Here is a 56,407-nt window from a genome sequence, read left to right as displayed (position 1 = left end):
GAGGTACTCGCCGATCTGGTCCATGCGCGCCGTCTCCTCTCCCTGGCCGGAGCGTCTCTTCTACGTGCGAGCGGTACCAAGGGCTTACACTCGATTTCGCGTCCGGTGGTAGAACTGGCCTCCATGCACCCACGTCGGGCCTCGCTCGCCCGAGCCGCGATCCTTTCGCTCGCGGTCTCGGCCTGCTCGCGGACCGTGGCGGAGCCGGAGCCGCCGCCGGCCGCCTCCGGCGCGCCGGTCGCCGCGCCCCTCGCGTGGGACGCCCCGGGGAGCTGGGCCGCGCTCGAGGCGCCGCGCGCCGGCCCGCGCAAGGCGCTTTACAAGGTGCCGAGGGCGGCGGACGACAAGGACGACGTCGAGGTGCAGGTCCTGTCGTTCGGCCTGGGCAGCAAGGGGGACGTCGAGGCGAACTTCAGGGAGTGGTTCGCGCAGTTCGACGGGGACGTCGGGGCGAAGGCCCGGCGGGAGTCGTTCGAGGTCCGCGGCATGCGGGTCGAGCTGGTCGAGGTGGCCGGCACCTACAAGATCCCGCTCGGGCCCCAGGGGGGCGCCCGCAGGCGCGCGCCCGTGGAGATGGTGAAGGACGGCTACCGGCTCGTCGGCGCGGCGGTGAGGACGCCCGATCGCGGCAACTGGTTCTTCAGGATGGTCGGCCCGGACGAGACGGTGCAGTCGGCGCGCTCGGGCTTCCGGAGCTTGCTCGAGTCGGTGCGTTAGCCGTCCCGCCGGCGCCCTGCGTGCGCCGCGCCTCCCGCTCGCCGCGTCGGCGGCGCGCCGGGCCGCGTGGCGCTTGCGGCGCTTGCGGCGCTCGCGGGGCGCTCGGCGCGCGTGATACGTTGCGCCCCATGGATGCTGACCGAAAGCGCGACGCTCGCACGCCGGCCGAGATCTTCCGCGCCGAGGCGGAGGCCGAGGCGGAGCAGAACCGGCTCTGCGAGGAGAGCAAGCACCAGCTCGCGAACCGCTGTCCGGAGTGCGGTAGCCTCGGCAGCATGGAGCTGGTCGACGGCCTCATGCGCTGCATCGACTGCGACGAGGTGGTGGCCAGAGCCCGCCAGCTACCCGGCTTCGGCCGCCGCTGAAGCGCTCGTGCGCTTGCGCGCGCTGCCAGAAGCGCGCAAGGTGAACGCGAGCGCGCAGGCTGTACCGGACAGAAAACATCGGGCGAGCTCTTTCCTGATGATTTTCCCTCGAAGCCGTGACTATTCTGCGAACATTGGCGCATTCGCGCCCAGGTCCGTTTTTCGCCCCAGACGCGGTGCACGGAAGTACAGCTGGCCAGCCAGCCAGGGCGATAACAGCCGGACTGAAGTGTTGAAGGAGTTGGAGATGAAGCAGATCGCAGCGGAAGGCTCGGACCACTCGTCACGGGAGACAAGCCAGGGATCCCGGGCGACGACGGCACGAGGCGCGAGCGGAGGCCTGCTCATCCTGATGATCGAAGACAGCGCGATCACGAGCTTCGGGCCCACCCAGGAGGGTGAATTGGCCAACAGCCCGCGCTGGTCCCGTCCGAAGCGCTGACACCGGGCGCCTCGACGTACGCACCCTCGTGGTCGTGCTCCCGTGGAGCGCGGGCACACCACGTCGTCGTGACGCGGTGCGTTGTCATCCTTGAGAGGGCTTCGGCCCCCGCCGCGCTGGCGGCGTTTCGCCCGAGCTCCGCGTCCGCTCCGCGCCGGCGGCTCTTCGTGAGCCCAGCGCGGTGAGCCCGGCGTAGGCGACGGGGCCCCTGGCCGCTGCGTCGCCGTTTTTTCGCCCGCTCCGCTGAATCGTGGCACCTCGTCGGTGTGCATACCCGGGGAACGACGCGGAAAACCATGGTCTTGGCGCTCGCCGTCGCCGCTTTCGGCGGGGGGGCGCTCGGTTGCAGCGACGCGAGCGAGGCGATCGCTCGGATCGCCCGGGAAGAGCCTCCGGCGCTGAGCCGCGCCGCCCACGGGCGGCCGGGCGACGGGCAGGCGAGCGGGGCCGCGGAGGACGCCGAGGCGCGGTCGGCGGCGGACGGCGCTGCCGTGGAGGGCCGGAGCGACGCGGCGATCGCGGCCCGCGGCCCGGCGCGGGAGCGGCGCCGCAGGTCGGGGTCGGCCCTCGAGGCGCGCGCCGCGGGGCGCGGACCGCAGGACAGCGGCGCTGGCGAGGGGGCCGCCGCGGCGCCCGAGCTCCAGGTGATGCGGCTCGTCGTCGCGAAGGGCATCGCCGGACGCGAGCCGCTCGAGCCGGCGACGTCGTTCGCGAGCGCGGAGATCGAGCGCCTCTACGCGTTCGTCGAGCTCTCGAACAAGGACCGGGCTGCCTCGGAGATCACCGTCGTCTTCACGCCGCCCGACGGGGGCGCGCCGCTGCGCATCCCGCTGGCGGTCGGCGCGGAGCGGCGCTTTCGCACCTGGGCGGCCACGCGGAAGGCGCGCGCGGCGGGGCTCTGGTCGGTGGCGGTCAACGACGCGGCGGGCAAGGAGCTCGCGCGCGCCTCGTTCACGATCACGACGTAGGAGGCGCCCGTGGCTCGCATGTCGCGCTCGCACCTCGCCTTGCTCTGGCGCGCCCGCCGCGCCGCCGTCCTCGCCCTCGCGCTCGCCGCGGGAGGCTGCGTCTCCCGCGTCGCCAGGGAGCCCGACGCCGCCGGGCCGCGGCGCTCGCCCGCGGCCGCCCGCGCTCCCGGCGACCAGGGGGACCTCGACTTCTGGGTGCCCGACGGCCCCGCGGCCCGGGTGCTGTCGCTGCAGGTCCCGGAGAGCACGGAGGACGACCCGTCCGACGTCGACCGCTCCGACGACGAGCCGCCCGCGCTCGCCCGGCCCCGGCGGGGCGTGACGTCGGGCGCGGCCGACGAGGAGCGCCGCTACGTGCTCCTGCCGGGCGTCGAGCTGGCGCCCGACGTGGAGCAGAAGGTCGCGGAGATCGCCTCCGCTTACCACCGGCGGACCGGAAAGGAGCTCGTGGTCACGAGCGGCACGCGCGACCCCGCGCGGCAGGCCGAGGCGATGCACGACCTCTTCCGGCACGGCGCCGACGTCCTCGGCCTCTACAAGGACAAGGCGGCGGCGCGCGAGATCAAGAGCGCGTACGAGGAGGGGCTCTCGGACGACGAGCCCACCGAGGCCGTGATCGCGGCCCTCGAGCGGGTGATCCGCGCCCAGATCGACCGCGGCGTGTTCATCTCGGCGCACCTCCGGGAGGGCGCGGTCGACATCCGGAACCGGGACATGACGCCGGCCGAGAAGCGCGCCTTCATCGAGGGGATCGACGAGGTCGGGGGCGTGTTCGCGCTCGAAGAGTCGCGGCCGCCCCACTACCATTTGCAGATCGATTGATCCCGGGACGCCGGGCGGTCCGCGCGGCGCGGCAGCCGGCGCCGGGGCTCACTCGTCGGTGAACCTGACGATCTGCCCGGCGTCGGTGTTCGTCCAGTAGACGCCTGACCCGTCCGCGGCGATGCCCGTCGGGCCGCCCTGATTCTCCGCGAGGATCTCCCGATCGGCGGTCCCGTCCTTGCGAATCCGGTACACGGTCCCCGCCGCCCTGACGGTCACGTAGAGGTAGTCCCCGTGCGCGGCGATCCCGGTGGGGGGGCCGGACAGGTCGGCGAGGAGGGGCGACGGGGTTTCCCCCTCCGACGGGCTCCGCGGATACCGCATCACGCTGTCCGGGGTGAGCCAGTAGAGATTGGCCTCGTCCAGCACGAGCAGGCCCGGCTCCACGAGGTCTGCGCGGAGCTGCGCCGCCTCGTCGGCGTCGCTCGTGTTGTCGACGGAGAGCGTGTTGTCGGCGCGATCGGTCCAGTAGACGAGGGCGCCGTCGGTCGCGACCCCGGCGGGCTCGTCGCCCACGAACAGATCCTTGCGCGTGCCGCCGGCCTTGGGGACCCAGGTGATGCGGCTGCCGTTCGGGCGAGCGCTGTAGACGTTGTCGGCGCTCAGCGCGATCGCCTCCGCGGCGCCGCAGCTGCCCCACAGCGGCTCCTCGACGAAAGCAGCCGGAAACCTCGCGGCTTTCGGCAGCTTCCGTAGCTTGTCGCGCTGATGCTTGGCGCTGTCGCAGTCCCCGGTGAACGCCGCGTCGGTGCTCGACCAGTAGATGTGCGTCGCGTCCAGCACGATGACGTCGGGCACCTCGCTGGACGGCGCGAGCAGGTCGATGACCTCCCGCTCGTCCTTGATCTGCCGCCGGAGCGCGCCGCCCTGGCTCCCGTCGGCGCTCGCGCTGGTCCAGTAGATCGCCTCCTCGTCGAGCGCGATGCCCCGAGGCGCCCCCTGGTCCTCGGCGATCACGATCAGCGGGATCACCTGGCGATCCTCGATCCCCGCGATCTCCGCGCAGCCGTGGAGGCCCGGCGCGAGCGCGGCGAGAGCGAGCGTCGCGGCAGAGCGCTTCGACCCCCGCATCACCACCGCCCTCCGAGCGTCATGCGCCCCCCGTCCGAGGCGACGGTCGGCGAGAGCCAGACGCGCTCGCCCGCGACGGGCGCCTCCGGCGACCGCGACAGCAGCACCATCGCCACGCCGGCCCCGAGGCACAGGAGCCCCGCGCCGGCGGCGATGTTCGAGACCATCGCGGTCGTCCGGGCGCTCTCGTTCGCCTCGACGTCCGCGCGGCTGCAGCCGAAATTGCCGCTGCAGCCCTCCTCGACGTCCCCGGCCTTCTGGATCGCCATGATCCCGAACACCGCGCCCACGCCGAGCCCGGCGAGCCCGACCCCGCCGGCGACGAAGCCGAGCGCGCGCACCGGGCTGCCGGTCGCCTCGGGCTGGGCGGGCGCCGGCCGGACGGACGGCGCCGGGGCAGGGGGAGCGGCCTGCGCCGGCCGCTGAACGGCGGCGTCCGCGAGCGGCGGGATGACCACCCGCGGCGCGCTGAGGCCTGGATCGAGCGTCACCTGCTGCGACCACGGCTGCTTGCCCGGCGCCTTGGCCTCGATCGTCGCCGTGCCCGGATCCACGGGGATGCCCGAGCCCGTGGCCGCAGCGGCGCTCAGCTGCTGGCCGTTCAGCGTGATCGACATCCCCGGCGCCGCCTCCGCGACCTCCAGGACGAGGCGCGTCAGCCGAGCTTCGAGCTCGGCCGCGCGCTTGGCCGCGAACTGGGAGCGATCCTGCTGCCCGGCGGTCGCCGCGAGCGCGGACGCCTCCTTGAACTCGGCCCACGCGCTGGCCGTCTTGCCCTCTTTCTCGTGGCACACCGCCAGGTTCAGCAGCGTCCCGACCGTGGGATCCACCCGTTGGCTCTCGGCGAGCTTGGGGCACGCCTCCGCCAGCTTGCCTTCGTCCATGAGCTTCTTGCCGTCCTGGAACAGCCCCTCGGCGAGCGCCTTGTCCGCCGCCGTCGGCTGCGCCCGGAGCGGCGAGGTCAGGCTCATCCCGGAGAGCAGCGCGAGCCATGCGCCCGCGTGTCGCGCTCGAAACGATCTCAATGGCGGCTCCTCAGCATTTCGTCCTCGCTTGTCGGCCCCTGCGGCCGGGGCACGGGGCCCGGCCTGTGCGGCGCGCCCGACGCGGTCGCCTTCGGTCGCGCGCCGGTGGCAGCGCTGCCCGCGGGGGCCGCGCTCGGCGCAGGGCTCGGGGGCGCGGCGCTCGCCGCGGCCGGCGCGCTCGCGGGCGCAGCGCTCGCCGCGGCCGGCGCGCTCGCGGGCGCAGCGCTCGCCGCGGCCGGCGCGCTCGCGGGCGCAGCGCTCGCCGCGGCCGGCGCGCTCGCGGGCGCAGCGCTCGCCGCGGCCGGCGCGCTCGGCGCCGCGGCCGCGGCGCCGGGGACGAGGGCGCCGCCGGCGGGCCGATCGGGCTCCCCCGCTGCGGCCGAGCTCGGCGCCTCGGGGGCCACGCGCACGCCCCCGACGAGCCACACGCCCGCGCCGGCCACGCTCGCGAGCAGCGCGGCCACGCCGGCGGCCACGAGCAGCCTGCGCCGCGACCGGCGGCGGAAGCCCGTGTGCGTCCACGAGGCGCCGGACAGGCGATCGCTGTCCTCGGCCGCCCTCGAGTTGAGCAGCGTCTGTCCGGCCGGCGACGCCGCGCCGATCGCGCTCTGGATGCGCGAGGTCGAGAGCTTCGCGAAGCTCGACCCGAGCGGCTCGAGCGCCTGCGCGAGCTTGCCGACGTTGGCGTAGCGGGCGCTCACGTCGCGCTCCAGGCAGCGCGCGACGATCCGCTCCAGCATGGCGGGCGCGTCGCTGCGCTTGTCGCGCAGCCGCGGCACCGGCTGGTGGAGGATGTTCGCCATCACCGCGGCCACGGTCTCGCCCTGGAACGGCGGCTCGCCCGTCACGAGCGTGTACAGCAGCACGCCGAACGACCACACGTCGGCGCGCCCGTCGACCGTCCTCGGGGCCATCATCTGCTCGGGCGACATGTACCCGGGCGAGCCCATCACCTGCTTCGTCGACGTGAGCCCCGGCTCCGCCGGCGAGTCGAGCCCTTGCCCCTTCGAGATGCCGAAATCGAGGACCTTGATGTGCCGTGTCCCGTCCGGGTGCTCGGCGAGGAACAGATTCGAAGGCTTGATGTCCCGGTGCACGACGCCGGCCGCGTGCGCCTCGGCCACCGCCTCCAGCGCCTGCAATACGTAGTCGACGGCGTCCTGGATGGACAGCGGGCCGTGGGTCTCGATGACCTGCTGGAGATCGAGCCCGCTCAGGAACTCCATCACCATGAAGGGCACGCCGCTCTCCGTGGTGCCGACGTCGAACACGCGCGCGACGTGCTCGCCTTGCAGGCGGGCCGCCGTGCGCGCCTCGCGCAGGAAGCGCGCGACCGCCTCCTGGTTGCTGAGGGCGTCCTGGCGCAGGATCTTGATGGCGACCTGCTGATCGAGATCCTCGTTGCGCGCCGCGAGGACGACGCCCATTCCGCCGATGGCCACGACCCGCTCGACGCGGTACTTGGCCGCGATGAGCTCTCCGGGCTGGGCCACCGGTGCGAGGAGCTGCGCGGTGCGGTCGGGGGTCACGGCTGGCGCTCAAGCCTACATGAACGGATTCGGTTTTCCGAGAGCCGCGCGCGCCCCAGCGCCCTTTGTCATTCGCCGGCAGGTTTCGCCGCGGCAGGGCGCTGCCCGCTGGCGTCATGGGCGCTCTCGGGCGCCACCGCGCCGCCATGCTGCTGCGGTGGCCTCGTCAACCGCGCGGGAAGAGGCCGTGCCTGCCGGCCGTCCGGAGCTCGTCCAGCCCCGCCTGCATCCGCGCGACGATCCGCGCGAACGCGCGCTCGACCTCGTCCGGGTCGTCCGCGGCCTCGCGCGGGAGGCCGAGGTGCAGCGGGCGGAGCACGCGGGTGTGGATCTTCACCGGGAGGGGCACATGGGGGATCGGGACGCCGACGATGAGCCCCCACGGCAGCGCGAGGCCGAGCGGCGCGACGTTCGAGCGCGCGAGCCGGGGGAGGCGGAGCCACTCGGCCACCCTGCGCCCGTCCGTGGCGATGTAGAGCGACTGGTGCGCGCCCGCGCTCACGATCGGCACGACGGGCACGCCCTCGCGGATGGCGAGCCGGACGAAGCCGCGGCGCCGGCCGAAGCGGATCGTGTACTGCGCCGACGTGGGCTTGCAGGCGTCGAGATCGCCGCCGGGGAAGACCAGGACCGCCGCGCCCCGGGCGAGCGCCCGCCGCGCGTTCTCCGGGCTCGCGGCGATGGCCCCGCAGGCGTTGAGCCAGGGGCCGGCCTTCGGGACGTTGAACGGGAGATCGTGCATCAGCCCGTAGGACAGGCGCGAGGGCCCATAAAGGCGCCAGAACGCCGTCATGTGGCAGTACATATCGGGCATTCCCGTCATCGCGTTGTGGTTGCTGACCGCGAGGAAGGGGCCGTCGGGCAGCGCCGCTTCGAGCTCGGTCTCGCAGCGGAAATAGTCGTCGTAGAGCAAGCCGAGCAGCGGGAGCACGCGGGCGATGAACGCCGGGTCGCGCGCGTCGAGATCGTCCGGTCGTGCGCGCTCGCGGCCCTTGGCCGAGAACGCGGCGATGGCGTCCCGCACGAGGTCGAGGCTGGGGCGGGGCTCTCTTGACAGGGTCAGCACCGTGTCCCGGTGCCCTAGCCTGCGGCGCGACCGAGGGGAAGCGGTTCGTCCGGGGCGCGTGCCGCCGGGCTCGGGCACGCGGCCTCGCTCGCGGCGCAGGGGACCTCCGCGAGCGAGGCCGCCGCGGCGCGGGCCGGGGCGGCGACGATGGGGGCGTCACCCCGTCACTGCGCGTCGCGGCAGCACCGGAAGCTGGTCTCGTAGAAGCGGAACCCGTCCGCGTGCGCCGGGTTCGTGGAGCCGCACCGCGGCTTCGCGCCGCCGAAGCAGCCGGACCAGTAACAGCCCTTGAGGACATGGGGATACTCGTTGACGTGGTACTTGGTGCGCACCACCCACTCCTCGACGTTTCCTGTCATGTCGTAGACGCCGAACGCGCTCACGCACCCCGGCCGCGAGCCGCTCGGCTCGGCCTGGTACAGCGCCTGGACCTCGGCGAGCGCCTCGTCGGAAGGCCAGGTGTTGAGCGCCCCCTCGTCGGGCGCAATCCACGTCTTGTTGTCGTTGCAGCGCTCGGCTTCGTGGGTGTTCCCGTAGGGATAGACGAGCGCCTCCGGGCCCTGGCACGCCGTGTCCCACTCGTCCTCGGTGCAGAGGCGTTTGCCGCGCGCCTGGCACCAGGCGTTCGCCGAGACGGCGCTCTCCATCACGAGCGGCAGGGCGCCCTCGATGTTCGGCGCCTCGAAGCGATCGATGCAGTATCCCTCGATCTCCACCATGTCGGGCGGGCACGGCCCTGCGGGCGGCGTGTCGAGCGGGAAGTCCTGTTCGTCGACTCCGCCGCTGCCTCCCCCGGCGCCGCCCTCTCCGGCGCCGCCTTCTCCCGCGCCGGCCGCGCCGGCGCCGCCGCCTCCTCCAGCGCCGCCGCTGCCGGCGAGCTCCATGGAGGTCGACGAGGACGAGGACGTCGCTGTCGCCCCACCGCCGCCCGAGGCGTCGTCGTTGCCGGCGCCGAGGCCGCCGGTGCAGGAAGCGCTGACGAGGGAGACGAGCCCGAGGCGCGAGGCGATCCGAACGGCGAGAGATCGAGCGCGCATGGCGGGCTCCTCGCCGATCAGGGTGCCAGAGCCGCGCTGTCCCGTCGAGCGCGGGCGCCGCCCTCCGCGCGCTCTCCGCCGTGGCTCGTCGCGCCAGATCGTCCTCGACACGGACCTTCGTCCTCCTCCTTCCTCCTTCATCGACCCTCGCTGTGCCCGGACGGAGCCACCCGCCGGGGGCGGCGACGCCCGCGCGCGGCGCTCATGCGCGCATCAAGAGAACCGCCCTGGCGCCGAGGACGCCGGGAGACTCCGAATTGAAAAATTCTCCTCTTGGCGTACTTGGCGGCTCTCTTCCCCGGTTTCCGGCCGCCGTACGCCTTGATCTCCCCGCTACAGGCGGAGCTTGCAGCGGAGGATCGCGCTCGGGTTGACCCGCGCGGCGGTCAGCCGGCTCGCGCGGGCGTCGACGCGGACCTGGACCGCCACCGAGCCCGCGAGCGTGCGGCTCACCAGATCGCGCGCGAGCAGGCCCACGGCGCCGGTCAGGTGCGCCATCGCCGCGGAGCCGGCCAGCAGCGAGCAGGGGATGGATCCGGATAGATCCATCCCGATCGAGGCGTCCGCGCCGTCGCGCTGGATCGCCCCCGTGCCCTTGAGCTTCAGCGCGCCGGCGGCGACCTCCACCCCGCTCAGCGCGATGCGCCGGCGGTCGCCCGAGAGCTGCGCGTCCGCCTTGACGGTGGTGGTGTCGCCGAAGAGGAGCCCGTCGAGCTCCCTGGGGTGGGGCAGGGTGAAGCCCTTCACCGTGAGCGCGATCGGGCCCTCGAGCGGCGCCTCGGACAGGGCCGTCCGGTCCGCCCCGGCCGCGAGCCGCAGCTCGAACGTGCCGGAGACCACCATCGTCGAGGCGCCGACGTCCACGCCGAGGAGCGCGCCCACCGCGGCGAGCTGCGTCGGCGCGAGCTCGATCGAGGCGCTCGGCGACGGCCGCGGCCGGAGCTCGGCCCGGAGCGGCGCCGAGGCGGCGTCCTCGCCGCCGAAGCCGAGGGAGATGGAGGCCGCGCCGATCGACCAGGCGACGTCGGTGCGCGCGACCTCCTTGCCGGCGACCAGCACGCGCGCCTGCTTCAGGACGCCGGCCTCTAGCCCCGGCGCGCCCGGGGGCGGCGCCGCGGCGCCCTGGACCGCGCCGACCGCGCGCCGCTCGAGCGAGGCGTCCGCCAGCGCGACCACCTCCGGCCCCCCGTCGCGATCCCGCAGGCCGAGGCGGACGCGGCCCGTGGTGAGCGGCAGCGACGCCGCGCGCGGGCCGTGCTGCGCGACCCATGCTGGTAGGCCCTCCAGGGCGTCGATCCCCACGGCGGTGAGCTCGACCCCATCCGCCGCGATCCCGGCGGGCGAGAGCCCGCGCAGCGCGATCGTGGCGCGCGCCACCGTGCCCGAGAGCCCGCGCACGCCGAGCAGGGAGAAGCGCGCGCCGCGCAGGCGGACCTCGCCGAGGCCGACGTCGATCGCGCCCGGATCCAGCGCGACGCCGCGCGCGCGGGCCTCGGCGACGATGTGCCGGCGGAGCGCGGGCGGACCGAGCACGAGGAGCGCGGCGACGGCCGCCCCGACGGCGGCGATGACGACGAGCGCCGCGATGAGGGCGCGGCGGCGGCGCTTTCCGCGCGGCGCGGCGCCGCCGCCGGGCGCGGCGCCATCGCCGGGCGCGGCGCCGCCGTCGCCGGGGGCACGCGGCGCGTCGAGCGGCGCCTCCGTGCGGGTGTCAGGGGAGGGGCGGGAGGTGGGCACCACGACGTGGGATCCCTCTAGCGTCGTTCCAGCGCGCTCGCGAGCGCTTCGCGCGGCTCAGCGCGCTTGCGGCCAGGCCCTCGGCTGCGCTACGGGTCACAGGAGCCGTCCGTCGTCGTTCCCGTTCCGCGGAGCCCGGTATGAAGATCACCATCGTCGCGAGCGGGAGCGGAGGCAACGCCACCCTGTTCTCCTCCCGGGGCACGCGGGTCCTCGTGGACGCGGGCGTCGGGCCCCGGGTGCTGGAGCAATGCCTCTCGGCGGCGGGCGCGGGCGGCCCGCTCGGCTGGGCCCCCGACGCGATCGTGATCACGCACGCGCACGCCGACCACGTCGGCGTGGCCGCCAAGTACAACAAGAAGCACAAGATCCCGATCTACGCCTCGGAGGCGACCGCGCGCGCCGCCGAGCTCGGCGACCCGGAGCGCGTCCGGAGCTTCTCGCCGCGCGAGCCGTTCGCGATCGGCGCGCTCACGATCTCGCCGAGGCCGCTGCCGCACGACGCGGCGCAGGTCGCGCTCGTCGTCGACGACGGGGCGCGGCGCGCCGCGCTCGTGACCGACCTCGGGGAGGTCCCGCCGGGGCTCCTCGAGCACGTCGCCGGATGCGACGTGCTGCTGCTCGAGTCGAACTACGACGCCGACATGCTCGAGGCCGGCCCGTACCCGCAGCACCTCAAGCGCAGGATCCGCTCGGCGCGGGGCCACCTGTCGAACGCGCAGGCGTGCGCGCTACTCGCGGCGTTGCCCGGCGGCACGCACACGGTCGCGCTGATGCACCTGTCCGAGGTCAACAACCGCCCGGATCTCGCCCTCGACGCCGCCCGCGACGCGCTCCTCGGCAAGCGCGCGCGCCTGCTCGCCGCGCCGCCGCGGGGGCCGCTCGTCCTCGACGCCGCGCCGCCGGCCCCGCCGCCCGGCGCGGCGCGCTCGGCGCTCGGCCCGCCGGCGCCCCCGCGCCAGCTCGGCCTGTTCCCGGGGATGTAGCGCCGCGTGCGCCGACCGACGCGACGCCCCCGCGCGGGCGAGCGTCAGATCCCCTCGAGCCGGACCTTCTGGCCGGCGCGGACGCCGTGGCGCCGCGCCCAGCCGGCGTTCAGCTCGAGGACGTACGTCGAGGGGCAGCCGACGTCGAAGCTCGAGTCGTTGAGCGTCGGGGTGTTCTCCTCGATACCGACGATCGTGCCATCGCTGTCGATGAACAGCATGTCGAGCGGGATGCAGGTGTTGTGCATCCAGAACGAGTGTTGGGTCCGCTGCTGGAAGACGAAGATCATCCCGCGGTTCTCCGCCATGCTCTTCCGGTACATGAGCCCGCGGGCGCGCTCCTTCTCCTTTCGCGCGATCTCGACGAGGACGTCGGGCGCCTGGGCCTCGAGGAAGATCACCTTGCCGGTCGCGAGCTGGAACGGGCCGGTCGGATCCTCGGGGCACGCCGGATCCGGGCCGGCCTTCGGGGTGGGCCGCTCCGGCGCCTCCGGGGTCGGCTCGATGCAGCGGCCCGCGTTCTGCGCCTCGGCGACGGCGGGCGGCGCCTCGGCGACGGCGGGCGGCGCCTCGGCTGAGCGGGGCGGCGTCACCTCGCCGCGGGGCGCGACCTGGAGCGGCTCGTCGACGCGCCGCTCGCACGCGCCGAGGGCGGCCGCGAGCAGCAGCGCGCCCAGGGCGGGCGCGAGCGGGGCGAGCGAGGCGAGCGAGAACGGACGGGTCGCGAGGGCGCAGCGCGAGCTCATGCCGCTTCCTACCACGGCGCGGCTCGCCCTTGACCGCTGGACCGCGACGCGCGAAACCGTCTCCCGATGATCGCTCGAACCCTCGCCATGCAGCCCGTCGCCGCGCTCGCCGCGCTGGCGGTCCTCGCCGGATGTTCGAAGACCCCGGAGCCCACGGCCGAAGAGTCGCCGAAGACGAAGACGACGACGCCGGCGTCGACGGGGGCGGCCGGCAGCAAGACGGAGAAGACCGAGAAGACCGAGAAGGAGCGCCCCCCGCCGCAGCGGCGCAAGGTCTCGGCGAAGCCGGTCGCCGAGGTCAAGCCCAGCGAGGACGACCCGGTGAAGGGCAAGTGGACGCTCGAGGACGCGACCAAGGGGCTCCCGCCGGGCAAGACGCTGACCGCGTCGATCGAGACCGACCTCGGCACGCTGTCCTGCAAGCTGTTCGACGACAAGGCGCCGATCACGGTCGCCAACTTCGTCGGCCTGGCGCGCGGGATCAGGCCCTGGAAGACGCCCGAGGGCAAGTGGGAGAAGAAGCCCGCCTACGACGGGACGATCTTCCACCGCATCATCCAGGGATTCATGATCCAGGGCGGCGACGCGAAGAAGAACGGCACCGGCGAGGCCGGCTACGTGATCCCGGACGAGGTCTGGGAGGACGGCAGCCACGACCGCCCGGGCCTCCTGTGCATGGCGAACCGCGGCAAGAACACGAACTCCGCGCAGTTCTTCATCACCGACGCGGCGGCGTTCCACCTCGACAACGGCTACACCATCTTCGGTGAGTGCGGGCCCGAGGAGCTCGTCCACAAGCTCGCGGGCGTCGAGGTCAAGGGCGAGCGCCCCGTCAACCCGCCAGTCATCAAGAAGGTGACGATCACCCGGCAGTGAGCGCGCCCCGGCGCTCGCCGCGCCGAGCTCGCGCCCCGGCCGCGCCGCGGCGCGGGGCCGAGCCCGGCGGGGAGGGGGCTACTCGCAGTCGTTGTCCTCGCCGGGCGAGGGCGAGCTCGACACGGTGAAGCTGACGTCGAGCCACTCGCTCGTCTCGTCGTGCCCGCTGATGCCGTTGCCCTCGGTCAAGAGCTCGCCGACCTCGCGATCGCTACAGCGGACGATGCTCTCCCCGCTGCCGTGCGCCGCGGTCGGCCGCTGGCTGTTGCGCGCGGTGTCGTCGGCATAGCCGGTCTTCCCCGTCTTGTACGCCATCGCCGAGTTCCCCAGCTCAGCGCCCCAGATGACGTAGTCGATGTCCTTGAGCGGGCTGCCCTCGGTCCCGTCCCACTCGAAGAGGATCACCATCTCCCCACCGTCGGTGAGCAGCGCGCCGGCCTGCGCCCCGAGGGCGCCGTTCGTGGGCGCGATCATCGGCGGCACGTCGTCCCCCTCGCAGGGGATGGGCGACTCGTCAAGCGCGAAGTCGGCGCAGCGATTGTACTCGAGCTCGAACGACTCGTCGCTCGCGAGCACCAGGCGCGCCCCCGCCGCGATCATGGTTCCGGGGGGGAACTGGACGAGGAAGTCGGTCCCTTCGCTGCCGACCGGGGCCCAGGCCTTCCCCTCGGTGATGGCATAATAAACGGCGTTGTCCGAAAGGTAGTAGTCGGTGAGGTCGACCGCCTCGTCGGTCGGGTTCCAGATCTCGACGAACTCGGCCGCTCCGGGCCGGACGACGACCTCCGAGATCAGCAGGTGGCCGGCGGGCTCACCGACGACATCGCCGCCGCCGCCGCCATCCCCGCCGCCCGCGCCGCCGCCCCCGCCGCCGCCGCCCTCACCGCCGCCGCCGGCCTCGCCGCCGCCGCCGCCTTCGCCGGCGCTGCTCGAGGAGGTGGTGCTGGAAGAGCTCGCCCCGCCTCCTCCGGTCGCGTCGTCACCGCCGCAAGCCATGAGGTGGGCGAGCGTCAGAGGGGAAGCTGCGAGGAGCGCGATACTGAGCAGGTTGCGTTTGTGCATTGTTGAGAGATACATCAGAGCGCCGGCCAACAGGCAAGTGGGATTGCAGCCTGGGGGAAAGGATCCACCTCGCGCGACCGCGTCAGGACGCTGCCCGCGTTGCCAAAGGCGTGGCAGGCGCGCGTGGAATCGATAGCATGGCGCCATGCGACGCTGCTCCTCGCTCTTCCTGACACTCCTCTGCGTGCCGCTCCCTGGTCTGGGCCTCGCCGTCGGTTGCGGACAGACCGTCATCGTGGACGATCCGTCCGCGGAAGGCGGGGGCGGCCAGGCCGGCGCGCCTCCCGTTCCGGGCGTCGGGGGCGGCGGCGCGGACGCGGGCCCGGACCCGCTCGAGGAGTACGAGGACCCCGGCTGTCCCGACATGGAGCCGCCGATCACCGATTTCGCGTGCGATCCCTACGATCAGTCGAGCGGCTTTTGCGCCCCCGGAGAGGGGTGCTTCATCTACGTGCAGTATCCGAGCGAGCCGTGCGGGCAGGAGATCTACGGCGCCTTCTGCGCGCCGGCCGGCCCGGGCGGGCAGGGCGATCCGTGCAGCGGCGGCGGCGAGTGCGGCGCCGGGTTCGCCTGTGTCGTGACCGGCTCGGGCACGCAGTGCGTGGAGCTCTGCGCGCTCAGCGGCGACGACAGCTGCGCTCCGGGGCTCGTGTGCGAGCCGATCGACGTGGAGGGGATGGGCGGATGCCTGTGACGACGCGCTCCGTGGGTCCGCGCTCGCATCGGAGGACGGCCCTCGCGCTGGTCCTGCTCGGGGCCGCCGCCGGCGGCGCCGCGCTCTCGGGGGGGTGCGGGGCCCGGACGGGGCTGAACATCCCGCCGCCCGCGCCGGAGTGCGAGGTCGACGCCGACTGCCCCGGCGCCAAGGATCTCTGCAAGCCGGTGGTCTGCCAGCTGTTCGAGGCGGGGCAGCCCGAGGGCGGCGCGGCGCCCGCGCCCGAGGGCGGGGCGGGCGGCGCTGCCCCCCGGCGCGGAGGGACGTGCGTGTCCCTGCTGCCGGTCGACTGCGACGACGGCGATCCGTGCACCCGCGACACCTGCGAGAGCGCGACGGGGTTCTGCACCTACGGGCCGTCGACGCTCGACATCGACGGCGACGGCTTCCGCGCGCCGCTGCCCGGCACGATCGCCGGCGAGCCGCTCGCGTGCGGCGACGACTGCGACGACTCGAGCGCCGCGGCCTTCCCCGGCGGGAGGGAGATCTGCGACGGGGTCGACAACGACTGTGACGGCACGGTCGACAACGGGGCGCGCTTCGTGCCGCGCGACCTGGACGCGATCCGCATCTCGGGCGACATCGCGCCGGCCAGCTCGGGCGGCCTGTCCTGGAGCGGGACCTCGTACGCGGCGCTCTACACCGGCACCACGCGGGGCTTCAACGTGTACCGCACGATGATCAGCGCCGGCGGGGAGCCGCTCGCGCCCGGCGAGGAGATCATCACCCCGAAGAACGGCGACGCCTCCGGCGGGCCGATCGTGTGGGTCGGCGATCGGTACGGCGCCGCCTGGCAGGACCGGCGCGACGGCGACTACGAGGTGTACTTTTCCTTGCTCGACGAGAACGGCGAGAAGGTGGAGGGCGGCGACCGGCGGCTCTCGAACGCGCCAGGCTTCTCGGTCAACGTGTCGCTCGCGTGGAACGACGCGGAGTTCATCCCCGTCTGGCAGGACGAGCGCAACGGCGCCTTCGACCTGTTCGCCCAGCGCATCGACGTCGACGGCAACCTGATCGGCGAGAACGTCCAGCTCACCGATGGTTCGAGCGGCTTCGACAACGAGGCGCCCTCCGTGGCGGCGGGCCAGAGCGGCATCGGCGTCGCGTGGTCGGCGGGCGACGCGGTCACGCATTTCATCCAGTTCCAGACGTTCGACGCCGAGCTCCAGCCGAGCTCGGAGGCCGTCTCGCTGACGAACGGCGACACCGACGCGGTCTATCCCACGGTGGTGTGGAACCGCGATCGCTACGTCATCGCGTGGTACGACAAGTCGGCGAGCCCCAAGGCGATCTACGCCGCCGCGGTCTCGGAGGACGGCGAGATCCTCGTCCAGCCGAGGGCCATCTCGAACCCGGGCCCCTTCCGCTCCCGGTACCCGTTCCTGCGCCCGCTCGGCGATCGGCTGCTCGCGATCTACTCGGACGATCGCGACCAGAACGACGGCTACGAGCTCTACGCGGTCACGGTGAACGCCGATCTCGTGCCGATCAGCGACGAGCAGCGGCTCACCTTCGCGCGCCGCGACAGCATCGGCCCGGTCGCCACGTTCGGGCCGGAGGGAGACGTGGGCATCCTCTTCCGCGACGATCGCGAGGGCGGCGAGCACCACGTCTTCTTCACCCGGCTCGAGTGCAGGGCGGGCAACTGACGCCCCGGCGGCCGAGCGCGCGGCGGCGCTCGGCCTCGGGGCTGAGCTCGGCCCAGCGCTCGGCGTCGGGCCGGCGGCGCGCTCCGCTTCTGGCCGGCGGCGCGCTCCGCCGCGAGGCCGGGCGCTGGGCCGAGCTCAGCCCCGGGTCGGCAGGCGGCGCAGCCGGAACGGGCCGGCGCGGTGGACCTTGCCCGGCAGCGGGCGGCCGATGACCTGCTCGGCGACGTTGCCCGCCTCGATGAGCTTGTCGAGATCGACGCCGGTCCGGACGCCCATCCCGTGGAGCATGAACACGAGATCCTCGGTCGCCATGTTGCCGGCCGCGCCCGGCGCGTAGGGGCAGCCGCCCACGCCCGCCACCGACGCGTCGAAGTCGCGCACGCCGAGCTCCAGGCCGACCAGGATGTTCGCGAGCGCCGTGCCCCGCGTGTCGTGCAGGTGCAGCGCGAACCGCTCGGGCGGCATCGCGTCCAGGAAGCGGCGGACGATGTCGTGGGTCTGCCGCGGGGTGCCGATGCCGATCGTGTCGCCGAGCGACACCTGGTAGCACCCGAGCTCGATGAGCCGCTCCGCGATGCGCACGACGCGGGCGGGGTCGACGTCGCCCTCGTACGGGCAGCCCCACACGGTCGAGACGTACGCGCGCACGGCGACGCCCGCCTCGCGCGCCGGCGGGACGATCTCCGAGAACACCGAGAGCGTGTCGTCGATCGACTTGTTGACGTTGGCGCGGTTGTGCGCCTCGCTCGCGCTCAGGAAGACGGCGATCTCGCGCAGGCCCACCGCGAGCGCCCGCTCGAGGCCGCGCGCGTTCGGGCACAGGGCGCTGAAGGTCACGCCCGGCTCGGCCGCGATCGTCCTCGAGAGCTCCTCGGCGTCGGCGAGCTGCGGCACCCACTTCGGCGAGACGAAGCTCGTGATCTCGATCCGGCGGAGGCCGGCGGCGACGAGCGCCGCGATGAGCCGCCGCTTGCCCTCGATCGGGATCATCGCCGCCTCGTTCTGGAGCCCGTCCCGCGGGCTCACCTCGTAGATCGAGACCTCGTCGGCGACGCGCGCGAACAGCGGCGCGGACGCGGCGCCGCCCGCGCTCGGGCGCTCGGCCGAGCCCTCGGTCGCCGGCGGACCCTCGGCGAAGGGGCGGGGCAGCGTCAACCGCTCACCATCCGGAGCTGCCGGCTCGGCGCGGCCGGCGTGAAGGGGATCGGGTAGCTGCCGGAGAAGCACGCGTGGCAGTAGCTGTCCGCCGACGGCCGCGCGGCCCCGGGGTCGCCCTCGCGCGCCTCGATCGACCGCACGCTCTCGACCAGGCCCTCCAGCGACAGGTACCCGACGCTGTCGGCCGTCAGGTAGCTGCAGATCTCGTCCACGGAGTGGCTCGAGGCGATGAGCTCCGACCGCGTCGGCGTGTCGACGCCGTAGTAGCAGGGCCAGCGCGTGGGCGGGCTCGAGATCCGGACGTGCACCTCGCGGGCGCCCGCGTCGCGGATCATCTTGACGATCTTGCGGCTCGTCGTCCCGCGGACGATCGAGTCGTCGACGACGACGACCCGCTTGCCCTCGATCGCCGCCCGGTTCGGGTTGAGCTTGAGCCGGACGCCGAAGTGCCGGATCGACTGCTGCGGCTCGATGAACGTGCGGCCGACGTAGTGGCTGCGGATGAGCCCCATCTCGAACGGGGCGCGCGCGCGGTCGGCGAAGCCGATCGCCGCCGGCACGCCCGAGTCGGGCACCGGGATCACGACGAGATCGTCGCCGGGCTCGACCGGCTGCTCCATGGCCAGGCGCCGGCCGAACGCCTTGCGGACCTCGTAGACGCTCACGCCCTGGATCGTCGAGTCGGGGCGGGCGAAGTAGACGTGCTCGAAGATGCAGAGCTTGCGCGACTCCGGCGCGAAGGGGAACTCGGAGCGGACCCCGTCCGCGCTGATGATCACCATCTCGCCCGGCGCGACGTCGCGCACCTTGCGCGCGCCGATCAGATCGAACGCCGTCGACTCGCTGGCGACCACGTGGGCGACGCCGCTGCCGCTCGTCATCTCGCCGATGCAGAGCGGCCGGATGGCGCGCGGGTCGCGCACGGCGATGAGCTCCCGCTCCGTCAGGAAGAGCAGCGAGTAGGCGCCCTCCACCTGCTTCAGCGCCTCGGCGATGCGCTGGCGCAGATCGTCCTTCTTGCTCATCGCGATGAGGTGGACGATCGACTCGGTGTCGCTCGCGGTCTGGTAGATCGAGCCGCGCGCCTCGAGCTGCTCGCGCAGGGCCTCGTGGTTCGTGAGGTTGCCGTTGTGCGCGACCGCGAGCGAGCCGCGCGCGTAGTCGACGCCGAGCGGCTGCGCGTTCTTCAGGTGCGACCCGCCCGCGGTGGAGTAGCGGACGTGGCCGATGGCGCGGTCGCCGGGCAGCGACGCGAGATCGGACGGCGCGAAGCCGGACTGCACCCGCCCCATGGCGCGGTGGCCGAAGAGGCGCTCCCCGTCGCTGCTGACGATCCCCGCAGATTCCTGCCCTCGATGCTGGAGCGCGTGCAACCCGAGGTAGGCCATGTTGGCCGCCTCGGGGTGGCCAAAGATTCCGAACACACCGCACATGCCGCCTATCTAGTACGAAAACGGGGCATGACCCACCGTCATGGCGATCCGTCGTCATGATGAGGCGGCCGAGCGCCGGCGCCGGGCCGGAGGCCGGCGCCGGGGCGCGCTCCGGAGCGGGCACGCCCGGAGCGCGATCGCGTCTGGAAGGTAAGCAGATTAACGAATCTGCGGCGGGCGCGGGGCGCTAGGCGCGCGAGAGCGCGATGGATTCCGCTGCTGGAGGAGGACGGCGGCTCAAGGCAGCCGGACGATTCCCGTCATTTCGGGATGTTCCAGAGTTTCTCGATGATCTTGGTTTCCATGGCGTCGCCGTGGCACGTGCCGCACTCCATGTCCTCCTTGTTCGCCCGCGCGAGCTTGTTTTGGTACTCCTCCTCCATGAACGCCTGCAGGGCCTTCTTGTCCTTGCGGTTCAGGACGTGCTCGTTCCCGGCGTGGCAGCTGTCGCAGAAGAGGGTGCCGCCGCTCTCGCTGCGGAGGGGCATCACGAAGTTGCGCCACATCTCGCGGGCGACCTTCATGTCGCGCGTCTCTTTCTTGAAGTCGCCCTCGGCGTGGCAGCCCTCGCAGGTGTCGTAGCCGAGCGCCTTCTGGAGCAGCGGCATCACCTTCTTCTTCTGCGCCGTCGGGAGCTTCTCGAGCGCGGGGATCTTCTTGAGGTTGATCCCGATCTTCTTCAGATCTGCCTCGAACTTGGTCGCCTGGATCGGCGTCGACTTGGCGGGCGACGCGTGCTCCTCGCCCTCGTCGGCCTCCGCCGTCTTCTCCGCCTTGGCGGGCTTCGCGCTCTCCGCTTCGGCGGTCGCCTTGTCCTCGCTCGGGAGCGTCTCCCCGTCGAAGTCGTCCTTGTCGGCCGCCGTCTCGGGCGGCGGCGTGGCGGAGCCACATGCTCCTGCGAAGGCGCCCATCCAGAGCGCGAGGGCGAGCGCTGCGTGCTTCATCCTGGCTGCCATACTCCTCCAAAGGAACCGTTGATCGTGAGCAGAACGCCGCTGCCCGTGCAGCAGGGCGCGCCGGCCGGGGCGCGCTCCCACGGTCGCCGGGCGATCGGGCCGCACTCTACTCGAATTTGCCCGAGACAGAGAGGAACGTGAGCTTGTTGTTCGTCTCGCGGAGCCGCTGGACGAGCATCCGGACGACGTTCCAGAGGACCTCGTACGCGAGCTCTTTGTGCAAGAAGAGCAGATCCTCGAACGCGTCCTTCGACACGGTGAGCAGCCGGCAGCGCTCGTGCACGCGCGCGTCGGCGGAGCGCGGGGCCTCGTCGAGCAACGCCATCTCGCCGAACACCGCGCCCGGGCCGAGCACCGCGAGCGCTTCCTCGCCGATCCCGGCGATCTCGCGGCTGATCCGGACCTTGCCTTCGAGCAGGATGTAGAGCTTGTCGCCCGGATCGCCGTGCTCGAAGATCTTGGTGCCGAGGGCGTGCGTTTCCTCGCTCGCGACGCGCGAGATGAGCTCGAGCGCGGCCGGAGTGAGGCCCTTGAACAGGGGGACCTTCGAGAGCTGCTCGATCCGTTCGGGGACGATCACAAGCTGCCGCGGAGGATAGCCGAGGCGCCGGCCGCGGAGCGAATTTTCCGGGAGCTCTCGCGACGCGCTACCGCGTGAAGTTCACCGTGATGGGCGGGGTCGTGCCGGTGATCGGGGAGCCGGCGCGGTCCTTTTGCGGCGAGTAGCGCCGGCTGAGCGCGCACATGCGCGCGGCGCGACCGAAACCGTGACCGGGATCACTGACGACCTTGACGGAAAGCGGGCTGCCGTCGGGGCGCACCGTGACCATGAGGACGACCTTCGCCTGATCGATCTGGTCGACGTCGGCCTCCGGAGGGAAAGGGCAATTCCAGCTGCTGCTGCCGACCAGGCCGGCCGGGGCCGAGCGGTCCGGGCCCGCGACGGCCGGCGGCGGCGGGGCCGGGTCGCCCGTGCCCTTGCCGCCGACGACGCCGCCGACCTTGGCGTTCGGGTTGAACGTGGGGGACTTGGCCGTGCCCGCGCCGGCCACCTGGCCGTAGCCGACGCCTTGCCCCTCGCCGCTCGCGATCCCGCGGTCGGTCATGTCGAGGACCTCGTCCGGATCCGGCTCGCGCGTGAGGACCTTCGCGGCCTCGGCGGCGGCGGGGGGCGGCTCGTAGGGGTCGTCCTTGGGCGGCGGCGTGTTCGCCTGCGGCGGCGGCGGGGCCTTCACGACGGGCTGGGGCTCGGGCTCGGGCTCGGGCGGCGGCGGCTCGGGCGGCTTGGGCTCCTCGGCCTTCGGCGGCGTGACGTCGACCTCGTAGATCGCCCAGAGGTAGTCGTGGATGCCGACGCGCATCTCCTCGACCATCTGCCGCATGTCGCGCAGCGACCCCGAGACGATCGCCCGGGCGGACGCCGCGCTGTGGCTGGTGAGCGCCAGCGTGACCCCGAGGAAGGCGCCCACGCGCGAGGCACGGTCGCCGAGCCCGAGCACCGCGGCGAGCGGATCCGCGGCGCGACGCCGATCGCCGGGGCGACCCGCGGCCGGCGCGCCGGCGGCGTTCGGGGGCTCCTTGGCGCCCCCAGGGTCGGGGCGCTTGTCGCGGCGGCGCCCGTCGTGGAGCGCCCCCGCGGCGCGATGGCTCGTGGCCTGGCTCATAAGCTCTCGCTCGGCGCGCTCAGGGCGCGGGGCTCGGTGTTGCCGGCGCGGGGGCGGCCGGGGCCGGCGCGGCCGGGGCGCCTGGCGTCGCGCCGGGCGCCGCGCCGGGCTCCGGCGCGATCGGCGTCACGCCGAACGCGATCTTGGAGACGCCCGCCTGCTTCAGCAGATCGAGCGCGCGGATCACCCGGCCGTGCGGGACCGTCGTGTCGGCGCGGATCACGGCGCGGAGCTCCGGGTTCTTCGCCTGGGCCTCGCGCGCGATCGGCAGGATGGCGTCCTCGCCCGCGAGCTTCTTGCCGTCGGCGAACGTGTCGCCGTTCGCGTGCAGCTCGAGCCCGAAGACGAGCTGCACCTCCTGCCCCTGCGCCGCCTTCGGCAGGTCGAGGGGGAGCGACTGCGAGACGATGATCTTCGCGGTCACCATGAAGATGATGAGGAGCACGAGGGTGATGTCGACCAGCGGCGTGACGTTGATGCCGCTGATCATGTCGTCATCGTCGTTGCGGCTCGTGGCGGCCATCAGCGCTCCTCCTCGGCCGCGCCGCCCTTCCTGCTCTCCTCCTGGCGCGGCGCCCGCGCGGCCTTGGCGCGCGGCTCGGCGGCGACGGCGGGCGCGGCGCCGGCGAACGCCGGGTCGATCTTGAGGTGCGCGAGCAGGACCCGCGTGAGCGCCTCGGTGTTGGCCAGCGTCGACTTGATCATGCGCTGGAAGTAGTTGTTCGCCGCGACGGCGGGGATGGCGACCGCGAGGCCGACCGCGGTCGCGACGAGCGCCTCGGCGATGCTCGACATGACGGCCTGCGGCGCCATGGCCTGCGACGCGGCCTGCGCGACCGGCGTCTTCGCCGCCTGGCCGAGCGCGTCGAAGGCGCCGACGACGCCGATGACGGTGCCGAACAGCCCGATGAACGGCGCGTTGTTGCCGAGCGTGCCCAGGTAAGCGAGGCGCCGCTCGAGCTTCATGCGCTGGAGCGCCGCGGCGCCGGCCATGGCCTCCTCGGCCGCGTCGGGCCCCTGGTGCGCCACCGCGAGGCCGGCCGAGACGACCGCGGCCTCGGCCGAGGGCGAGGCCTCCATCCGCTTCCGCGCCGCCTCGATCGAGTCGTCGAGGGACGTCCGGAGATCCCGCGCGAGGACGGCGAGATCGTCGCGGAGCGACCAGAAGAACCAGGCGCGCTCGAGGATGATGGCGACCGAGACGACGCTGAGGCCGATCATCAACCACATGACCCAGGCGGCCCCGAAGCCGACCATGATGCGCTGCAGCCACTCGACGAGGTTCATCTTCTTCCTTGGTGCCTTTCCGATGGTGGGGTGGGTGGGGGCCGCGCCGAGACGTTCGTTCTACGGTCCGGCGCTGGGCTGCCCTTCCTCGACTGCGTCCTCCTCCTCCGGAGGGGGGGCGCCCGCCGCGCCCGGCCTGCCGACGGACGGCTGGGGGGCGGAGGCGTCGACGAGCCGGAAGACTCGCCCAAGGACGGTGGTCGCGTAGCCGCCCTTCGGTAGCACAAACGAGACGACAATTCCTTGCCCTGCGCCTGGACCGCCCGCGGGCTCCGGCGCGCCGCCGCTCGCCGCCTCCCCGGCGGGGGACACCTCGAGGCCGTCCACCTCCAGCCGCAGGGGGCGCCGCGTGCCCTCCCCGGCGTGGGCGAACGCGTCGAGCTTGCGGGGGTCGCCGATCGCCGCCGTGAGCACCTCGCGCTCCAGCGCGCCCGGGGCGCCCTCGGGCCAGCGCATCTTCCGGCCGAACATCGGGCCCGTCGCCGAGATCGAGAGCGCGGCGGCGCGCGCCTCGGCGTCCGCGACCTCCGGGCCCTCCAGGGGCACGAGGAACAGCCCGCCGGTGTCGCGCTTCTTGGCGAGATCGCCGGGGAGCACGGTGCTCCAGGTGCCGTCCGCCTCGCGGCGCGCGAGCACCTCGTTGAACCAGAGCGACTGGAGCGCCGAGAAGAGCAGCCGCTGCTCGCGCCGGTCGCGCGGCCCGCGCTCGCGGCCCGCGATCCACGCGAGCGCGCGCTCGGGGTTACTGCCGTTCCTCCCGAACCGCTGCGGCCCGAACGCGTTCGGCACGCCGGCGCGGCCGATGTCGGCGAGGCGGCGCTCGGCGAGCGGGAGCGCGGCGGTGGCGATCCCGCGGAGCGTGATCCGGAACCGGTTGCCGAGGAGGTGCCCCGGCTTGAGCTTGTGGTCGTGGCGCGCGACCGAGAGGATCTCGATCCCGGGCAGCTCGGCCTGCTCGAGCAGCGGCGCGGGATCCCGCGCGAGCGGGAGCTGGATCGAGGCGGTCTGCGTGGTGATCGCGTGCCGGTCCTTCATGCCGGCGAAGCCGGCGCTGCCCGGGTCGGCGCCGAGCGCGAGCGCGATGGCCCGCACCGCGTCGGGCGTGGTGCGCCCCGTCTTGCGGAAGGTCACGAACACGTGCTCGCCGCGGCCGCTCGGCGCGTAGGCGGGGAGCTCTTCGACGACGAAATCCGCGGGCGAGCTCCGGAGCACGGCCGTGGGGAGGTCGCCGTGCGGGCCCGCGGCCGCGGGGGCCGCGGCGGGCGGGGCGGTGGTGGTCATGGGAGCGCCAGCGTGACCGAAATCGCCCCGGCGTCCAGCGGCGAGCGCGCAGCGGCGAACGCGCGCGCCCGGGAGCGCCGCGGCTACCTGGGCGTGGGCCCGGAGAAGCCGCCGACCCCGCCGCCGCCTGGCACGGGGTTCTGCACGGGCCTGCACTCCTCGTCGCCCGTGTCGACCGTGGTGACGTCGTAGCAGCAGAGCTCACCGTCGAAGTCGCCCTCGCTGTCGATCGACTCGATCGAGCTCAGACACCCGGGGTTCTGGAAGAAGACGTACGCGTCGTCGCTGGACGGGCACGCCCCCTCGAGCTCGGTCCAGTGAAAGCAGGCCCGCTTGCCGCAGCCGCCGGCGACGAGCGAGAGGAAGGCGGGGGCGGCGAGCGCGAGGAACAGCGAGCGGAGGCTGACGGTGCTCATGGCGATCTCCTGGAGCGGCGGCCGCGCGCGGGCGCGGGCCGCCTTGGCGATCAGAGCTCGTGCGGCATCAGGTCGCGCGGGCTCCTGAAGTACTGCAGCGGCGAGTAGGCGAGCAGGTTGGAGACGCGCGACGTGTAGATGCACGCGTACTCCTCGACCTGATCGCCGAAGCTGGACGTCTCGTTCGCCTCCTTGAGCAGCGAGCCCCAGTAGGGGTGGAAGCGGCGGGCGATCTCGCGCTCCAGCTTGGCGACCTCGGCGTCGACGGCCCGGAGCTGGCCGCGGATGCGCTCGACGGCGCGCTTCGTGCGGCCGCGCTCGGCCTCGTAGAACGACGTCGCGTAGTCGATCGGGACGTGGTCGCCGCACGCCTCCGCGTGCAGCGCGCCTCCGCCGCCGTTCGACGAGCCGTTCTTCTTCTGCTGCTCCTCCTCGATCTTACGGGTGAGGTCCTTGTAGCGCTGCTGGTAGAAGCGGAGCTGGTCCTCGAGCTCCTCGCGGCGCCCCTCGAGCAGCGCGCTCTCCATGTGCTCGCGGCGGCACGACTCGTGGGCGGCGACCTCGGCCTCCATCTCCTGGATGATCATCGCCGTGCGCCACGCGCTCTCCTTCTTCGAGCGGAGGATGTCGCCGTAGATGTGATCGCCCACGTAGAGGACGCGATCGCCCGAGATGTTCAGGAACTTCTCGAAGTCGTGGAGGTTGCCCCCCTCGTAGATGGCGCCGCGCTCGAGCGGCGCCGTGGCGGGGCGGACCTCGGCGCCGTCGCGGATGAGCAGCGGGCGGCGCTCCTGGAAGAACGCCGGCTTCTGCGCGGCGACCACGATGACGTCGAAGTAGTGCCGGAAGCTCGGGTACTCGGGCATCGCGTCCCCGAGCAGGTACGTCATCATCTTCTCGGTGAACGGCCAGCGCGAGTTCGTGAGCAGGAAGAGCTTCTTGCCCGCCGAGCGGAACTTGTGGAGCGTCTGCGCGAGGTTCGGGTCGCGCTCGACGAAGCGCGGCAGGTCGGAGCGGACGACGTCGAGGATGGTGCCGTCGCGGTGCGCCTCGTCGATGCACTCGCGGATGTCGGTGAAGAGCCGCGCGTAGTCGAGCGGGACGCCGCGCGCCTCGAGGGCGTCGACGATGCCGGCGTAGAGCGTGGCCTCGCTCAGCGCGTACAGCGTGTCGATCCAGTGGTAGCGGGCCGTGTTCGGCCGGATCTTGCGGTGCTGGTAGAGCGACCGGAGCTCTTCCTTCGTGAGCTCGCGCAGGCCGTGGTACCCGCGCTGGACCACCTTGAACCGGTCCATCTTGAGCACGTGGCCGAAGCGCTTGTCGATCAGCAGGCCGCGGATGGGGAAGTGGATCGGGTAGCGGAGGCCGCGCAGGAGATCCTCGGGGTAACCGCGCGCGGCGAGCTTCGTGACCGTCCCCTGGATCGAGAGGTTGTCCATCTCGGTCTGGTTGTAGATGGCCAGGGTGTAGTCCATGTCGAAGCCGACCCAGTCGATCCCCGCGAGCTTGAGGTTGCGGTTGACGAAGACGCGCCGGGTCCGCGGGATGCGCGTGGGCTCAGTCTGGGGAGTGAGCCCTCCGAGGGGGAGCTGGAGCTGCTCGAAGAACACAGTGGGTCGACTATGGTATCGCACGCCCAGGAGGCATACAAAGGGCGCCTCCGACGAACGCGCCGCAGCGTCGCGTGTCGCGTGTCGCGCGTCGCCTCGTCCAGCGTAGCCTAGCCTAGCCGCGCGTCGTCGCGGCCCGGGCTCGTCCGCCCGGCGTCCTCCGCCGGCGCCGGCGCACAGGCGCGCTCCTGGTGCGCCGCGACGAAAAACTGCGCTATGGTGCGCGCCGGTCCCGTCTCGTGCGATCGCGGAGGCGGATCCCATCCGTCGCCGACGGGCACCTCGTTCGATGCTTTTCGCAGCGCCCCAGCCGGTCTCTCGCAAGCCCCCCGTCCAGCGCCCCACGTCGTGGTGGCTCAGCATGCTGCGCCGCCGCGCGGAGCGGATGTACGACGAAGCGCTCGACCTCTCCCAGCCGATCCCGTGGGAGAGCGAGGCCGAGCGCCAGGCGGCGATCGCCTTCTTCAACGCCGCGTTCCGCGCCGAGGAGTCCGGCCTGACGCAGGCCCACGCCCTGGCCGACGAGGTGAGCGCCTGGGACCCGGAGCTCGGCGAGTGCCTGCGGCTCTACGGCGACGAGGAGGGGTGGCACCGCGAGCTGCTCACGAAGTTCCTCGCGCACATCGGCGGCGAGGTCCGGCCCATGGGCCGCGTCACCGGCACCTTCTACCGCCTGTACGGCCGCGCGGAGCGGGTCGAGACGATCGTGCTCACGAACCTCATGTTCGAGACCATCGGCTCGACGACGTACCGCCTCGCGCTGCGGGAAGCCCGCTACCCGGCCGTGCGGCAGATGCTCACGATCCTGACGCGCGACGAGTCGTTCCACGTCCCGCTCAACGTCCACTTCCTGCGCGAGGCGCTGAAGCGCAGCCCGCCCTCGATGCGCCTCAAGCTGCGCGCCATCTACACGACGCTCTTCGCGGCGCTCCTCGGCTCCGCGGCCGCGAGCCGCCGGCGCGCGCTCGCCTTCGACAGGATCCCGTTCCGGGTGCTCGCGGGCGCCTACGCCGAGCACCTCGGCCGGCTCTTCGTCCACGAGAGCGATCTCGACTTCGCCCCGCCGGAGCTGCTCCTGCGCCTGTTCGGGCACAGCCGCCGCGCGCTCGCGTCGTCCGACGACCCCTCCGCCGTCAGCGTGCTCTCGGCGGAGGCCGCGGTCGATCGCGAGCGCGTCGTCGTGACGGCGCTCGGCGGCGCGCGCGACGCGTGACGCGCACGCGCGAACGCCCGCGCGTGCGCGTCCAGGAGCCATGACGCAACGCAGCGCGATGCGCGCCGGCGCCATGGCGGCGGACGGTCGTTCCAGTACCCACGGTAAACTTTTCGCCGGAACGTTGTAAGCAGTACACTCTTTACTCCGGCGTCGTGGGCTCGCGCGGGGCGGGCGGAAGGTCGAGTCGGGGCGTCGATGGCAGGCAAGGAGCAGCGCCGGAGCGGCCCAGAGAGCAGCCCGGCCACGAGGAGCAGCGATTCCGCGGAGCGCGCGCTCGCGCCGCACGAGCCGGAGGCGTGGCCGTCCGCGCTCGCCGACGCGGAGCAGGACGAGGGCGCCCTCGCGCTGGTGCGGCACGAGATCCGGACGCTGCTCAGCGGGATCGTCGGCATCAGCGGCCTCCTGCTCGACACCGAGCTCGATCCGGAGCAGCGCGCCTTCGCGCGGCGCATCCGGAGCAGCGGCGACGTGGTGCTCTCGATGATCGACGAGCTCATCGACCTCGGTCAGCCCGGCGGCCGCGGGCTGCACGTCGACCGCGTGGACTTCGACCTGCGCCGGACCGTCGAGGACGCGGCGGAGCTGCTCGCCGATCGCGCGCACGACGACAGGACCGAGCTCGTGCTCGAGGTCGAGCCCGAGGTGCCGGGCGCGGTGCGCGGCGACGCGGCGCGGCTGCGGCAGGTCCTGCTGAGCGTCGGGACCTCCGCGCTCCGCGCGGCGCCCCGGGGCGAGGTGCTGGTGCGCGCCGCGCTGGAGGCGGGCCGGGACGGCGATCCGCCGGGCGGGCCCGAGGGCGCGACCGCGCGGGTGCGCTTCGACGTGCGCATCGTCGACGTGCGCTTCGCGGCCGCGGCGGGGCTCGCCGGCGGCGCGCAGGCGCCGGGGAGGGCGGGCGCGCCGGGGGGCGCTGCGCGGCCGCTGCCCGAGCAGGACGCGCGCGCCGCGGAGCTGCGCGCGGCGCCCGGCGTCGCGATCGCGAGGCGCCTCATCGCCGCGATGGGCGGTGAGCTCCGCGCCGCGCCGGACGCCGGCGCGCGCCGCCGGGGGCTCTCGTTCGTGCTGCCGTTCGAGCGGCGCGGGCGCGGCCCGGAGCGCGCGCTCATCCCGCGCATCGACCTGCCCGGCAAGCGGGTGCTCGTCGTCGACGACAGCGGCTCGGTGCGCCGCGTGGTGCAGAAGCTGATCGAGGAGCTCGGGCTCGCGTGCCGCACCTCGGAGAGCGGCGCCGCCGCGCTCGCCGCGCTGCGCGAGGCGGCGGGCGCCGGCGCGCCGTACGACATGGTGCTGATCGACCTCGAGCTGGCCGACCTCGACGGGCTGACGCTGCTCCAGCGCATCAAGGCGGACGCCGCGATCGCGCCCGCGCGCAGCGTGCTCATGACCTACCCCGGCAGGGAGGCGCCCAGCCGCGCCGAGGCCGACTCGGTGCTCATCAAGCCGATCCGGCGCGCGCAGCTGCACTCGAGCCTGCGGCTGCTCGCGGGGCTCTCGCCGGAGCACGTGGCCGCCGGGGCGCGCGCGCACGCGCCGAGGTCGCGGCGCGGGGCGCCGACGTCCGAGGCGCGGAGCTCGTCGCGCCCGAGGGTGCTCGTGGTCGACGACAACGCGGTGAGCCAGAAGGTCGCGGCGTTCATGGTCGAGAAGCGCGGCTACCGCGCCGACGTGGTGGACGGCGGCCGCGCGGCCGTCGAGGCGGTGCGGCGCGGCGGCTACGCCGCGGTGCTGATGGACTGCCACATGCCCGGCTTCGACGGGTACGCGGCGGCCGAGGAGATCCGCCGCGCCGAGCGGCCGGACCGGCGGACGCCGATCATCGCGATGACGGCGAGCGCGGGGCGCGACGCGCGGGAGCGGTGCCTCGCGGCGGGGATGGACGACGCGCTGTCGAAGCCGCTGAGGCAGGACGAGGTCGATCGCGCCCTGCGGACCTTCGCCGCGGCGTCGCGGTCCGGCGCGTACGAGGCGGTGCGCCCCGAGAGCGCGCCGCCGAGCGTGGAGCTCCCGCCGCCGACGCTGGTCACGCCCTCGCCGCCGCCGCCGGCCGGGGCGCGCGTCCAGGCCGCGGCGCCGGGGAGGCCGCGGGCCGGGCTGCGCGCGGCCCCGCCCGACGTCGTCGGCGAGGTGACCGAGCTGTTCCTCACGGAGGCGCCGAGCCGGGTGGCCGCGATGGGCGAGGCCGCGGCGCGGGGCGCGCTCGGCGAGCTCGAGCGGCTCGCCTGGGCGCTCTACGAGAGCGCCGACGAGCTCGCGGCGTTCAACCTGAAGGAGCTCTGCGCGCGGCTCGATCGGGAGGCGCGCGCCGGGACGATCGAGAGCGCGACCGAGGCGGTGCAGGCCATCGCCCGGGAGGTCGGGCGCGTGCAGTCCTCGCTCGCGGCGGACCTCAAGAAGCGGGGGCTACGGTGACGTCCGCGCGGGTGAGGCCGGCGAGCCGCGCGCTCATGTCCCAGAGCCGCGCGGCCGCCTCGGCGTCGGTCGCCATCCCCTTGAGGGGCCTCGCCCGGGTGCGCTCGAAGAAGGCGGGGCTCGCGGCGGGCGGCGCGTCGGCCAGGATCGCGAGGAGGTTCGCGGCGGCCTGCGCCGGGGTCGCGCCCACGACGTCGATCAGCGTCTTCAGCACGCGCGAGGTCCCGTCGAAGAGCCCCGACCGCACGAGCCCGGGGTAGTAGCAGAGCACCCGCGCCCCGCTGCCCGAGAGCGCGTCCGACAGCCGCCGCGCCGCGAGCACGAGCGCGAGCTTCGACCGCGCGGAGGCGGCGAGGAACGAATAGGAGCGCTTCGACATGAGGTCGTCGAAGTCGAGCCGGATGCTGTCCACCGGCGCGACCAGGTTGACCACGCGCGCGTCGCGCGCGGCCTTGAGCCGGTCGAGCAGGAGGTTCGACAGCAGGAAATGCGACAGGTAGTTCACCTGGAACGTCATTTCGAGGCCGTCCGCGGACTCCGCGCGCTCGCGCAGGAACACCCCCGCGTTGTTCACGAGCAGGTGGACGGCCCCGCACCGGTCGGCCACCTGCCGGGCCGCGGCGCGCACCGACGCGAGCCGGCCGAGGTCGCACTCGACGAGGCGGACCTCGCCCTGCACCTTCAGCGCGGCGAGCTTCCTCGCGCCCTCGGAGCCGGTCTTGCGGCAGAGCACGGTCACCCGGGCGCCCTGCCGCGCCAGCGCGGATGCCGTCGCGAGCCCGATCCCCGAGGTCCCCCCGGTGATCACGGCGACTTTCCCCCTCATGCTTTGCGCACACCCCATCTGCCGTCTCCTCGTCTCGCCGTCCTCGTCCATCTCATCGCCTGCGGCGGCGGGCCGGTCACGACGCTCCGGGAGCGCGTCGGCGACAGGAGCCCTCAGCGGCGCGCGCCGGAGCGCCAGAGCGGCGCGATGCCCGCTGGAAACCCCCAAGAGAAGAGTCGTCGTCCCCCCGCCCGCGACACAGGTACGACCATGCACGCATCACGTCAAGCGAGCGTGGCGCATCGCAGCACGGGCGTGAAGTGGGTAAATTCCAGATTTTCCGCCGTCGGGCGGCGGGGTCTGACCGTGTGTCCACGTCGGACCGCTGCGCGCGGGACGGGAGGGATGACGAGTCTAGCGCGACGCGTCAGGGGCGGGCGTCTCCTCGAAGACGCGCACGCCGTATTTCTCGAGACACCAGAGCACGCCGATGATCAGGCTGCGTTTGTCGTCCACGAACGACGGCTTCTTCCCCTCGAAAACGTGGCCGGCGAACTGGAAGCCCCAGCCCGTCGCGAACATCGCGGCCGCGAGCGGGAGGCCGATGAGGGTGGCGCCCACGGGGAAGCTCGCGACGATGAGCGGTATGCCGACCTTGTGACACGCCTGGTTGCGTGGATCCTGGTGGTCTTCCTTGTAACGGCGGAGCACCTCTGTCCATTCGGCGTTGAGACGGAGCATGCGACCATCTTACCACGCTGCCGCGCCCGCGCCGCGCGAGGAGGGCGCGCGGGCGGCGAACGCGGACCCGGCGTTGAGCCGCGCTTTCGTCGAAGACCGGCCGCGCCGTTGCTTCCCGGTTGCCGCTTGGAGCAATGAGGCGTAGTTGGGCAGTGTGAGCGGTCAAAGAACCGGTCCCATGGCGACGACTGCACCGCTGTCAGTCAAGACAGGGGAGCTCATCCAGGGCGCGCGCTCGGAGAAGCGGCGTGTCCTCTTGCTCGTTTACCACCATGACGGCGTCGAGATGGCCCCGATGAGCCCCGGCGTCGGCGTCGTCGTCGGCAGGGAGCCCCCGGCCGACGTCGTGATCCGCGACAGGAGCATCTCGCGCCGGCACGCGCGCTTCACGCTCGTGGGCGGCGAGGTCGTGGTCGAGGACCTCGGCTCGCGCAACGGGACGCGCATCTCGGGGCAGCGGGTCGAGAGCGGCGTGGTCAAGGCCGGGGACGAGGTGCTGCTCGGCGGCATCGTCGCGTCGGTGCACGTGCTCGCCGGCGGCGAGCTGCCGCCGTTCGGCCTGGAGGGCTCCGACGCGCTCCGCGTCGCCCTGCAGGCCGAGATCGTGCGGTCCCGGTTCTTCAGCCGGAAGTTCGCGCTCGTCGTGGTCCGCTCGCTCGGCGCCCAGGCGAGCCACCTCCGCCACTGGGGGCTCCGCGTGCGCGAGGCGCTGCGGCCCGTCGACCGCGTCGCGTTCTACAGCGCCGACACCCTGGAGATCCTGCTCCCGGAGGTCACGCCCGAGCTCGCGGAGGAGCTCGCGAAGGCGATCGTCGCGCGCCGCGAGGGCGAGCCCGTGCTCGTGTCGGGCGTCGCGGTGTTCCCCGACGCCGCGACGTCGATCGACAAGCTCATCGAGGTGAGCCACGAGGCGTCGCGCAGCGCGAGCCCCGCGGCGCCGGTGTACCTCGCGGCCCCGGAGGGCGCGCTGCTCTACGTCGCGCCGAAGGTCGAAGGCGCGCGGCCGCCCGAGGAGGAGGGCGCCGCGGGCGCGGTGCCCGAGAGCCAGTGGGAGGCCGACGGCCACGTCCTCGCGACGAAGAGCCCGCTCATGCGGTCGCTCGTCGAGGTGGCGCTGCGGGCCGCGCGCTCCTCGATCCCGGTGCTCCTGCGCGGCGAGACCGGGACGGGCAAGGAGGTGCTCGCGAGGTTCATCCACGACCGCAGCCCGCGCCGCGGCGAGCCGCTCATCTGCGTGAACTGCGGGGCGATCCCGGCGCTGCTCATCGAGAGCACCCTCTTCGGCCACGAGCGCGGCGCCTTCACCGGGGCGAGCCAGCAGCAGAAGGGCGTCTTCGAGGCGGCCGCCGGCGGCACGGTCCTGCTCGACGAGATCGGCGAGCTGCCCGCCGCCGCGCAGGCCGCGCTCTTGCGCGTGCTGGAGACCAAGCGGGTGACGCGCGTCGGCGCGACCAAGGAGATCGAGGTCGACGTCCGCGTGATCGCGGCGACGCACCGCGACCTCGACGCGATGTGCGACGCGGGCACGTTCCGGCTCGACCTGCTCTACCGGCTGAACGCGATGACGCTGAACATCCCGCCGCTCCGCGCGCGCCGCGACGACATCGCGACGCTCGCGGCGGGCTTCCTGCAGCAGGCGAACGCGGCGAGCCTCAGCAGGGTCCAGTCGATCACGTCCGAGGCGCTGGCCCTGCTGAAGAGCTACTCGTGGCCCGGCAACGTGCGCGAGCTCCGCAACGCGATCGACCGGGCGGTGGTGATCGCCGAGGGCGAGGCGATCATGGCGCGCGACCTCCCGGAGCGCATCCGCACGGCGGTGACCGCGCCCAGCGCGCCGTCCGCGCCGCCGCGCGCCCACGACCCCTCGCGCTCGTCCGATCCCGGCATGCCGGCCCTGTCCCAGCGCCCGTCCGAGCCGCTGCCGTCGCGCCTGTCGGAGCCGGCGTCGTCGGCGGCCCCCTCGACGGGCGGCCTCAAGACGCGCCTGGAGCAGATCGAGGCCGACCTCCTGCTCGAGGCGCTGCGCGCGTCGGACTGGAACCAGACCGAGGCGGCCCGGCGCCTGGAGCTGCCGCTCAGGACGCTGCAGCACAAGATCAAGGTCTACGGCATCAAGAAGCTCGGGTACGGCGTCGCCCGGTAGCGCCGCCCGGACGAGCATGGGCGCGCGCCTGCGCTCCTCCGGCGACCGACCGCCGGCGGCGCCCGCGGTCCGGCGGCCGGAGGCGCCGCCTACTGGGAGAACCCTTCCAGCATGTAGTGCGCCTCGATGCGCTTCAGCGCGAGCACCATCGCGGCGAGCCGCATCGGCAGGCGCTTTCCGACGACGAGCCCCGACGAGTCGTGGTCTTCGGTGCGGCGCGGCCGGTCCTCCGCGATGTCGCAGATCAGGCGGTAGTTGCTCTTGATGGCGCGCTCGAGGCGCGCGTTCACCTCGCCCTCGGTCCAGTGCTCCATGCGCTTGTTCTGGATCCACTCGTAGTACGAGACGGTCACGCCGCCCGCGTTGCCGATGATGTCGGGGATGACGCTGATGCCCCGCTCCGCCAGCACCTTGTCCCCCTCGGTCGTGGTCGGGCGGTTGGCGCCCTCGGCCACGAGCTTCGCCTTGAGCCGCTCGGCCACCTCGCCGGTGATGGCGTCGCCGAGCGCGGCAGGGATGCAGATCTCCGCGTCGACGCTCCAGAAGTCGTCGCGCGCGATCGCCTGGGCTCCCGTGTAGCCGGCGACCGACCGCCGGAGGTTCTGCGGGTTCTCGTTGACGTAGGCCATCAGCGCGCTGACGTCGATGCCGTTCGGGTCGAACACCGCGCCGTCGGCGTCCTGCACCGCGACGCACCGGGCGCCCATCCTGCACAGGATCTCGGCCGCGGCGGAGCCGACGTTGCCGAAGCCCTGCACGATGAAGCGCGCCCCGGCGAGGGAGGCGCCGCGCTGCGTGTACCACTCCTCGATGCAGTACGCGAGCCCCTGGCCCGTCGCCTTGGCGCGCCCCTCGGAGCCGCCGATGCGCACGTCCTTGCCCGTGACGACGCCGCGGTGGTTGTGCCGCTCGCGCTCGCCGTCGCTGTACTGGCGCAGGAGCCACGCCATCACCTCGCCGTTCGTGCCCACGTCGGGCGCGGGGATGTCGACGTTGGGCCCGATGAGCTGCTTGAGCCGGTACATGTACCGGAGCGAGATCGCCTCGAGCTCTTCCTTGCTGTGCTCGCGCGGATCCATGCGAATACCCCCCTTGGCGCCGCCGAACGGGACATGCGCGATGGCGGTCTTCCAGGTCATCTCGGCGGCGAGCGCGTTGAACAGGTCGAGCGAAACGGCCTTGTGGAAGCGGAGCCCGCCCTTATAAGGCCCCCGCGCCTGGTTGTGCTGGACCCGATAGGCCTTGAAGCGGACGAACCCGCCGGGCTGGATCCGGTAAAGCCCCTGGTCGGCGAGGCGGATCACGCCGTCCTGCACGTGAATCGAGCCGCTCCGGAGCGCCTCGGGGCGGAGGATGAGCTTGCCGTTGAAGAGCGGGGTGATGGCGGCGCGGTTCGGGATCACCGAGGCAGCGAGCCGCTCGTAGGTCGCGGCCGCCTCCCCGCGGAAGGGGACGAGGCGGTCCTGGAGCTGCGTGGTGATGTAGAAGATGTGCTCGTAGTCGGGCTGCTCGAGCTCCAGCCGGATGCGCGGGGCCAGGCCGATGAGGTCCGCGGCCGTGTGAAACACCGCCATGGACTCACCGAAGATGTTGGTCTCCGGCTCGCGCTCTAGGAGGGGGGCGTCTTCCATCGCCTTATGCTGCCTCGTCCACGCGGCGGGGGTCCAACCTTTCGAGCGCCCGCGCGGCGCGCCGAGCGAGCCAGCGCGCCGCGCGGGCGCGCGATCTCGAGAGATGCCGATCGACCACGGGCCGCCGGCCTCGCGGGGAGCTGGTGCGGCTCCCCGCGGAGATTCCGGCGGCCCGTCGCGTCGGTCACCGCTGTCCCCGACCGGCAGCGTGGCCGGCGCCCTCAGGCCATGACGTCAGGGGGAGAACATCCCGGGGGTCGCGCCGCCGTAGGGGGAGCCGAAGCCGCCGGCGCCGCCCGGCCACCCGAAGCCGCCGCCCGGGAAGCCGAGGCCGCCGCCGAGGCCGCCACCGAGGCCGCCGTAAGGCGAGCCGAGACCGCCGAGGCCGCCGTAAGGCGAGCCGAGACCGCCGAGGCCGCCGTAGGGGGAGCCGAGACCGCCGAGGCCGCCGTAGGGGGAGCCGAGGCCGCCGTAGGGGGAGCCGAGGCCGCCGTAGGGGGAGCCGAGGCCGCCGTAGGGGGAGCCGAGGCCGCCGTAGGGCCCGCCGATGCCGCCGAACGGCCCGCCGGGGATGCCCCCGCCGGGGATGCCGCCGAACGGCCCGCCGGGGATGCCGTCGAACGGCCCGCCCGGGATGCCGCCAGGGACCTGGCCGACAGGACCCTTGCCGACGGGGCCTTGAACGAGCGGCCCGCCGAGATCGCCCTTGCCGGGAGGGAGCAGGCCGCCGCCCCGCGTCTCCCCCGTATCCCCCGCTGTATCTCCCTCCAATGCCTGCTCGCTCGACGCCACGTCGACGTCGGCCTGCTCCAAGTCGGCCTCTGCCGGCGTCACCGCGCCGACCGCGCAGCCGGTCATCAACGCAGACAAGAGCATCGCCGCTTGCGCCATCTTCATATCGATCGAGCTAACCATCCGTCCTCCTTCCATGCCCCGCGATGGCTGTCAGAGCCGCGGTGGCATGTTGAGCGGCGTGGAGAGCAGGCTGCGTGCCTGACAGGCCGTGTGCAGAGCCTGCCGCGTCGGCCCTCTGCGGCTGCCGGACGGCGACGGCGAAAGTGCATTGTCTGAATCCGCGCCGTGTGGGAGCCCTGCCCCGCATCATCGCGCCCGAGCGCCGCCGCGCCGGCGCGCTTCGAGGCCGCCTCGCAGCGCCGATGTGGGAGGCTCCCGGGCGCTGGAGAAAGGCAAATGTCGACGCGCGCAGCGGGGCGCCCGCGGCGCGCGGCGCGCGGCGGGACGGGACGAGGGCGACCCGACTTGCAGCTTTATCGGGCCCTGCAAACCGCATTTCCGAAGACCTGGTCGATCTCTGCAATCGAGGGCTGCGGACTCGACATCATCGCTGATGGGCGGCAACGTCCCGCGGCCCGGCGCCCTCTGGTCACGCCCTGCGCAGCCCACGTGAGCCGACAACGGCCCAGGGCGGCGCTCCCCCTGCGGCGACCGCGCCGGCGCAGCGCGCGCCCGAGCCGCGCGCCGTCGCCATTGTCGTCCGGAACGCCGGCGCCGACGCGGGGCTCGGCCGCGGACGGCGGCCCCGCGACGCGGCGGGAACGGCCTCCTCCGCGGAGCGTCCCGGCGGCGCTCGGCGCGGCCCAACGTGGTTGACAGAAAGCGTGCGACCCGCACGATCGGCGGCGCGCGCGAGCCCCGCGCCCGGAGAGATCCGCGCGCGCGGCCGGGACCTCGGCGCCGCGCAGACGTCCGCGGCGACGCAGGGAAAGTCGGCGCGATCGCGATTCCTCTGCCTGGCCGGAGGCTGGCTCCTGTTGTAAGATTCATTGCTCCGAAGGAGTTCGCGCGGCGCCGTTGAGGCGCTGTCCTCGTCATCCTGCCGCGGACTCGACGGTGATCTCCGGCGCTCGGAGCGCCGGTTCATGCACGACAAGCGGTCTTCGCGCCGCGGCGGCGGCTCCTCGGCCCCGTTCGCCCATCCGGGCGCGCGGGGGCGCGCGGGGCGCGCGCCGAGGCAGCGCTGTCCGAGGAGGGTATCGCATGCGCTTCTGCGCGACGCGCCCGGGTTCGTCTTGGCTGACCGCCGGCATCGCGGTCCTGTCGCTGCTCGTCGCGGGGTGCAGCGACCCCTCGGGCGGCTCCGACACTCCGCTCGACCGCTGGCCCGGCACGCCGCCCTGCGCGCGCGGGCACGTCCTCGGGCCCGGGGGCGCGTGCATGCCGGTGGGCATCCAGGGGTGCGCCGAGCTGTTCGTCGAGAAAGACGATCTCTGCCGCCCCTCCATGGCCCAATGCCCTCCGGGGACGATCCCGAAGTTCGACGAGGGGTGCATTCCCGTCGGCCTGCCGCGCTGCGCTCCCGAGCTCGTCGGCGACGACGGGCTCTGCAGGCCGGCCATGGCGAAGTGTCCGGCGGGCACGTTCGCGACGCCGGAAGCGGGGTGTGTGAGCGTCGATGGCCCCGAGGGCTGCGGGCGCGGGCCGTGGGGGGACGTGCCCCGGGCGCCCGGCAACGTGTATGTCGACCCGAGCTACGCCGGCGCGGACGGGGACGGCTCCGAGGCGAGGCCGGTCACGACGCTCGAGGCGGCGCTCGAGCGCGTCGCCGACGGCGGGACCATCGCGCTCGCGGACGGCACCTACGACGAGCCGGCCGTCATCACGAGGCCCGTCGCCATCGCCGGCCGGTGCGCCTCGCGCGTGCGGATCCGCGGGGTGAGCCCGCTGGTCGTCCCGCCCGCGATCGTGGCGGTGCTCGGCGCAGGGGAGGTGACGCTCCGGGGGCTGGAGATCGGCGGCGACGGCGCCGGCGTGGTCGCGAAGGGCTCGAGCGCCGTGACGCTCGAGCGCGTGCACATCAAGGGCGCTGCCAACGCCGGCGTCCTTTCGGGCGACGGCGCGCGGGTCTCGGTGGCAGAGAGCTGGATCGAGGGGACGCGCGCCGGCGCGGCGGGCGACGGCATGGGCGCGCTCGCGGACGCCGGCGGCGCGCTGTTCGTGCGGGAGAGCGCCGTGACGGGCAGCCGCGCGGCGGGCGTGGCCGCGCTCTACGCGGGCGCCTCCGCGGCCGTGGTGGGCAGCCTCGTCGAGGGGACCTCGCCGTCGGAGCGCCTCCGGGACGGCGAGGGGATCGTCGCCCGGGACGGCGCCGAGGTGTCCGTCGAGCGCACGGCCGTGGTCGGCAACCGCCTGTCGGGCATCGTCGCGACGGGGAGCGCGTCGGCGACGATCTCCGGCGTGCTCGTCGAGGGGACGGTGCCCGGGAGCGTCGATCCGAGCTACGGCGTCGGCGTGTACGCGGCGAGCCGAGCGCGCGTCGCGATCGACTCGAGCGTGCTCCTCGGCAACGCGGAGATCGGCGTCGCCGTCCTCGGCGAGGGCACGGCGGCGACGATGACGCGGAGCCTCGTCCAGGAGACGGTGGCGGCCGCGTCGCTGTCGCTGCTCGGCGGGTTCGGCGTCGCCGTGGCCCGCGGCGCGGCGCTGCGTCTCCACGACAGCGCCATCGTCCGCAACCGCGGGACCGGGGTTCACGTGGGCGATCTCTCCGCCGAGCTGGTCGCCACGGGCAACCTCGTCGAGGGGACGATCGCCGGAGGGGCCTGGGGCGACGGCGCCGGGGTGTCCGTGATAGAGGGCCGCGCGACGCTCGCGTCGAACGTCCTTCGCGACAACGAGGGGACCGGCCTGGCGGTGGGATATGCCGGAACCGAGGCGACCGTGACAGGCAACCTCGTCGAGGGGCATGTCGCGCCGGACCGGCGCGCGCCGGCCGGGCAGGGGATCGTCATCTACCGCGGGGCCACCGCGGCGCTCTCGGGCAATCTGATCCGCGGGAGCCGCTCGGTCGGCGTCCTCGCCGGCGCGGAGCTCCCGGGTGGCAAGGTCGAGATCACCGGAGACCTCATCGAGGGCACGTCGGGCGACGACGGCGCCGGCATCGGCGTCGCCGCCGCCGGCTACCAGCTGCGGCTCGCCTCGTCCCTCATCCGCGCGAGCCGCACGGCCGGCGTGGCGCTGTTCGCCGCCGAGGCGGAGATCGCGGAGACCGTCATCGACGGCGTGACCGGGGGCGGCCAGGCCGGGAACGGCGCGCCGGACGGCGACCTCGTCGCCGACGGCGTCCTCGCGCTCGCCGGATCCACAGCCACCCTCGACGGCGTGCGGGTGACCCGCTGCGCGCGGGCCGGCATCCTGTTCGATCGGAGCTCGGGTCGCCTCTCCCGGGTGCGCGCCTGGGACAACCTCTTCGGGCTGGTGGTACAGGGCTCGCCCGCGCCCGAGCTGAAGAAGGGCGGCGAGAACGCGTTCACCGGCAACATCGCGGCAGACGAGCGCTTCGACGCCGGCCTCGTCGTGCCCGCGTCCGCTCCCTCGCTTCCGTGAAGCGCGCCTGCCGGATGGCGCCGCGCCCCATCGCGCGAAACCTAGAAGACATGGAATGGAATCTCCCCCGATACATCCTAGTCGGGGCATGGCCGCGCGGATCGAGGCTCCACACGTCGAATCGCGCCCCCCGAATCGACGCCGCGCGCACCTGCGTATCGCGCGTCGCCGCGCGCTCCGGACACGATCTCCCGCCGCCTGCGCAGGGGGCGCGCTGCGCCTCGCCGGCCCGTGGAGTGCCCGTCCGCGCGCAGGGACGAGCCGGAAAAATCTGGTCTTGTCATCGCTCGCGGACATCTGTATAGACGTGCCCCGGCAGCTCCCTGAAACGATGCGTCAACGATGCGTCAACGATGCAGTCATCGACTGCCTCCTTATCTTGCTGCGAACGAAGAAAATAACAGTGTAAGCGCCAGAGTGCTCAGGTGTCATGACGCGCGATGACATCATGAGACGGAATTGCTGCCGCGATACATGACGCGCCACGACATCTCCCTTGAAAACGCGCCTGAGTGAGCGGCACGAGAACTTGGTAGCGACCTCGAATCCCCGTTGACACTGCTGTGCGAAGACGGCTACAGTGCCGACGGCTGGATGCCGGTATGGTGCGCTGCGTCGCAGCGAAGGGGTCCGGCGAGTCGCTGGGTCACGTGGCGGCTTCCAGGAAGATCAGTTGAGTGGGAGAGGGACGGTGGGCGCTCGGGCGTGTCCACGAGGGCCCCGCGAGGAGCATTCTCATGAGGAACTGGTTGTTGCCGCGTCGAACGTTGGTTCTCTCGGCGTTGCTTCTTTCGGTCGGCGCCGTGGCAGGTTGCCCGAAGCCCGACGCGAAGAAGGACCCGGGGGGCGGCGCTGGCACCGCCCCGACGGCTCCCGGGGCCGTCAAGAACCCCACGGCGGCGGACACCTTCCTGACCGTCTCGATCGAGCAGCAAGCGTCGTGGGTGCGCAACTTCAACCCTCTGCTGGCCCCAGGCAACGTTCGCTGGCCAACCGTCGCTGGCATCTACGAGCCGCTCCTCGTTTACAACACGATGAAGGGCGAGTTCACCCCCTGGCTCGCCTCGAAATACGACTGGAGCAACGGGAACAAGACGCTCACCTTCACGATTCGCCCCGGCGTGAAGTGGTCCGACGGCCAGCCCTTCACGGCGAAGGACGTCGCCTTCACCTTCGGGCTCCTGAAGAAGCACGCCGCCCTCGACCTGCAGGGCGTCTGGAAGTGGCTGACCGCGGTTGAGGCCAAGGGCGACTCGGCGGTCGAGTTCTCGCTCACGCGGCCGTACGTCCCCGGTCTCGTCTTCCTCGGGCACCAGCCGATCGTGCCGGAGCACAAGTGGAAGGACGTGGCCGATCCGGTCACCTTCACGAACGAGAACCCGGTCGCGACGGGGCCCTTCACCGAGGTGAAGAACTTCCAGAACCAGATTTACGAGCTCGGTCGTAATCCGAACTACTGGCAGCAGGGCAAGCCCGCGATCAAGGGGCTCCGCTTCCCGGCCTACCCGGGGAACGACCAGGCGAACCTGGCGCTCCTGAACGGCGAGGTCGACTGGGCCGGCAACTTCGTCCCGGAGATCGAGAAGGTCTACGTCGGCAAGGATCCGACGAATCACCACTACTGGTTCCCGCTCGTCGGCAGCACCGTGTTCGTCTACACGAACACGACGAAGAAGCCGCTCGACGACGTGCGGGTGCGCAAGGCGATCAGCATGTCGCTCGACCGCGAGCAGATCGTCAAGGTCGCGATGAACAACTACACGCGGCCGGCGGACGCGACGGCGCTCAGCGACGCGCACGAGCGCTGGCGCAGCCAGAAGGTCGTCGAGAGCGGCGACTGGGTGAAGTTCAACGTGGCCAAGGCGAACCAGATCCTCGACGAGGCGGGCTACGCCAAGGGCGCCGACGGCATCCGCGTGAAGGACGGCAAGCCGCTGCGCTTCGACATCAACGTCGTCACGGGCTGGTCCGACTGGGTGCGCGCGGCGCAGATCGTCACGCAGCAGGTGAAGCAGATCGGCGTCGAGGCCACGCTGAAGACGTACGACTTCAGCGCGTTCTTCGAGGCGCTCCAGAAGGGCACCTTCGACCTGTCGATGGGCTGGTCGAACGAGGAGCCGACGCCGTACAACTTCTACCGCGACCTGCTCGGCTCCGCGACCGTGAAGCCGGTCGGCGAGTCGTCGGCGCGCAACTGGCACCGGTTCGGCGCCAAGCAGGCGGACGGCCTCTTCGAGGCGTTCGAGGCCGCCACCGATCCGGCGGAGCAGAAGAAGCTGCTCGAGCAGCTCCAGGAGATCTTCTCCGAGAGCGCGCCCTCGGTCCCGCTGTTCCCCGGGCCGTCGTGGGGCGAGTTCAACACCCGCCGCTTCACCGGGTTCCCCAGCAAGGAGAACCCGTACGCGAAGCTGTCGCCGAACAACCCGCCCGAGTACCTGCTCGTCCTCACCGAGCTCAAGCCGAAGTGACGTCGGGCGTGATCTGATCCGGAGAGCAGGTTAGAAGAGAGAGCTTCTGTGCGTTACCTTCTTCGACAGCTGGGCTTGTATTTCATCGCGGCGTGGGCCTCGCTCACCCTGAACTTCATCATCCCGCGGCTCATGCCGGGCGATCCCGCCTCGGCGATGTTCGCGCGCTTCCGCGGCCAGCTCCAGCCGGAGGCGATCGAGGCGCTGCGGAAGGCGTTCGGGTTCACGGGGGAGCCGCTCTACAAGCAGTACATCACCTACCTGGGCCACACCCTGACGGGCGATCTCGGCACCTCCGTCGCGCACTTCCCCGCGCGGGTGACGGAGGTGATCGCGACGGGGCTCGGCTGGACGCTGCTGCTGTCGGGCGCCGCCGTGGTCATCAGCTTCGGCCTGGGGACGCTGCTCGGCATCATCGCGACGTGGAAGCGGGGCGGCCTGCTCGACTCGGTGATGCCGCCCGTCCTGATGTTCCTCGGCGCGTTCCCGTACTTCTGGCTCGCGATGGTGTCGCTCTACATCCTCGGCTTCGTGCTCGGGCTCTTCCCGCTGCGCCACGCCTACAGCGACACGCTCTCGCCCGAGTGGAGCCTGGAGTTCATCGGGAGCGTGCTGTCGCACATGGTCCTGCCCGGCCTGTCGATCGTCATCGCCACCGTCGGCGGCTGGATGCTCGGCATGCGCAGCGCGATGGTCACCGTGCTGTCCGAGGAGTACATCACGATGGCCCAGGCCAAGGGGCTCTCGCAGTGGCGGGTCATGTTCACCTACGCCGCGCGCAACGCCCTCCTGCCCAACGTGACCGGCTTCGGCATGGCGCTCGGGTTCGTGCTCGCCGGCTCGCTGCTCACCGAGATCGTCTTCTCGTACCCGGGGCAGGGCTACCTGCTCATCCAGGCGGTCCGTAACCAGGATTACCCGCTCATGCAGGGGATCTTCCTCACCATCACGTTCGCCGTGCTGGGGGCGAATTTCCTGGTCGACATCATCTACGTCTTCCTTGATCCCCGCGCTCGCACGCGCTGAGGTCTGGCTCCAGGAGAAGCGATGGCTGCGCAACAAAGCAACAGCGGGGGCGTCTCCCGCGCGGCGGGGTGGTTCCGCCTCCTCCTCTCGAACCGCAAGGCGATGGTGGGCACGCTCATCGTGCTCTTCTTCCTGCTCCTCTCGCTGCTCGGCCCCACGTTCGTGCGGCAGGATCCGCACGCGTTCGTGGGCATGCCGCACGAGGCGCCCTCGGCCGAGCACCTCTTCGGCACGACGGGCCAGGGTCAGGACGTGCTCGCGCAGACGATCGTCGGCGCGCGGACCTCGCTGGCCGTCGGGGTCGCCACGGGCCTGGCCGTGATGGCGATCGGCGCGATCATCGGCATGGCCGGAGGCTACTTCGGCGGCTGGATCGACAACGTGCTCTCGCTGCTCACGAACGTGTTCCTGATCATCCCCGGCCTGCCGATGGCCGTCGTCATCGCGGCCTACCTGCCGGCCGGGCCGCTGACGATCCTGTTCGTCCTCGTCCTCACCGGCTGGGCGTGGAACGCGCGCGTGCTCCGGTCGCAGGTGCTCGCGCTGCGCGACAAGGACTTCGTCTCCGCGGCGCTCGTGAGCGGCGAGGGCAGCGCGCGCATCATCTTCCTCGAGATCTTGCCGAACATGACGTCGCTCCTCATGTCCGGCTTCATCAACGCGACGATCTACGCCATCGGCGCGCAGGTCGGCCTGGAGTTCCTCGGGCTCGGCGATCTGAGCGCCGTCACCTGGGGGACGAACCTCTACTGGGCGAGCAACAACGCCGCGCTCCTCACGGGCGCGTGGTGGACCATCGTGCCCACCGGCGTGTGCGTCGCGCTCGTCGGGTTCGCGCTCACCCTGATCAACTATGCCATCGACGAGATCTCGAATCCGCGGCTCCGCGCCGAGGGGGCCTGGTCGCGTATGCTCAAGAGCCGCAAGGTCGCGGCTGGTCCGTCAACGCCGGTAGTGAGGGCTCATGGCGCCTAGTCCGATTCTCTCGGTTCAGGATCTGCGGGTCGAGTTCATGACCCCGACGGGTCCGGTCTGCGCGGTCGACAACGTGTCGTTCGACATCGCCCCGGGCGAGGTGCTCGGCCTCGCCGGCGAGTCGGGGAGCGGCAAGTCGACGGTGGCGATGGCCATCATGCGGCTGCTCCGCCCGCCGGCGGTGATCACGGGCGGACGCGTGCTCTTCGCCGGGCAGGACGTCCTGTCCATGACCGAGGATCAGCTCCGCGCCTTCCGGTGGCGGAAGATGGCGCTCGTGTTCCAGAGCGCGATGACCGCGCTCAACCCGGTGCTGACGATCGGCGAGCAGATCGCGGATCCCATCATCGCCCACGACGGCGTGACGCCGGCGCAGGCGATGGAGCGCGCGGCCGCGCTGCTCAAGCTCGTGAACATCGACACGTCGCGCCTGTCGAGCTACCCGCACCAGCTGTCGGGCGGCATGCGGCAGCGCGTGGTGATTGCGATCGCCATGGCGCTCAAGCCGCCGTTCCTCATCATGGACGAGCCCACGACGGCGCTCGACGTTGTCGTGCAGAAGGAGATCTTGCAGCAGATCGCCGACCTCAAGGATCGGCTGGGCTTCTCGATCCTCTTCATCACGCACGACCTCTCGCTCATCGCCGAGTTCTCCACGCGCATCGCCATCCTCTACGCGGGCAAGCTCGCGGAGACGGCCCGCGCCAAGGACCTGTTCAGCGATCCGAAGCACCCGTACACGCAGGGGCTCCTCGGGTCGTTCCCCTCGGTCCGCGGGCCGCGCCGCAAGCTGCAGGGCATCCCGGGCTCGCCGCCGGACATGCGCAACCCGCCGCCCGGCTGCCGCTTCCACCCCCGGTGTCCGCAGGCCTTCGCGACCTGCCAGAACGAGCTGCCCGTCCTCCGTGAAATCGCGCCCGAGCACCGCGGCGCCTGCCACCTCTACTGACGATGACGATGACGCAACCTTATGTCTCGCCTGTCCTCGACGTGGTGCGCCTCGCCAAGTTCTTCCCCGTCGGCGGCGGGCTGCGCACGCAGCAGCTCCGGGCGCTGCACGACGCCTCGTTCTCGCTGGCCGAGCGCGAGGTCATCGCGCTGGTCGGGGAGTCGGGCAGCGGCAAGAGCACCATCGCGCGGCTGCTCGCGCGGCTGATGCCCCCGAGCAGCGGGCAGATCCTGTTCAAGGGTCGCGACGTGCTGAAGGAGGAACCGAACCGCGCCTCGCTCGCCTACCGCGGGCAGGTGCAGATGATCTTCCAGGATCCGTTCGGCTCGCTGAACCCGGTGCACACGATCGGCTACCACCTGGAGCGGCCGCTCCTGCTCCACAACAAGGCGCCGAACGCCGCGATCCTCCGGGAGAAGGTGCACGCGCTGCTCAAGACGGTCGATCTGAACCCGCCGGCGGAGGTCGCGGCCAAGTTCCCGTACCAGCTCTCGGGCGGCCAGCGGCAGCGCGTCGCGATCGCCCGCGCCCTCGCCGTGGATCCCAGCGTGATCCTCGCGGACGAGCCGATCTCGATGCTCGACGTCTCGATCCGCATGGGCGTCCTCAACCTGATGGAGCGCCTCAAGGAAGAGCGCGGCATCTCGTACCTCTACATCACGCACGACATCGCGAGCGCGCGCTACGTCGCGGATCGCACGATGGTGATGTACGCCGGCCACATCGTGGAGGGCGCGCCCAGCGAGGAGCTGATGCAGCAGCCGGCGCACCCGTACACGAAGCTCCTGCTCTCGGCGGTGCCGGACCCGAACGGCTCGATCCGCAGCGAGCTCCCGGCCCGCTCCGGCGCGCCGAAGCTCATCAACCCGCCGCCGGGGTGCCCGTTCGCCGATCGCTGCCCGAGCGTGATGAACACGTGCCGCGAGGCGATGCCGGCGGCCGTCGACGTCGGCTCGGGGCACTGGGTCCGCTGCCACCTCTACTCGCCCGGCTCGGTCGCGCCCTCCGCGCACTACGACCGCAAGGTGCCCGCCTCCGTCGAGGCCGTGCCTGTCTGAGGAGAATCACAACACAACATGCCGTCTCTGAGATTTCCCGACAAGTTCGTCTGGGGGGCCGCGACGTCCTCCTATCAAATCGAGGGTGCCACGAGCGAAGACGGGCGCAGCGAGTCGATCTGGGATCGCTTCGCGAAGACGCCCGGCCAGATCACGGACGGGACCAACGGCGACGTCGCGTGCGACCACTACCACCGGTGGCCTGAGGACATTGCGCTGATGAAGAGCCTGGGCCTGATGGCCTACAGGTTCTCGATCGCGTGGCCGCGCATCCTCCCGAACGGCCGGGGCGCGGTGAACCAGAAGGGGCTCGACTTCTACAGCCGGCTGGTGGACGGCCTGCTCGAGGCCGGGATCGAGCCGTACGCGACGCTGTTCCACTGGGATCTGCCGCAGGTGCTCCAGGACGAGGTCGGGGGCTGGCTGCACCGCTCGACGGCCGACGCGTTCGTGGAGTTCGCCGACGCGGTGTCGCGGAAGCTCGGCGATCGCGTCAAGAAGTGGATCACGCACAACGAGCCGTGGTGCACGGCGTTCCTCAGCTACGAGAAGGGGATCCACGCGCCGGGCATGCGCGATTTCAGCAAGGCGCTGACGGTGAGCCACCACCTCCTGCTCTCGCACGGCCTCGCGGTGCCCGTGCTGCGCAAGAACAGCCCCGGCGCCGAGGTGGGCATCACGCTGAACATGAACTACGCGATGCCCGCGTCGCCGAGCGCCGCCGATTACGACGCGGCCCGCCACTACGACGGGTATTTCAGCCGCTGGTTCCTCGATCCGCTCTACGGCCGGCACTACCCGGCGGACATGATCGCGGACTACATCAAGCTGGGCTACCTCCCGCCGGAGGGGCTGACCGTGTGCAAGCCGGGCGATCTCGAGATCATCGCGACGCAGTGCGACTTCCTCGGGCTCAACTACTACTCCCGGGCGGTGCTGCGGAGCACCAAGATCCCCGAGGAGCAGAACCTGCCGAGGACGGTGCACGTCGCCCCCGCGTCCGAGCAGACCGAGATGAACTGGGAGGTGTACCCGGAAGGCCTGCGTCGGCTGCTCATCCGGCTGCACGTGGAGTACGGGGTGCCGAAGCTCTACGTGACGGAGAACGGCGCGGCCTACTCGACCGGGCCGGACAAGAACGGCCGCATCCCGGACGAGCAGCGGCTGAAGTTCCTGCGCGATCACTTCGTCGCGGCGCGGCGCGCGATCGACGCCGGGGCGCCGGTCGCCGGGTACTTCGTGTGGTCGCTGATGGATAACTACGAGTGGGACCGCGGCTACTCTCAGCGGTTCGGCATCGTCTGGGTGGACTACGAGACGCAGCGCCGCACCCCGAAGGACAGCGCGCTCTGGTACAAGGGCGTCATCGCCGAGAACGCCGTCGACGACGGCGCCTCGCAGGCCACCTGACCGGCGGCGCTCGCTGCTCCAGGCGAGCGCCGCTCTCTGCATCAGAAGCGCGTCACGTCACGCGGAGCACCTCGTCCAGAGAGGTGACGCCCTCCTTCACCCGGGTGAGCCCGGCCTCCCGGAGCGGGACGAGCCCCACCCTGCGCGCGGCCTCCCGGTACGCGCGCTTCCCCGCCCGCGCCTTGACGAGATCCCGCAGGTCGTCGTCGAGCTCCAGCATCTCGAACAGCCCGATCCGCCCCCGGTAGCCCGTCAGGTGGCACGTCTGGCAACCGACGGCGCGCTTCAGCTCTGTGCCTTTCTCGATGAGGACCTCGTCCTCCTCGCCCGTCACGTCGCTCTCGAGCTCGTACGTCTCCGCGCACTCCTCGCAGAGCCGCCGCACGAGCCGCTGCGCGATCACGGCGAGCAGGGCGTTCGCCACGATCCACGACTCCGCGCCGAGGTCCACGAGCCGCGCGACCGTGTCGACCGCGTCCGAGGTGTGCAGCGTCGACAGCACGAGGTGCCCCGTGAGGCTCGCCTGCAGCGCGATCTGCGCCGTCTCGGGGTCGCGCATCTCGCCGACCATGATCACGTCCGGGTCCTGCCGCAGGATCGCGCGCAGGCCCGTCGCGAACGTGAAGCCCTGCCTCGGGTTGGTCTGCCCCTGCGTGATGTCGGCGAACTCGACCTCGATCGGGTCCTCCAGGGTCACGATGCTGAGCTCGCTGGTCTTCATCACCTTGATCAGCGAGTAGAGCGTCGACGTCTTGCCGGACCCGGTCGGCCCGCACACGACGATGAGCCCCGAGGCGCGGTCCGCGAGCCCCTGGACCCGCGGCAGGTCGCCCTCCGAGAGCCCGAGCTTGTCGAGCGGGATCAGCTGGTGGCTGAGCAGCACGCGCATCACCAGCGTCTCGCCGTGGATCGCGGGGAACGTCGAGGCGCGCAGGTGGATGAGCGGGTGGCCGTACAGCTCCAGGCTGAACTGGCCGTCCTGCGGCAGGCGCCGCTCGGTCATGTCCATCCGCGCGAGCACCTTCACGCGCGAGGTGAGCGCGGGCGCGATCTCGATCGGGATCTGCCCCTGCGCCACCATCACGCCGTCGACGCGGTAGCGCACGCGGATGCCGTCGCGCTTCGGCTCGACGTGGATGTCGCTCGCGCCCATCGAGACCGCGCGGCGGACCAGGTGATCGAGCACCTTGACCGCGTCGAGCTCCTCCGACGCCGAGGACGCGGGGGGGCGGCTGTGGTTCACCGACCGCCTCCCTTGCCGCCGACGTCGATCGTGCGGAGCGAGACCATCTTGAGCTCGTTGGAGGGAGGGAACGTCGCCCAGACGCTGACGCCGTAGAGGCCGGGGCGCTTCCGGTCGTCCAGCGGGACCTGGATGTCGAATCGATTGCCGTTCACCTGAAGAGGAATAGGCGTCTTGAAGCCCTTCGGGAAGAACGTCGCGTAGGGCGGCGGGATCGGGTATCCGCCCATCTTGAGCAGCTTCTCCGGCGGGATCGGCTTGCCCGCCTCGACGCGCGAGATCCCGACGCCCGCGATCTTCGCCGGCGCGTCGATCTCGCCGGCCACCCGGATCACCTCGCCGACCTTGGCCCGCTTGGGCAGCGGCTGGTACGTCCCGTAGTCGTCGACGAACTCCTGCGCCATGCAGGCGATGTCGAGCCCCTTGGCCTTGGCGAGCCCGACCCCGAGCGACGTGTGCGACGCTGTGAGCACGTTGCGCCGGTGCCCGTCGGCCGGGGGCTTCTCGTTCATGAAGGCGTGGTGGACGCGCTCCAGGCTCTCCGCGGAGAAGCGCGGTTCCGGGTCGAGCTCGCGCGGGATCGCGTCGGCGAAGCAGCCGGCGTTCTCCATGACGAAGCCGTCGCCGCCGGCCGCGGTGTAGCGCTCCTCCGGGACCGCGCCGTCGCTGCCCCAGTGGCCGGTGAACCCCACGCGGACCATGTCCTCCGCGTGCCGCCGCCCCGCGCGCGCCGCGGTCTCGTCCCACCGGACGGGCGGCAGCTTGTGCGCCTTCCGATCGCGGTTCACCAGCTCGAGCACGTACCGCCCCGCCTCCGCGCGGGTCATCAGCTTCCCCGGCGCGGGCGGCGCCGACGCCGCCTGCGCCGCGCCGCCGCCGCGGGGCTCGGCGCCCGCGGCCTCGCCGCCCGAGGGCCGCGCGCCCTCCTCCGCCGCCGCCTCGGCGGTCATGTCCCACGGCGGCCCCTCGGGCGGCGCGCTCCCGGCGCTCGCGCCGCACCCGAGGGCGTGGGCGCCCGCGGCGATGAGCCCCGGCCAGGGCGCCCCGCGCCAGCGCTCCCGCCGGCCGCACATCGCTCCTGCTCTTCGTCCTCTCCTCGTGATCGCGCGCATCATTGCGACGGTAGCGCCTCGCTGCCGCGCGCGCACCAGGGAGCGCGGCGGCGCGCGCGGCGGCGAGGTGGTAAGCGATGCGCCTCGTGAGCACGTCGTCGTCGTCACAGGGTGCGGTCGCCGCGCACCCGCCCGGGGCCTCCGCCATCGTCCTCGCCGCGGAGCGCGAGGGGCGCGCGGCGCACCCGACCGCGGGCGTCCTGTGGATGATCCTGGCCCAGGCGCTCTTCGCCGCGATGAACGTCCTCGCGCGGCTCTCGTCGGAGGGCGCCCCGTGGCCCGAGGTGGCGGCCTCGCGCACGCTGGTGGGCGCGGCCACCGCGCTCGGCGTCGCGCTCGTCCGCCGGGCGCCGCTCTCCATGAGCCGCGGCGACCGGCGCCTCACGTGGGCGCGCTCGCTCTGCGGCACCGGCGCGATGCTCTGCACCTTCTACACGCTGGGCACGCCGGAGATCGCGCTCGGCGACGCGGTCACGCTCGGCGCGACGAGCCCGATCTTCGTCGCGCTCCTCGCGCCGCGGCTGCTCGGCGAGCGGAGCAGCCCGCGCCTCTGGCTCGCGACCGTGCTCGCGTTCGCCGGCGTCGCGCTGGTCGCCGCGCCGCGGCTCGCGATCGCGGGCGAGGTCGCGCTCGTCGCCACGCTCGGCGCCGTCTTCTCGGCGTTCGCCATGATCTGGCTGCGCCGCATCGGCGGGAGCGGGACGCGCGCGAGCCCCGAGTCGATCGCGCTGCACTTCTCGCTCGTGGCGAGCGCCGCGATGATCTTCCTGTCGATCCCGGTCTTTCGGACGCCCGACGCCCTCGGCCTCGTCCTGCTGGTCGGGACGGGGCTCGCCGGCGGCCTCGGGCAGCTCGCGATGACGCGCGCCTACGGGCTCGACAACGCGGCGCGCATCGGCGCGATCGGCTATGTCGGGGTCGTCCTCTCGCACGTGCTCGCCGCGGCCTGGCTCGGCGAGATCCCGTCGGCGCGCCAGCTGCTCGGCGCGGCGCTGGTGATGGCGGCCGGCCTCTGGCTCGCCGCCCAGGCGATGCGCGACGCGCGGCGCCGACCGCGCTGACCTCGCGTTGCCGCTCGCATTGCCTCCGGCGTTGCCGCTCGCGTTGCCGCTCGTGTTGCCTCTCGCGTTGCCTCTCGCGTTGACCGAGTCCAGCCCTCATGAGATAGCCACCGTCGCTCAAGGAGGATCCGCATGAAAGCGTTCGCCATTCAGGGTTCGTTCGGCCTCGACGCGCTCCGCCCGATGGACCTTCCGGATCCGAAGCCCGGTCCCGGGCAGATCGTCCTCCGGATGAAGGCCGCGTCGCTCAACTACCGCGACCTGCTCGTGACGAAGGGCCTTTACAACCCGAAGTTCTCGCTGCCGCTCGTCCCGCTCTCCGACGGGGTCGGCGAGGTGATCGGCGCGGGGGAGGGGGTGACGCGGGTGAAGGTGGGCGATCGCGTGTCCCCGATCTTCCACCAGCGCTGGATCGACGGGGAGATCTCCTGGGCCAAGACGAAGGCGGCGCTCGGCGGGGAGCTGCCCGGGGTGCTCGCGGAGCAGGTGCTCGTGGATCAGGAGGGGGTCGTCGCGGTCCCGCCGCACCTCACGGACGAGGAGGCGGCCACGCTGCCGTGCGCCGCGGTGACCGCCTGGAACGCGCTCTTCGCGTCGAGCCACCTCAAGGCGGGCGACACGGTGCTCGTGCAGGGGACGGGCGGCGTCTCGATCCTCGCGCTCCAGCTCGCCCGGACCGCGGGCGCCCGCGTCATCGTCACCTCGAGCAGCGACGAGAAGCTCGAGCGCGCGCGGTCGCTCGGCGCGTCGGAGACCATCAATTACCGCACGACGCCCGACTGGGACACGCAGGTGCTCGCGCTCACCGGCGGCGCGGGGGTGGATCACGTGATCGAGGTGGGCGGCGAGGGCACGATCGCCCGGTCGCTCCGCGCGGTGCGGGTCGGCGGTCGGGTGAGCCTCATCGGCGTGCTCTCGGGCGGCGCGCCGGCGCTCAACCTGTTCCCCTTCCTGATGAAGCAGATCGCCGCGCAGGGCATCTTCGTCGGCTCGCGCGCGATGTTCGAGGACATGAACCGCGCGATCGCGGCGAACGGGCTCCGGCCGGTGGTCGACCGGGTGTTCCCCTTCACCGAGATCCGGCAGGCGCTCGACCACATGGCGAGCGGCGGACACTTCGGCAAGATCGCGCTCCGGTTCTGACCGAGCTGGCCGCGGCGCGGGGCTCGCTGCCGGCGCGCCCCTCAAAAGTGGCCTCGTCGGCCCGAGTCGTTTACGAACGGACCCTGCGGCCAGCCACGCGCCTGCGCCGCGCGAGAGGTGGTGGACGGTGCAGCTCGATCTGGCGCTCGAGGTCCTGTGTGGTCAGCTCATCGTGGGCGGTTTCGACGGCGCCGAGCCGCCGGCCCGGTACCTCCGGGCGCTCGCCGAGGGGCGGAGGGGCGGCGCGATCCTCTTCCGGCGCAACGTCCCCGACATGGCCGCCACGCTGCGGCTCTCTTCGGCGCTCGCCGCGGCGTGCGGCCCGGATCGGCCGCCCTTCCTCGGCATCGACCAGGAGGGGGGCCGCGTCACGCGGCTCCCCGCGCCGTTCCTGAAGCTGCCGCCGATGCGGTCGCTCGGTGATCTCCTGGATCTCCCGCTGCTGCGCCGCGCGGCGCGCGCCGTCGCGGCCGAGCTCCGGGCCGTCGGCATCAACCTGAACTTCGCCCCCGTGCTCGACGTCGACTCGAACCCCGCGAATCCGATCATCGGCGATCGCGCGTTCGGCCGCGACCCGCGCACCGCCGCGCAGGGCGGCGTCGCGTTCCTGGAGGGGCTCCAGGAGGAGCGCGTGCTCGCGTGCGGCAAGCACTTTCCGGGGCACGGCGACACCGCGCTCGACAGCCACCTCGCGCTCCCGACCATCGCCCACGGCCGCGGCCGCCTCGAGGAGATCGAGCTGCCGCCGTTCCGCGCCGCCTGCCGCGCCGGCGTCGCGTCGCTGATGACGGCGCACATCGTCGTCGAGGCGCTCGATCCGGGCGTGCCGGCGACGCTCTCCCGGGCCGTCTGCACCGGCCTCCTGCGCGGTGAGATCGGCTTTCGGGGCGTGCTCTTCTCGGACGACCTCGAGATGGCCGCGATCGCGGCGCACCGTCCGGTCGAGGAGGCCGCCACCGCGGCGATCGAGGCCGGCTGCGACGCGCTGCTCGTCTGCAAGGACGAGGACCTGCAGGATCGCGCGCACGAGGCGCTCGTGCGCAGGGCCGAGCGCGATCCGCGCTTCCGCGAGCGCTGCGCCGAGGCGGCCGGCCGCTGCCTCGAGCTGCGCCGCAGCTGCCCGCCGCGACCGGTCGCGTCGCCCGAGGCGCTCGCCGACGTCGTCGGCGGGCCCGCGTCGCGGGCGGTGCTCGCGGACATCGAGCGGGCGCAGGCCGCGCGCGCGGCCGGGGCGGCGACGTGAGATCGCGCGCGCGACGGCCTCATCGCCGCTGCGATCGCTGGCTCCCGTCCTCGATCACTCCGCCCGAGGGCCCGTGAGGAACGACGCGGAGCGCGCGGCGGGCCTCGCCCTCACAAGGGGCAGTTCGCCCAGCCGATCGCGCCGGGGTTGACCCAGGCACAGACATGGCCGAGCGCTGCCATCGCGGCGTTGCAGCAGCAGGAGATGCCGCTGTTCGTGACCGTCGCGGTGCACGAGTCAGGCACCTTGTAGGCGGTCCCGCAGCCCCAGCTGCTGTTGTAGATGCCGTCGATGTCCTGGCCGGGCGAGGCGGCCCATACGAGGCTCGTCGTGGTCTCCGGCTTGACGGAGTAGCCCCAGCTCGAAGGGTTGGAGATCGACCACTCCACCCGGCCGGGGCCCCACGCTGCCCGGACACAGAGCCCGCGCGCCTCGATCCCGGCGCCGTCGCCCTCGTCGTCTTCGCTCGATACGCGCTTGCCGGACCACCCGGCGTCGTCCGCGAACACCACCTCATCTACGATCGCGAAGCGATCGCTCAGCGCGACGAACGCGTCCGAGCTCGGCGCGGCGAGCTCGCCGAGCTGCGCCACGGCGCCCTCGGGCAGCGTGGCCACGCGGAGATCATCGAAGAGCACGGCGCCGTCGACCGACACCGCGATGAAGCTCTCGTCGTGCGCGGGCCCCGCCTGGATGGCCGGCAGGCGCACGAAGCCATCGGACGAGACCGAGACGGCCTGACGCGCCTCGCCGCCCGCGAAGGTCGCCTGACCCTGCTTCATGGCGAACTCGATCTGGAGAGGTCGATCGGCGCGGACCCACAGGAGGTCGTGCTCCGGCGCGGCGAAGCGCTCCTCGATCAGCACCGAGCCGTGGTGCACCCGCTGGACCGACGTCTCCCCGCCCGCGATCTCTGCTCCCTCCTCGGCCTTGCACCCCGGCGAGCCGACGGCGCAGAGCGACCCGAGGAGCGCTATCGAGAAGACGCGGACCACTGCGGTATACCTGGAAGGATGCATTTCAATACCTCGCGAAGGGCCGTGAGCACGGCCCGCAGTCTTGCTGCATGGTTGTTGGAGCGGCATGGCGCGCTGCGGCCGCGGAAAGCAGCCTCATCGCCGTCATGCCGAATTGCCGGCAGCACGCGGACAGACCACGCCCGCAGCGCGCTGGTGGGCTCGCTTCGTATGCGCCGCCACCAAGTGGAAGATAGACTGTTAACTCAATCGGTCAAAGTTCCATGTTTGTGACGCTTATGTCGTCACTTCAATTGGCGTTTCTCCAGCCCGCCGCGCGCCGGCGGAGGTCTCGGAGCATCGAGCGCGTTCAGGAGACGCGCCGACGCTCACGGAGGAGCGGTCGCGCATGCCGCGACGCGCTCCGACGGCCGCGCTCGCCCCGCGGCGCCCGTGCGCTTCTCGCCGGGCGCAGGACGGATCTTCTTCGACGGCGACGCCGAGGCGCGGCGAGGGCTCATCGGCTATACCGGCGGGAGCGAGGGCGGGGAGCGCACCTGAGCTGGCCCGCGCCGTGATGCTGGCAGCCACCACGAGGCCCTGATGGTTCTCCCGCGACCTGACCCGGATCGGCCGACGCCGTCTCCTCGAGGCCCTCTCCTGAGCGGCGGCCGCTTCGCGATCGTCGCTCGCCGGCTCGTCACGTGCGATCCTTCCCGCGCCACGGCCGGCGACACGCTCGGGGTCATCGAGGACGCCGCGATCGTCGTGCGGGGCGGCGCCGTCGAGGCGGTCGGGCCGCGGCGCGAGGTGCTCCGATCCGAGGCCGGCGTGCCGGTCGCGATCGAGGCCGCGGGGGTCGTCACGCCCGGGCTCATCGACGGTCACACGCACGCGCCCTGGGTCGGCTCGCGGGACGCGGAGTACGCGGTCCGCATGGCCGGCGGCGACTACGAGGCGATCGCCGCGGCGGGCGGCGGCATCGTCGCGAGCATGCGCGCGGTGCGCGCCGCGACGGCCGGCGAGCTCGCCGGCGCGCTCCGCGCCCGCCTCCGCCGGATGGCGGCGCTCGGCGTGACCGCCGTGGAGGCGAAGAGCGGCTACGGCCTCGACGAGGCCTCGGAGCGCAAGCAGCTCGAGGCGGTCGCCGAGGCGGGGAGGGACGCGCGCCTGCCCCGCGTCGTGCCGACGTACCTCGCCCTGCACGCGCTGCCGCCGGAGGCCGGCGGCGACCGCGCCGCCTACGCCGGCGTCGTCGCGCGCTCCTGGCTGCCCGCGATCGCCGCGGCCGGCCTCGCGCGCTACGTCGACGCCTACGTCGACCGGAGCGCGTTCTCGGTCGCCGAGGCGCGGCCGGTGCTGGAGCGGGCGCGCGCGCTGGGGCTCGGCGTGCGCGTGCACGTCGGGCAGTTCGCGGACGTGGGCGGCGCCGAGCTCGCGGCCGATCTCGGCGCCGCGTCGGCGGATCACCTCGAGCACGTCGCGCCCGCGGGCATCGCGGCGCTCGCCCGGGCGGGCGTCGCCGCCGCGCTCCTGCCGGTGGCGAGCTTCACGCTGCGGCAGGAGCCCCCGCCCGTCGCAGCGCTCCGGGCCGCCGGCGTCCCGCTGATCGTCGGCAGCGACGCGAACCCTGGCACGGCGCCGACCGAGAGCCTCCCGCTCGCGCTCGCGCTCGCGGTGCGCCTCTACGGCCTCACGGTCGCCGAGGCGATCCTGGGCGCGACGCGCGAGGCGGCGGCCGCGCTCGGCCTCGGCGGCGTGTGCGGCGCCGTGCGGCCGGGGCTCCGCGCCGATCTCGCCGTCTGGGACCTGCCGCACGAGAACGCGATCGTGCAGCCCTGGGGCGCGCCGCGCGCGATGGCCGTGCTGCGCGACGGCGAGGTCATCGCGGCGGC

At 72.8% G+C, this 56,407-nt stretch carries 49 protein-coding genes (2 of these 49 only partly in view); 23 read left to right on the top strand and 26 right to left on the bottom strand.

Annotated elements, in window-relative coordinates; all coding sequences use genetic code 11:
- Positions 1 to 24, bottom strand: the start of a protein-coding gene (locus WMF26_RS26095; RefSeq protein ID WP_437994876.1) for a serine/threonine protein kinase. It extends 1,230 nt beyond the left edge of the window; 24 of the gene's 1,254 nt are visible here — the first part of the coding sequence; it begins with the start codon at positions 22 to 24; the stop codon falls past the left edge of the window.
- 99 nt (positions 25 to 123) lie between these two features.
- Between WMF26_RS26095 and WMF26_RS26090 the strand changes: the two genes are divergently transcribed.
- From WMF26_RS26090 to WMF26_RS26070, 5 genes are all read left to right on the top strand, one after another.
- A complete protein-coding gene (locus tag WMF26_RS26090) occupies positions 124 to 717 on the top strand; it encodes a hypothetical protein (RefSeq protein WP_437948900.1) in 594 nt (197 codons plus the stop codon).
- A 128-nt stretch (positions 718 to 845) separates the two neighbouring features.
- On the top strand, positions 846 to 1,082 hold the full coding sequence (locus WMF26_RS26085; RefSeq protein WP_020737154.1) for a hypothetical protein: 237 nt from the start codon (positions 846 to 848) through the stop codon (positions 1,080 to 1,082).
- 247 nt (positions 1,083 to 1,329) lie between these two features.
- A complete protein-coding gene (locus WMF26_RS26080; RefSeq protein ID WP_437312399.1) occupies positions 1,330 to 1,524 on the top strand; it encodes a hypothetical protein in 195 nt (64 codons plus the stop codon).
- Positions 1,525 to 1,820: 296 nt separating this feature from the next.
- Positions 1,821 to 2,492: a DUF2914 domain-containing protein gene (locus tag WMF26_RS26075; protein ID WP_437994875.1), complete on the top strand. Its 672-nt coding sequence runs from the start codon at positions 1,821 to 1,823 to the stop codon at positions 2,490 to 2,492.
- Positions 2,493 to 2,510: 18 nt separating this feature from the next.
- Positions 2,511 to 3,314 carry a hypothetical protein gene (locus WMF26_RS26070; RefSeq protein ID WP_438002446.1) on the top strand — a complete coding sequence of 268 codons (804 nt, stop codon included), beginning with the start codon at positions 2,511 to 2,513 and terminating at the stop codon, positions 3,312 to 3,314.
- A gap of 48 nt (positions 3,315 to 3,362) precedes the next feature.
- On the opposite strand, the gene WMF26_RS26065 is transcribed toward WMF26_RS26070, so the two are convergent.
- The 6 genes from WMF26_RS26065 to WMF26_RS26040 form a co-directional block, all read right to left on the bottom strand.
- Positions 3,363 to 4,385 (bottom strand): hypothetical protein, encoded by a 1,023-nt coding sequence (locus tag WMF26_RS26065; RefSeq protein ID WP_437994874.1) that lies wholly within the window; start codon positions 4,383 to 4,385, stop codon positions 3,363 to 3,365.
- Complete coding sequence (locus tag WMF26_RS26060; RefSeq protein WP_437994873.1) at positions 4,385 to 5,410, bottom strand: hypothetical protein; 1,026 nt, start codon at positions 5,408 to 5,410, stop codon at positions 4,385 to 4,387. The genes WMF26_RS26065 and WMF26_RS26060 overlap by 1 nt, the downstream gene beginning before the upstream one ends.
- On the bottom strand, positions 5,407 to 6,939 hold the full coding sequence (locus WMF26_RS26055; RefSeq protein WP_437994872.1) for a serine/threonine-protein kinase: 1,533 nt from the start codon (positions 6,937 to 6,939) through the stop codon (positions 5,407 to 5,409). The genes WMF26_RS26060 and WMF26_RS26055 overlap by 4 nt, the downstream gene beginning before the upstream one ends.
- Positions 6,940 to 7,105: 166 nt before the next feature.
- A complete protein-coding gene (locus WMF26_RS26050; RefSeq protein WP_063823609.1) occupies positions 7,106 to 7,963 on the bottom strand; it encodes a 1-acyl-sn-glycerol-3-phosphate acyltransferase in 858 nt (285 codons plus the stop codon).
- A 206-nt stretch (positions 7,964 to 8,169) separates the two neighbouring features.
- Positions 8,170 to 9,042 carry a formylglycine-generating enzyme family protein gene (locus WMF26_RS26045; RefSeq protein WP_437994871.1) on the bottom strand — a complete coding sequence of 291 codons (873 nt, stop codon included), beginning with the start codon at positions 9,040 to 9,042 and terminating at the stop codon, positions 8,170 to 8,172.
- A 333-nt stretch (positions 9,043 to 9,375) separates the two neighbouring features.
- Entirely contained in the window at positions 9,376 to 10,782 is a 1,407-nt protein-coding gene (locus WMF26_RS26040) for a hypothetical protein (RefSeq protein WP_437994870.1), read from the bottom strand.
- Between the two features lie 137 nt (positions 10,783 to 10,919).
- Between WMF26_RS26040 and WMF26_RS26035 the strand changes: the two genes are divergently transcribed.
- Positions 10,920 to 11,765: an MBL fold metallo-hydrolase gene (locus WMF26_RS26035; protein WP_437322345.1), complete on the top strand. Its 846-nt coding sequence runs from the start codon at positions 10,920 to 10,922 to the stop codon at positions 11,763 to 11,765.
- A 44-nt stretch (positions 11,766 to 11,809) separates the two neighbouring features.
- Here the strand turns inward: WMF26_RS26035 and WMF26_RS26030 are convergent, their stop codons facing one another.
- The gene (locus WMF26_RS26030; protein ID WP_437994869.1) at positions 11,810 to 12,511 is read right to left on the bottom strand and encodes a DUF192 domain-containing protein; all 702 of its coding nucleotides are present in this window, start codon (positions 12,509 to 12,511) and stop codon (positions 11,810 to 11,812) included.
- A 66-nt stretch (positions 12,512 to 12,577) separates the two neighbouring features.
- Here WMF26_RS26030 and WMF26_RS26025 point away from each other — a divergent pair, with 66 nt between their 5' ends.
- Positions 12,578 to 13,387, top strand: a complete 810-nt coding sequence (locus WMF26_RS26025) for a peptidylprolyl isomerase (RefSeq protein WP_437322343.1) — start codon at positions 12,578 to 12,580, stop codon at positions 13,385 to 13,387.
- A 78-nt stretch (positions 13,388 to 13,465) separates the two neighbouring features.
- Here WMF26_RS26025 and WMF26_RS26020 read toward each other — a convergent pair whose 3' ends face one another.
- A complete protein-coding gene (locus WMF26_RS26020; RefSeq protein ID WP_437994868.1) occupies positions 13,466 to 14,383 on the bottom strand; it encodes a lamin tail domain-containing protein in 918 nt (305 codons plus the stop codon).
- Between the two features lie 211 nt (positions 14,384 to 14,594).
- On the opposite strand from WMF26_RS26020, the gene WMF26_RS26015 reads away from it, so the two are divergent.
- Entirely contained in the window at positions 14,595 to 15,143 is a 549-nt protein-coding gene (locus tag WMF26_RS26015; protein WP_020737138.1) for a hypothetical protein, read from the top strand.
- Positions 15,134 to 16,813 (top strand): MopE-related protein, encoded by a 1,680-nt coding sequence (locus tag WMF26_RS26010; RefSeq protein ID WP_437994867.1) that lies wholly within the window; start codon positions 15,134 to 15,136, stop codon positions 16,811 to 16,813. The genes WMF26_RS26015 and WMF26_RS26010 overlap by 10 nt, the downstream gene beginning before the upstream one ends.
- 135 nt (positions 16,814 to 16,948) lie before the next feature.
- On the opposite strand, the gene WMF26_RS26005 is transcribed toward WMF26_RS26010, so the two are convergent.
- From WMF26_RS26005 to WMF26_RS25960, 10 genes are all read right to left on the bottom strand, one after another.
- Positions 16,949 to 17,968: a hydroxymethylglutaryl-CoA lyase gene (locus tag WMF26_RS26005; RefSeq protein WP_437948889.1), complete on the bottom strand. Its 1,020-nt coding sequence runs from the start codon at positions 17,966 to 17,968 to the stop codon at positions 16,949 to 16,951.
- The gene (gene purF / locus WMF26_RS26000) at positions 17,965 to 19,404 is read right to left on the bottom strand and encodes an amidophosphoribosyltransferase (RefSeq protein ID WP_061621878.1); all 1,440 of its coding nucleotides are present in this window, start codon (positions 19,402 to 19,404) and stop codon (positions 17,965 to 17,967) included. The genes WMF26_RS26005 and purF overlap by 4 nt, the downstream gene beginning before the upstream one ends.
- 260 nt (positions 19,405 to 19,664) lie before the next feature.
- Positions 19,665 to 20,348, bottom strand: coding sequence for a hypothetical protein (locus WMF26_RS25995; protein ID WP_437994866.1), 684 nt, complete (start codon positions 20,346 to 20,348; stop codon positions 19,665 to 19,667).
- A gap of 118 nt (positions 20,349 to 20,466) precedes the next feature.
- The gene (locus WMF26_RS25990) at positions 20,467 to 20,940 is read right to left on the bottom strand and encodes a cyclic nucleotide-binding domain-containing protein (RefSeq protein WP_061621876.1); all 474 of its coding nucleotides are present in this window, start codon (positions 20,938 to 20,940) and stop codon (positions 20,467 to 20,469) included.
- A 67-nt stretch (positions 20,941 to 21,007) separates the two neighbouring features.
- Complete coding sequence (locus WMF26_RS25985; RefSeq protein WP_437994865.1) at positions 21,008 to 22,024, bottom strand: energy transducer TonB; 1,017 nt, start codon at positions 22,022 to 22,024, stop codon at positions 21,008 to 21,010.
- Positions 22,025 to 22,043: 19 nt separating this feature from the next.
- The gene (locus WMF26_RS25980; protein ID WP_437312382.1) at positions 22,044 to 22,547 is read right to left on the bottom strand and encodes an ExbD/TolR family protein; all 504 of its coding nucleotides are present in this window, start codon (positions 22,545 to 22,547) and stop codon (positions 22,044 to 22,046) included.
- Positions 22,547 to 23,311: a MotA/TolQ/ExbB proton channel family protein gene (locus tag WMF26_RS25975; RefSeq protein ID WP_437994864.1), complete on the bottom strand. Its 765-nt coding sequence runs from the start codon at positions 23,309 to 23,311 to the stop codon at positions 22,547 to 22,549. Before WMF26_RS25975 ends, WMF26_RS25980 begins: the two co-directional genes overlap by 1 nt.
- 60 nt (positions 23,312 to 23,371) lie before the next feature.
- Positions 23,372 to 24,592 carry a tRNA pseudouridine(13) synthase TruD gene (truD, locus tag WMF26_RS25970; protein ID WP_437994863.1) on the bottom strand — a complete coding sequence of 407 codons (1,221 nt, stop codon included), beginning with the start codon at positions 24,590 to 24,592 and terminating at the stop codon, positions 23,372 to 23,374.
- Positions 24,593 to 24,675: 83 nt separating this feature from the next.
- The gene (locus WMF26_RS25965; protein ID WP_437994862.1) at positions 24,676 to 25,008 is read right to left on the bottom strand and encodes a hypothetical protein; all 333 of its coding nucleotides are present in this window, start codon (positions 25,006 to 25,008) and stop codon (positions 24,676 to 24,678) included.
- Between the two features lie 50 nt (positions 25,009 to 25,058).
- A complete protein-coding gene (locus tag WMF26_RS25960) occupies positions 25,059 to 26,618 on the bottom strand; it encodes an HAD-IG family 5'-nucleotidase (protein ID WP_437994861.1) in 1,560 nt (519 codons plus the stop codon).
- Between the two features lie 361 nt (positions 26,619 to 26,979).
- On the opposite strand from WMF26_RS25960, the gene WMF26_RS25955 reads away from it, so the two are divergent.
- Positions 26,980 to 27,831 (top strand): ferritin-like domain-containing protein, encoded by an 852-nt coding sequence (locus WMF26_RS25955; RefSeq protein WP_437994860.1) that lies wholly within the window; start codon positions 26,980 to 26,982, stop codon positions 27,829 to 27,831.
- 198 nt (positions 27,832 to 28,029) lie between these two features.
- Positions 28,030 to 30,243: a response regulator gene (locus WMF26_RS25950; protein WP_437994859.1), complete on the top strand. Its 2,214-nt coding sequence runs from the start codon at positions 28,030 to 28,032 to the stop codon at positions 30,241 to 30,243.
- Here WMF26_RS25950 and WMF26_RS25945 read toward each other — a convergent pair.
- Positions 30,221 to 31,069: an SDR family NAD(P)-dependent oxidoreductase gene (locus WMF26_RS25945; protein WP_437994858.1), complete on the bottom strand. Its 849-nt coding sequence runs from the start codon at positions 31,067 to 31,069 to the stop codon at positions 30,221 to 30,223. The genes WMF26_RS25950 and WMF26_RS25945 overlap by 23 nt on opposite strands.
- Positions 31,070 to 31,423: 354 nt before the next feature.
- Positions 31,424 to 31,750, bottom strand: coding sequence for an Mpo1-like protein (locus tag WMF26_RS25940; protein ID WP_061629143.1), 327 nt, complete (start codon positions 31,748 to 31,750; stop codon positions 31,424 to 31,426).
- Positions 31,751 to 31,928: 178 nt separating this feature from the next.
- Here WMF26_RS25940 and WMF26_RS25935 point away from each other — a divergent pair, with 178 nt between their 5' ends.
- Positions 31,929 to 33,893, top strand: coding sequence for a sigma 54-interacting transcriptional regulator (locus WMF26_RS25935; RefSeq protein ID WP_061629142.1), 1,965 nt, complete (start codon positions 31,929 to 31,931; stop codon positions 33,891 to 33,893).
- An 89-nt stretch (positions 33,894 to 33,982) separates the two neighbouring features.
- Here the strand turns inward: WMF26_RS25935 and WMF26_RS25930 are convergent, their stop codons facing one another.
- The gene (locus tag WMF26_RS25930) at positions 33,983 to 35,524 is read right to left on the bottom strand and encodes a Glu/Leu/Phe/Val family dehydrogenase (protein ID WP_437994857.1); all 1,542 of its coding nucleotides are present in this window, start codon (positions 35,522 to 35,524) and stop codon (positions 33,983 to 33,985) included.
- A 234-nt stretch (positions 35,525 to 35,758) separates the two neighbouring features.
- Positions 35,759 to 36,439, bottom strand: coding sequence for a hypothetical protein (locus tag WMF26_RS25925; protein ID WP_437994856.1), 681 nt, complete (start codon positions 36,437 to 36,439; stop codon positions 35,759 to 35,761).
- 1,083 nt (positions 36,440 to 37,522) lie between these two features.
- Here WMF26_RS25925 and WMF26_RS25920 point away from each other — a divergent pair.
- The 7 genes from WMF26_RS25920 (at position 37,523) to WMF26_RS25890 (ending at position 47,754) form a co-directional block, all read left to right on the top strand.
- Positions 37,523 to 39,868 (top strand): right-handed parallel beta-helix repeat-containing protein, encoded by a 2,346-nt coding sequence (locus tag WMF26_RS25920; protein WP_437994855.1) that lies wholly within the window; start codon positions 37,523 to 37,525, stop codon positions 39,866 to 39,868.
- 737 nt (positions 39,869 to 40,605) lie between these two features.
- Entirely contained in the window at positions 40,606 to 42,336 is a 1,731-nt protein-coding gene (locus WMF26_RS25915; RefSeq protein ID WP_437994854.1) for an ABC transporter substrate-binding protein, read from the top strand.
- Positions 42,337 to 42,384: 48 nt separating this feature from the next.
- Complete coding sequence (locus tag WMF26_RS25910) at positions 42,385 to 43,362, top strand: ABC transporter permease (protein ID WP_437948874.1); 978 nt, start codon at positions 42,385 to 42,387, stop codon at positions 43,360 to 43,362.
- Between the two features lie 21 nt (positions 43,363 to 43,383).
- Entirely contained in the window at positions 43,384 to 44,337 is a 954-nt protein-coding gene (locus tag WMF26_RS25905; protein WP_437994853.1) for an ABC transporter permease, read from the top strand.
- Positions 44,327 to 45,286, top strand: a complete 960-nt coding sequence (locus WMF26_RS25900) for an ABC transporter ATP-binding protein (protein ID WP_044986181.1) — start codon at positions 44,327 to 44,329, stop codon at positions 45,284 to 45,286. The genes WMF26_RS25905 and WMF26_RS25900 overlap by 11 nt, the downstream gene beginning before the upstream one ends.
- Before the next feature lie 2 nt (positions 45,287 to 45,288).
- Entirely contained in the window at positions 45,289 to 46,344 is a 1,056-nt protein-coding gene (locus tag WMF26_RS25895; RefSeq protein WP_437948872.1) for an ABC transporter ATP-binding protein, read from the top strand.
- Positions 46,345 to 46,362: 18 nt separating this feature from the next.
- Positions 46,363 to 47,754, top strand: coding sequence for a GH1 family beta-glucosidase (locus WMF26_RS25890; protein ID WP_437994852.1), 1,392 nt, complete (start codon positions 46,363 to 46,365; stop codon positions 47,752 to 47,754).
- A 52-nt stretch (positions 47,755 to 47,806) separates the two neighbouring features.
- Here the strand turns inward: WMF26_RS25890 and WMF26_RS25885 are convergent, their stop codons facing one another.
- Entirely contained in the window at positions 47,807 to 48,997 is a 1,191-nt protein-coding gene (locus WMF26_RS25885) for a GspE/PulE family protein (RefSeq protein ID WP_437994851.1), read from the bottom strand.
- Positions 48,994 to 50,070, bottom strand: coding sequence for a CAP domain-containing protein (locus tag WMF26_RS25880; RefSeq protein ID WP_437994850.1), 1,077 nt, complete (start codon positions 50,068 to 50,070; stop codon positions 48,994 to 48,996). The genes WMF26_RS25885 and WMF26_RS25880 overlap by 4 nt, the downstream gene beginning before the upstream one ends.
- A gap of 116 nt (positions 50,071 to 50,186) precedes the next feature.
- Between WMF26_RS25880 and WMF26_RS25875 the strand changes: the two genes are divergently transcribed.
- The 3 genes from WMF26_RS25875 (at position 50,187) to nagZ (ending at position 53,556) form a co-directional block, all read left to right on the top strand.
- Complete coding sequence (locus WMF26_RS25875; RefSeq protein WP_437322321.1) at positions 50,187 to 51,170, top strand: DMT family transporter; 984 nt, start codon at positions 50,187 to 50,189, stop codon at positions 51,168 to 51,170.
- Between the two features lie 132 nt (positions 51,171 to 51,302).
- Positions 51,303 to 52,313: a zinc-dependent alcohol dehydrogenase family protein gene (locus WMF26_RS25870; RefSeq protein ID WP_437994849.1), complete on the top strand. Its 1,011-nt coding sequence runs from the start codon at positions 51,303 to 51,305 to the stop codon at positions 52,311 to 52,313.
- Between the two features lie 127 nt (positions 52,314 to 52,440).
- Entirely contained in the window at positions 52,441 to 53,556 is a 1,116-nt protein-coding gene (nagZ, locus tag WMF26_RS25865) for a beta-N-acetylhexosaminidase (protein ID WP_437994848.1), read from the top strand.
- Positions 53,557 to 53,666: 110 nt separating this feature from the next.
- On the opposite strand, the gene WMF26_RS25860 is transcribed toward nagZ, so the two are convergent.
- Positions 53,667 to 54,575, bottom strand: a complete 909-nt coding sequence (locus tag WMF26_RS25860; protein ID WP_437994847.1) for a hypothetical protein — start codon at positions 54,573 to 54,575, stop codon at positions 53,667 to 53,669.
- 540 nt (positions 54,576 to 55,115) lie between these two features.
- On the opposite strand from WMF26_RS25860, the gene hutI reads away from it, so the two are divergent.
- Positions 55,116 to 56,407 carry the 5' portion of an imidazolonepropionase gene (gene hutI / locus WMF26_RS25855; RefSeq protein ID WP_437994846.1) on the top strand. Its footprint extends 7 nt past the window's final position, so 1,292 of the gene's 1,299 nt are visible here — the first part of the coding sequence; the start codon lies at positions 55,116 to 55,118; its stop codon lies off the right edge, out of view.

Source organism: Sorangium sp. So ce185 (genome assembly GCF_051526825.1).
Lineage (GTDB): Bacteria > Myxococcota_A > Polyangia > Polyangiales > Polyangiaceae > Sorangium > Sorangium cellulosum_D.
This window is presented reverse-complemented; position numbering and strand designations above follow the sequence as displayed.

Coding starts and splice junctions, on each gene's coding strand:
- WMF26_RS26090 (WP_437948900.1), top strand. CDS start 124: ATGCACCCACGTCGGGCCTCGCTCGCCCGAGCCGCGATCCTTTCGCTC.
- WMF26_RS26085 (WP_020737154.1), top strand. CDS start 846: ATGGATGCTGACCGAAAGCGCGACGCTCGCACGCCGGCCGAGATCTTC.
- WMF26_RS26080 (WP_437312399.1), top strand. CDS start 1,330: ATGAAGCAGATCGCAGCGGAAGGCTCGGACCACTCGTCACGGGAGACA.
- WMF26_RS26075 (WP_437994875.1), top strand. CDS start 1,821: ATGGTCTTGGCGCTCGCCGTCGCCGCTTTCGGCGGGGGGGCGCTCGGT.
- WMF26_RS26070 (WP_438002446.1), top strand. CDS start 2,511: ATGTCGCGCTCGCACCTCGCCTTGCTCTGGCGCGCCCGCCGCGCCGCC.
- WMF26_RS26065 (WP_437994874.1), bottom strand. CDS start 4,385: ATGCGGGGGTCGAAGCGCTCTGCCGCGACGCTCGCTCTCGCCGCGCTC.
- WMF26_RS26045 (WP_437994871.1), bottom strand. CDS start 9,042: ATGCGCGCTCGATCTCTCGCCGTTCGGATCGCCTCGCGCCTCGGGCTC.
- WMF26_RS26035 (WP_437322345.1), top strand. CDS start 10,920: ATGAAGATCACCATCGTCGCGAGCGGGAGCGGAGGCAACGCCACCCTG.
- WMF26_RS26030 (WP_437994869.1), bottom strand. CDS start 12,511: ATGAGCTCGCGCTGCGCCCTCGCGACCCGTCCGTTCTCGCTCGCCTCG.
- WMF26_RS26025 (WP_437322343.1), top strand. CDS start 12,578: ATGATCGCTCGAACCCTCGCCATGCAGCCCGTCGCCGCGCTCGCCGCG.
- WMF26_RS26020 (WP_437994868.1), bottom strand. CDS start 14,383: ATGGCTTGCGGCGGTGACGACGCGACCGGAGGAGGCGGGGCGAGCTCT.
- WMF26_RS26015 (WP_020737138.1), top strand. CDS start 14,595: ATGCGACGCTGCTCCTCGCTCTTCCTGACACTCCTCTGCGTGCCGCTC.
- WMF26_RS26010 (WP_437994867.1), top strand. CDS start 15,134: ATGCCTGTGACGACGCGCTCCGTGGGTCCGCGCTCGCATCGGAGGACG.
- purF (WP_061621878.1), bottom strand. CDS start 19,404: ATGTGCGGTGTGTTCGGAATCTTTGGCCACCCCGAGGCGGCCAACATG.
- WMF26_RS25995 (WP_437994866.1), bottom strand. CDS start 20,348: ATGAAGCACGCAGCGCTCGCCCTCGCGCTCTGGATGGGCGCCTTCGCA.
- WMF26_RS25985 (WP_437994865.1), bottom strand. CDS start 22,024: ATGAGCCAGGCCACGAGCCATCGCGCCGCGGGGGCGCTCCACGACGGG.
- WMF26_RS25980 (WP_437312382.1), bottom strand. CDS start 22,547: ATGGCCGCCACGAGCCGCAACGACGATGACGACATGATCAGCGGCATC.
- WMF26_RS25975 (WP_437994864.1), bottom strand. CDS start 23,311: ATGAACCTCGTCGAGTGGCTGCAGCGCATCATGGTCGGCTTCGGGGCC.
- truD (WP_437994863.1), bottom strand. CDS start 24,592: ATGACCACCACCGCCCCGCCCGCCGCGGCCCCCGCGGCCGCGGGCCCG.
- WMF26_RS25965 (WP_437994862.1), bottom strand. CDS start 25,008: ATGAGCACCGTCAGCCTCCGCTCGCTGTTCCTCGCGCTCGCCGCCCCC.
- WMF26_RS25955 (WP_437994860.1), top strand. CDS start 26,980: ATGCTGCGCCGCCGCGCGGAGCGGATGTACGACGAAGCGCTCGACCTC.
- WMF26_RS25950 (WP_437994859.1), top strand. CDS start 28,030: ATGGCAGGCAAGGAGCAGCGCCGGAGCGGCCCAGAGAGCAGCCCGGCC.
- WMF26_RS25945 (WP_437994858.1), bottom strand. CDS start 31,069: ATGAGGGGGAAAGTCGCCGTGATCACCGGGGGGACCTCGGGGATCGGG.
- WMF26_RS25940 (WP_061629143.1), bottom strand. CDS start 31,750: ATGCTCCGTCTCAACGCCGAATGGACAGAGGTGCTCCGCCGTTACAAG.
- WMF26_RS25935 (WP_061629142.1), top strand. CDS start 31,929: ATGGCGACGACTGCACCGCTGTCAGTCAAGACAGGGGAGCTCATCCAG.
- WMF26_RS25930 (WP_437994857.1), bottom strand. CDS start 35,524: ATGGAAGACGCCCCCCTCCTAGAGCGCGAGCCGGAGACCAACATCTTC.
- WMF26_RS25925 (WP_437994856.1), bottom strand. CDS start 36,439: ATGGTTAGCTCGATCGATATGAAGATGGCGCAAGCGGCGATGCTCTTG.
- WMF26_RS25920 (WP_437994855.1), top strand. CDS start 37,523: ATGCGCTTCTGCGCGACGCGCCCGGGTTCGTCTTGGCTGACCGCCGGC.
- WMF26_RS25915 (WP_437994854.1), top strand. CDS start 40,606: ATGAGGAACTGGTTGTTGCCGCGTCGAACGTTGGTTCTCTCGGCGTTG.
- WMF26_RS25905 (WP_437994853.1), top strand. CDS start 43,384: ATGGCTGCGCAACAAAGCAACAGCGGGGGCGTCTCCCGCGCGGCGGGG.
- WMF26_RS25900 (WP_044986181.1), top strand. CDS start 44,327: ATGGCGCCTAGTCCGATTCTCTCGGTTCAGGATCTGCGGGTCGAGTTC.
- WMF26_RS25895 (WP_437948872.1), top strand. CDS start 45,289: ATGACGATGACGCAACCTTATGTCTCGCCTGTCCTCGACGTGGTGCGC.
- WMF26_RS25890 (WP_437994852.1), top strand. CDS start 46,363: ATGCCGTCTCTGAGATTTCCCGACAAGTTCGTCTGGGGGGCCGCGACG.
- WMF26_RS25880 (WP_437994850.1), bottom strand. CDS start 50,070: ATGTGCGGCCGGCGGGAGCGCTGGCGCGGGGCGCCCTGGCCGGGGCTC.
- WMF26_RS25875 (WP_437322321.1), top strand. CDS start 50,187: ATGCGCCTCGTGAGCACGTCGTCGTCGTCACAGGGTGCGGTCGCCGCG.
- WMF26_RS25870 (WP_437994849.1), top strand. CDS start 51,303: ATGAAAGCGTTCGCCATTCAGGGTTCGTTCGGCCTCGACGCGCTCCGC.
- WMF26_RS25860 (WP_437994847.1), bottom strand. CDS start 54,575: ATGCATCCTTCCAGGTATACCGCAGTGGTCCGCGTCTTCTCGATAGCG.